General features: G+C 40.5%; 49 protein-coding genes and 1 tRNA gene (1 of these 50 cut by a window edge). 30 read left to right on the top strand and 20 right to left on the bottom strand.

Annotation, left to right across the window (positions count from 1 at the left end; translation table 11 throughout):
• Positions 1-260: 260 nt before the first annotated feature.
• Positions 261-608 (top strand): hypothetical protein, encoded by a 348-nt coding sequence (locus tag HYW21_05475; protein MBI2548773.1) that lies wholly within the window; start codon positions 261-263, stop codon positions 606-608.
• Positions 609-1,004: 396 nt separating this feature from the next.
• Here HYW21_05475 and asnS read toward each other — a convergent pair whose 3' ends face one another.
• The gene (gene asnS / locus HYW21_05470) at positions 1,005-2,300 is read right to left on the bottom strand and encodes an asparagine--tRNA ligase (protein ID MBI2548772.1); all 1,296 of its coding nucleotides are present in this window, start codon (positions 2,298-2,300) and stop codon (positions 1,005-1,007) included.
• Positions 2,301-2,432: 132 nt separating this feature from the next.
• Here asnS and HYW21_05465 point away from each other — a divergent pair, with 132 nt between their 5' ends.
• Positions 2,433-2,663, top strand: a complete 231-nt coding sequence (locus HYW21_05465) for a hypothetical protein (GenBank protein ID MBI2548771.1) — start codon at positions 2,433-2,435, stop codon at positions 2,661-2,663.
• A gap of 19 nt (positions 2,664-2,682) precedes the next feature.
• Here the strand turns inward: HYW21_05465 and HYW21_05460 are convergent, their stop codons facing one another.
• Together HYW21_05460 and HYW21_05455 are read right to left on the bottom strand one after the other, a co-directional pair.
• Entirely contained in the window at positions 2,683-2,928 is a 246-nt protein-coding gene (locus HYW21_05460; GenBank protein ID MBI2548770.1) for a 30S ribosomal protein S17e, read from the bottom strand.
• Positions 2,915-3,154, bottom strand: coding sequence for a hypothetical protein (locus tag HYW21_05455; protein ID MBI2548769.1), 240 nt, complete (start codon positions 3,152-3,154; stop codon positions 2,915-2,917). Before HYW21_05455 ends, HYW21_05460 begins: the two co-directional genes overlap by 14 nt.
• Positions 3,155-3,344: 190 nt before the next feature.
• Here HYW21_05455 and HYW21_05450 point away from each other — a divergent pair, with 190 nt between their 5' ends.
• Positions 3,345-4,667 carry an ATP-binding protein gene (locus HYW21_05450; protein MBI2548768.1) on the top strand — a complete coding sequence of 441 codons (1,323 nt, stop codon included), beginning with the start codon at positions 3,345-3,347 and terminating at the stop codon, positions 4,665-4,667.
• A gap of 40 nt (positions 4,668-4,707) precedes the next feature.
• Here HYW21_05450 and HYW21_05445 read toward each other — a convergent pair whose 3' ends face one another.
• Genes HYW21_05445 through HYW21_05420 form a run of 6 tightly spaced genes read right to left on the bottom strand, consistent with a single transcriptional unit; the run spans position 4,708 to position 8,462 of the window.
• The gene (locus tag HYW21_05445; protein MBI2548767.1) at positions 4,708-4,995 is read right to left on the bottom strand and encodes a hypothetical protein; all 288 of its coding nucleotides are present in this window, start codon (positions 4,993-4,995) and stop codon (positions 4,708-4,710) included.
• Positions 4,996-5,017: 22 nt separating this feature from the next.
• Entirely contained in the window at positions 5,018-5,464 is a 447-nt protein-coding gene (locus tag HYW21_05440) for a hypothetical protein (GenBank protein ID MBI2548766.1), read from the bottom strand.
• Positions 5,465-5,516: 52 nt separating this feature from the next.
• A complete protein-coding gene (locus HYW21_05435; protein MBI2548765.1) occupies positions 5,517-5,825 on the bottom strand; it encodes a hypothetical protein in 309 nt (102 codons plus the stop codon).
• A gap of 56 nt (positions 5,826-5,881) precedes the next feature.
• Entirely contained in the window at positions 5,882-7,009 is a 1,128-nt protein-coding gene (locus HYW21_05430; protein ID MBI2548764.1) for a tryptophan--tRNA ligase, read from the bottom strand.
• Positions 7,010-7,047: 38 nt separating this feature from the next.
• Positions 7,048-8,241: a hypothetical protein gene (locus HYW21_05425; protein MBI2548763.1), complete on the bottom strand. Its 1,194-nt coding sequence runs from the start codon at positions 8,239-8,241 to the stop codon at positions 7,048-7,050.
• On the bottom strand, positions 8,238-8,462 hold the full coding sequence (locus tag HYW21_05420; protein MBI2548762.1) for a hypothetical protein: 225 nt from the start codon (positions 8,460-8,462) through the stop codon (positions 8,238-8,240). Before HYW21_05420 ends, HYW21_05425 begins: the two co-directional genes overlap by 4 nt.
• A gap of 67 nt (positions 8,463-8,529) precedes the next feature.
• On the opposite strand from HYW21_05420, the gene HYW21_05415 reads away from it, so the two are divergent.
• Together HYW21_05415 and HYW21_05410 are read left to right on the top strand one after the other, a co-directional pair.
• Positions 8,530-10,296, top strand: a complete 1,767-nt coding sequence (locus tag HYW21_05415) for a ribosome biogenesis/translation initiation ATPase RLI (GenBank protein MBI2548761.1) — start codon at positions 8,530-8,532, stop codon at positions 10,294-10,296.
• 112 nt (positions 10,297-10,408) lie between these two features.
• Positions 10,409-10,678, top strand: a complete 270-nt coding sequence (locus HYW21_05410; protein MBI2548760.1) for a hypothetical protein — start codon at positions 10,409-10,411, stop codon at positions 10,676-10,678.
• A gap of 146 nt (positions 10,679-10,824) precedes the next feature.
• On the opposite strand, the gene argH is transcribed toward HYW21_05410, so the two are convergent.
• Positions 10,825-12,003 (bottom strand): argininosuccinate lyase, encoded by a 1,179-nt coding sequence (argH, locus tag HYW21_05405; protein MBI2548759.1) that lies wholly within the window; start codon positions 12,001-12,003, stop codon positions 10,825-10,827.
• Positions 12,000-13,259 (bottom strand): argininosuccinate synthase, encoded by a 1,260-nt coding sequence (locus HYW21_05400; protein ID MBI2548758.1) that lies wholly within the window; start codon positions 13,257-13,259, stop codon positions 12,000-12,002. Before HYW21_05400 ends, argH begins: the two co-directional genes overlap by 4 nt.
• Before the next feature lie 330 nt (positions 13,260-13,589).
• Between HYW21_05400 and thiL the strand changes: the two genes are divergently transcribed.
• A complete protein-coding gene (gene thiL, locus HYW21_05395) occupies positions 13,590-14,573 on the top strand; it encodes a thiamine-phosphate kinase (GenBank protein ID MBI2548757.1) in 984 nt (327 codons plus the stop codon).
• Between the two features lie 17 nt (positions 14,574-14,590).
• Here the strand turns inward: thiL and HYW21_05390 are convergent, their stop codons facing one another.
• Together HYW21_05390 and HYW21_05385 are read right to left on the bottom strand one after the other, a co-directional pair.
• A complete protein-coding gene (locus HYW21_05390; GenBank protein ID MBI2548756.1) occupies positions 14,591-15,229 on the bottom strand; it encodes a hypothetical protein in 639 nt (212 codons plus the stop codon).
• Between the two features lie 56 nt (positions 15,230-15,285).
• Complete coding sequence (locus HYW21_05385) at positions 15,286-16,008, bottom strand: hypothetical protein (protein MBI2548755.1); 723 nt, start codon at positions 16,006-16,008, stop codon at positions 15,286-15,288.
• A gap of 128 nt (positions 16,009-16,136) precedes the next feature.
• On the opposite strand from HYW21_05385, the gene HYW21_05380 reads away from it, so the two are divergent.
• From HYW21_05380 to HYW21_05360, 5 genes are all read left to right on the top strand, one after another.
• Positions 16,137-16,436 carry a methyltransferase domain-containing protein gene (locus tag HYW21_05380; protein ID MBI2548754.1) on the top strand — a complete coding sequence of 100 codons (300 nt, stop codon included), beginning with the start codon at positions 16,137-16,139 and terminating at the stop codon, positions 16,434-16,436.
• Entirely contained in the window at positions 16,387-16,824 is a 438-nt protein-coding gene (locus HYW21_05375) for a hypothetical protein (protein MBI2548753.1), read from the top strand. The genes HYW21_05380 and HYW21_05375 overlap by 50 nt, the downstream gene beginning before the upstream one ends.
• Positions 16,821-17,519 carry a hypothetical protein gene (locus HYW21_05370; protein MBI2548752.1) on the top strand — a complete coding sequence of 233 codons (699 nt, stop codon included), beginning with the start codon at positions 16,821-16,823 and terminating at the stop codon, positions 17,517-17,519. Before HYW21_05375 ends, HYW21_05370 begins: the two co-directional genes overlap by 4 nt.
• Before the next feature lie 4 nt (positions 17,520-17,523).
• Entirely contained in the window at positions 17,524-18,579 is a 1,056-nt protein-coding gene (locus tag HYW21_05365) for a hypothetical protein (GenBank protein ID MBI2548751.1), read from the top strand.
• Positions 18,580-18,752: 173 nt separating this feature from the next.
• Entirely contained in the window at positions 18,753-19,919 is a 1,167-nt protein-coding gene (locus HYW21_05360) for a DUF763 domain-containing protein (GenBank protein MBI2548750.1), read from the top strand.
• Here the strand turns inward: HYW21_05360 and HYW21_05355 are convergent.
• Positions 19,908-20,792, bottom strand: a complete 885-nt coding sequence (locus tag HYW21_05355) for an NAD(P)-dependent oxidoreductase (GenBank protein ID MBI2548749.1) — start codon at positions 20,790-20,792, stop codon at positions 19,908-19,910. The two genes, HYW21_05360 and HYW21_05355, sit on opposite strands and share 12 nt — an antisense overlap.
• Positions 20,793-20,877: 85 nt before the next feature.
• Between HYW21_05355 and HYW21_05350 the strand changes: the two genes are divergently transcribed.
• From HYW21_05350 to HYW21_05275, 16 genes are all read left to right on the top strand, one after another.
• Positions 20,878-22,269 (top strand): hypothetical protein, encoded by a 1,392-nt coding sequence (locus HYW21_05350; protein MBI2548748.1) that lies wholly within the window; start codon positions 20,878-20,880, stop codon positions 22,267-22,269.
• 54 nt (positions 22,270-22,323) lie between these two features.
• Positions 22,324-22,435: transfer RNA gene (locus HYW21_05345), tRNA-Ala, on the top strand.
• 165 nt (positions 22,436-22,600) lie between these two features.
• Entirely contained in the window at positions 22,601-23,707 is a 1,107-nt protein-coding gene (locus HYW21_05340; protein MBI2548747.1) for a hypothetical protein, read from the top strand.
• 99 nt (positions 23,708-23,806) lie between these two features.
• Entirely contained in the window at positions 23,807-24,964 is a 1,158-nt protein-coding gene (locus HYW21_05335; GenBank protein ID MBI2548746.1) for an alpha/beta hydrolase, read from the top strand.
• A gap of 1 nt (position 24,965) precedes the next feature.
• Positions 24,966-25,790 carry a hypothetical protein gene (locus tag HYW21_05330; GenBank protein MBI2548745.1) on the top strand — a complete coding sequence of 275 codons (825 nt, stop codon included), beginning with the start codon at positions 24,966-24,968 and terminating at the stop codon, positions 25,788-25,790.
• Between the two features lie 98 nt (positions 25,791-25,888).
• Positions 25,889-26,878 (top strand): hypothetical protein, encoded by a 990-nt coding sequence (locus HYW21_05325; GenBank protein ID MBI2548744.1) that lies wholly within the window; start codon positions 25,889-25,891, stop codon positions 26,876-26,878.
• Between the two features lie 151 nt (positions 26,879-27,029).
• Entirely contained in the window at positions 27,030-28,346 is a 1,317-nt protein-coding gene (locus tag HYW21_05320) for a hypothetical protein (GenBank protein MBI2548743.1), read from the top strand.
• Positions 28,343-29,734, top strand: a complete 1,392-nt coding sequence (locus HYW21_05315; GenBank protein MBI2548742.1) for a hypothetical protein — start codon at positions 28,343-28,345, stop codon at positions 29,732-29,734. Before HYW21_05320 ends, HYW21_05315 begins: the two co-directional genes overlap by 4 nt.
• Positions 29,735-30,259: 525 nt before the next feature.
• Positions 30,260-31,222, top strand: a complete 963-nt coding sequence (locus HYW21_05310; GenBank protein ID MBI2548741.1) for a hypothetical protein — start codon at positions 30,260-30,262, stop codon at positions 31,220-31,222.
• A 64-nt stretch (positions 31,223-31,286) separates the two neighbouring features.
• Positions 31,287-31,982, top strand: a complete 696-nt coding sequence (locus HYW21_05305) for a hypothetical protein (protein ID MBI2548740.1) — start codon at positions 31,287-31,289, stop codon at positions 31,980-31,982.
• Positions 31,979-32,635, top strand: a complete 657-nt coding sequence (locus tag HYW21_05300; protein ID MBI2548739.1) for a hypothetical protein — start codon at positions 31,979-31,981, stop codon at positions 32,633-32,635. Before HYW21_05305 ends, HYW21_05300 begins: the two co-directional genes overlap by 4 nt.
• Before the next feature lie 231 nt (positions 32,636-32,866).
• Entirely contained in the window at positions 32,867-34,180 is a 1,314-nt protein-coding gene (locus HYW21_05295) for a hypothetical protein (GenBank protein MBI2548738.1), read from the top strand.
• A gap of 72 nt (positions 34,181-34,252) precedes the next feature.
• The gene (locus tag HYW21_05290) at positions 34,253-34,867 is read left to right on the top strand and encodes a hypothetical protein (protein MBI2548737.1); all 615 of its coding nucleotides are present in this window, start codon (positions 34,253-34,255) and stop codon (positions 34,865-34,867) included.
• 143 nt (positions 34,868-35,010) lie between these two features.
• On the top strand, positions 35,011-36,321 hold the full coding sequence (locus HYW21_05285) for a hypothetical protein (GenBank protein ID MBI2548736.1): 1,311 nt from the start codon (positions 35,011-35,013) through the stop codon (positions 36,319-36,321).
• Positions 36,318-37,898: a hypothetical protein gene (locus tag HYW21_05280; GenBank protein ID MBI2548735.1), complete on the top strand. Its 1,581-nt coding sequence runs from the start codon at positions 36,318-36,320 to the stop codon at positions 37,896-37,898. Before HYW21_05285 ends, HYW21_05280 begins: the two co-directional genes overlap by 4 nt.
• A gap of 22 nt (positions 37,899-37,920) precedes the next feature.
• Positions 37,921-38,535: an HAD family phosphatase gene (locus HYW21_05275; protein ID MBI2548734.1), complete on the top strand. Its 615-nt coding sequence runs from the start codon at positions 37,921-37,923 to the stop codon at positions 38,533-38,535.
• Positions 38,536-38,593: 58 nt separating this feature from the next.
• Here HYW21_05275 and HYW21_05270 read toward each other — a convergent pair whose 3' ends face one another.
• The 5 genes from HYW21_05270 to HYW21_05250 form a co-directional block, all read right to left on the bottom strand.
• Positions 38,594-39,316, bottom strand: coding sequence for a hypothetical protein (locus HYW21_05270; GenBank protein MBI2548733.1), 723 nt, complete (start codon positions 39,314-39,316; stop codon positions 38,594-38,596).
• Position 39,317: 1 nt separating this feature from the next.
• A complete protein-coding gene (locus HYW21_05265) occupies positions 39,318-39,668 on the bottom strand; it encodes a hypothetical protein (GenBank protein MBI2548732.1) in 351 nt (116 codons plus the stop codon).
• The gene (locus HYW21_05260; protein MBI2548731.1) at positions 39,668-40,057 is read right to left on the bottom strand and encodes a hypothetical protein; all 390 of its coding nucleotides are present in this window, start codon (positions 40,055-40,057) and stop codon (positions 39,668-39,670) included. The genes HYW21_05265 and HYW21_05260 overlap by 1 nt, the downstream gene beginning before the upstream one ends.
• Before the next feature lie 119 nt (positions 40,058-40,176).
• Positions 40,177-40,821 (bottom strand): hypothetical protein, encoded by a 645-nt coding sequence (locus HYW21_05255; GenBank protein MBI2548730.1) that lies wholly within the window; start codon positions 40,819-40,821, stop codon positions 40,177-40,179.
• A 25-nt stretch (positions 40,822-40,846) separates the two neighbouring features.
• A complete protein-coding gene (locus tag HYW21_05250; GenBank protein ID MBI2548729.1) occupies positions 40,847-41,092 on the bottom strand; it encodes a PD-(D/E)XK nuclease family protein in 246 nt (81 codons plus the stop codon).
• A 245-nt stretch (positions 41,093-41,337) separates the two neighbouring features.
• On the opposite strand from HYW21_05250, the gene HYW21_05245 reads away from it, so the two are divergent.
• The 3 genes from HYW21_05245 to HYW21_05235 all read left to right on the top strand — a co-directional run bounded on the left by HYW21_05245 (position 41,338) and on the right by HYW21_05235 (position 45,932).
• Entirely contained in the window at positions 41,338-42,267 is a 930-nt protein-coding gene (locus HYW21_05245) for a nucleoside phosphorylase (GenBank protein MBI2548728.1), read from the top strand.
• A gap of 54 nt (positions 42,268-42,321) precedes the next feature.
• Positions 42,322-43,146, top strand: a complete 825-nt coding sequence (locus HYW21_05240) for a hypothetical protein (GenBank protein MBI2548727.1) — start codon at positions 42,322-42,324, stop codon at positions 43,144-43,146.
• A 65-nt stretch (positions 43,147-43,211) separates the two neighbouring features.
• The gene (locus HYW21_05235) at positions 43,212-45,932 is read left to right on the top strand and encodes a cation-translocating P-type ATPase (GenBank protein ID MBI2548726.1); all 2,721 of its coding nucleotides are present in this window, start codon (positions 43,212-43,214) and stop codon (positions 45,930-45,932) included.
• Between the two features lie 20 nt (positions 45,933-45,952).
• Here the strand turns inward: HYW21_05235 and HYW21_05230 are convergent, their stop codons facing one another.
• Positions 45,953-46,467: the 3' portion of a hypothetical protein gene (locus tag HYW21_05230; protein ID MBI2548725.1), read on the bottom strand. 355 nt of this gene lie beyond the right edge of the window; 515 of the gene's 870 nt are visible here — the last part of the coding sequence; its start codon lies beyond the right edge, outside the window — the gene reads right to left on this strand; its stop codon occupies positions 45,953-45,955.

The following is a 46,467-nucleotide window of genomic DNA, read 5'->3' as shown; positions in this document are numbered from 1 at the left end:
TAGAAGTAGCACTTCTACCGCTTCTGTATTGCTGTACTACCCACTTTCTTTTTTTTCATTCAATTTTTCCATTTAAATCACCAAAAGTGCAGAAATCTCGGCTTATTATTAAAGTGTAAACTAATAATCAAATTAAACATGGAGCTGATTTGAGAGAAACATTTATATATCTAAACTGATCTATTCAAGGAAAACCTTCTTAAGGGGTTCTTTAAAATAAGAAGAAATAACAAACAGATTCAATATGGGGTGACATACACATGAAAGCAGGCGAAGTAGCATTTATTGTGGGGATTGCCGTTGCTATTTTAGCAGGTATTTTCCTCAACCCGGCACAGTCCGGCACAACCGTTCTCGGATGGATGGCATTGGCATTAGTCGTTTTGGGACTCATTGTAGGGTTCTTGAACGTAACCGAGAACGAAACCCAGGGCTTTTTGATCGCTGGTATTGCTTTGATGGCAACCGGCATTAGTGGTGGAGTCTTACAACTGATTCCCTACATCGGCTCAGCCCTGAATGCAATTGTTCTTAACCTTGCCGTCTTTGTCGCACCTGCGGTAATCGTCGTCAGTGTTAAGGCAATTTACGGATTAGCTAAAGATTAAGTGATTAAGTCTGCAAGGACTTTTTTCTTCTTTCTTTTTATTTTTTGTTGTTCTTCTCAAAAACATCCGTCTCTTTCTATGAAGTAAAGCTTCTACCGCTGCAGTGCGACTTATGGCGGTGCGACGGTCAAAACCTCAGGTACTCGGTTTTGCCCTACTCGCCACCCCGAAGGGGTCCTGGCTCGTCGCACGCCACCAAACTTTGCTAAAGTTTGATCAACTGAGCGTAACCAGTTGTGGCGCTGACGAAGCGGGGGACATGCCCCCTTCGGGGTGCTTCGTAGGATTGCTCGCAAGCAATCCGTCAGCCGCCACTGACGTGGCGTGCACTATTTGATGTATTTCAACGAGGTAGTTACTTTACAGAAAGATAGCTAACTGAGTTGGTTCCTATTACTAAGGCTGCTTTCGCAATAAGGTTCGCGGGAAGGGAATGGCATCTTTGATGTTGTCCAGTTTGCAGATCCAGGCAAGCACACGCTCAACACCTAAGCCATAGCCTGCATGAGGAACACTTCCGTATTTACGTAAATCAAGGTACCATGCATAGTTTTCAGGATTTTCACCTTGTGCTTTGAGGGCTTCAGTAAGCGCAGCAACAGAGGTATCACGCTGACTTCCACCAATAATTTCTCCATAACCTTCAGGAGCGAGCATATCAAAACACAGTGCTACATCTGGATCTAAGGGATCTGCTTGCTTGTAGAATGCCATAGTTGCTTTAGGGTAATGGGTTACCACAAGAGGTTTATCAAAATGTTGCATCAAGCGTTCTTCCTCAAGGGTTCTCAGATCCTTACCAAAGGGAACATCCATACCTTCCTTTTCTTTTAAAATGCGGAGAGCCTCAGTATAGGTAATGCTCGGAAAAGGTAGAGTCATTTTTTCGAGCTTTTGTGGATCCTGACCTAGCAGTTCCAGATCTTTGCGATGCTTTTTCAGTACTTCTTGAACAAGGAAAGCAATCTCTTCTTTTGCAATGACGGTTATTTCATCAAGCCTCATCCACGCAGCTTCCATTTCAGCCATCCAGAACTCTGATAAGTGACGAGAAGTTTTTGATTTTTCTGCTCGAAAGGTCGGTGATACATTATAGATCTTCTCTAAAGAGAAGATAGCGGCTTCTGCATACAATTGCCATGATTGCGTAAGATAGGTCTTATCCTGATAATACTTTACCTCAAAAAGGGTTGAACCACCTTCACATTGATTTGGCTGTAATATGGGTGCATGAAACTCATAAAATCCCTTGGCACGAAAAAAAGTATGAATTGCTCCTACGAGCGTAGACCTGATACGCATAATAGCATTGAGTTTTCTGCTGCGTAACCAGAGATGACGGTTGTCCAAGAGATATTCAGGACTCTGATCCTTAGTAATAGGAAAATTCTCTGATGGTCCAACAATGCGGAAATCAGTAACATGTACTTCATACCCTGTTGGAGCTCGCTTATCCTCATGGATTGTTCCAAAGATTTCCACTGAAGACTCCATACGGAGAAGGGATGATTCAGCAAACTTTGGCTCGCCAACCTCAGCCTTGTTTATGACGCATTGGATAATCTGGTTATGATCACGAATAACAACAAATTTGAACTGTGCACTTCCTCGTTCACGATGAACCCATCCTCTCAGAGCGATGGATCCAGACCCTTGCTGCATTGCAGCTTCAATCGAGATAAAATCATCCATGGTCAATCACCACCGAGAGAAAGTATGCTTCTTTAAAAAGATATCTCCTGTTTAAATCTATGATCATTTTGGATATTACTTGGCCCTGAGGAGAAATAGGTAGATTTTGATGCTGAAAGACTGGTAAAAGGAATGGCAAGATATTATGCTTCCCTGGTTGATGTTTTTGTTTATTTTCCGGTGGGTAATATTCCGCTGAGAGGGGATAACATGAAGTCTGCTGACAAAGAGTATCAAACACTTGTTGATGAACAGATTCTCGTTGCATTTAAAGCTTTGAAAGTTTCAGAGTCAAGAATACATAGATTACAATCAGTAAGTGTAGATGGGAGGGTTAAAGAAGTATTGGGACTATTTACGTAGTGCTAATGTCTCCATCACTTTACTGCCATTCATCAGACTTCTCTGACCCCATAGGGGTACGTCGCATACGAGGTCCTTTTGCGCGCTGCTTGACTAATCGTGTGGCATACCCAGCAATAATATTCTTCAATTTTTTTGATGGGCTTTCAACAAAATGATGAACTTGTTGTTTATTTGCCTCAAACTTATCGGTAAATTTATCTCCATACTGTTCCATCAACTGATGGGTTATTCGTCGAATATGTACGGTCTTAATTCTTCCCAAAAGGCACCACCTGATACCGCTTCTCTCGTTTTACTGATTTTAAGGTATACGTCCCTTCCTGGAGATCATGCTGACGTGCCCACCCATGAGCAGCCTCTTCAGTAGAAAAGGTTTTTGGCCTGGTTTTTCTTCCAACATTGTGGAACAAAAAGTAATGGCCCAAATGGGTACACAATCCACGTCTCCGTTTTACGAGTGTATGAATCTTTCGCATATTTTCATCCATCCATGACAGTCATGAACGCTTCATGTTCTTAATGTTATGAACCACCATGGGATAAGGGTTCTCTTTATAAAGGTATCTTCTTATAAAGGAATGAACAGGGGGGAAAGAGCTGCTTAATTAAGCTTTTGGTGGGGCTAGTCAAACCATTCGTAACAAAATCTATATAAACTCAGCCTTCTCAGGTAGCATTATGTATGATATTATTGTAGGCAGGAATGAAGAAGATAAGAAACAACTTGGCGCCAAAGGAACTATCTTTCTCGGAAAACATTATGTCAAGATGGGGAGAACTACCTCGTTGTCAAACAGTATTTATTTGGATATGGCCCGTTCTCACGTCATCTTTATCTGTGGAAAGCGCGGTGGCGGAAAAAGCTATACCATGGGAGTCATTGCAGAAGGAATGGCGAGCCTCGACGAGAGCATCAAACAGAACCTCTCGATTATTCTCCTCGATACTATGGGGATTTACTGGACCATGAAATACCCCAATAAACAGGATGTTAACCTTCTTGAAGAGTGGGGTTTGGAAGGTAAGGGCTTAGACGTCAAGATCTTTACACCTGTTGGCTATTTTAGCGAATTTAAAGAAAAAGGGATTCCAACCGATTACCCCTTTGCCATTCGCCCCTCCGAGCTCTCATCAAGCGACTGGTGTACTACCTTTGGAATCTCCGTGAATGATCCTATGGGAGTCCTCATTGAAAAGATAATTATTCAGCTTCAAAAACAGCAGAAAGAGTATGCGCTTCAGGACATCATTACTGGGCTGCGTGAAGATCAACATAGTGATGACCATGTCAAAGAAGCCTGCATCAATCGCTTTGTCAATACCGAGTCATGGGGACTTTTTGATGAGAAAGGAACACTCTTAAAAGATCTCGCTGTTGGTGGTCAAGTAACTGTCTTAGACGTGAGTTGTTATGCCACACTGGCTAATGGATGGGACATTAAGAATCTTGTTATAGGCCTTGTTGCCATGAAACTCTTTATCCAACGGATGGTCGAAAGAAGAAATGAGGAATATGAAGAAATCCATCATGCTGTGCATTATTTTGGTGAGGAGGAAAGCAGTGGTAAGAAGGAAATGCCACTGGTTTGGTTAGTTATTGACGAGGCCCATGAATTTTTACCACGAACAGGAACAACAACTGCAACCTTTCCCTTAGTTACCCTATTACGGGAAGGCAGGCAACCCGGAATTTCGTTAGTACTTGCAACCCAGCAGCCAGGCAAGATCCATACTGATGTCATGACCCAGGCAGACACGGTTATAGCTCACCGTGTTACCGCCAAATTGGACGTTGAAGCATTAGGAATGCTGATGCAATCATACATGAGAGAAGGACTGACGACTGAGTTAGACAATCTTCCACGCGTCAAGGGCTCTGCTATTATTTTTGATGATAGCAATGAGAAGATGTACCCAGTAAGAATTAGACCGAGATTTACCTGGCATGGTGGAGAAAGTCCTGTTGCGGTAAAAGTCGAAAAGAAAGTCTTTGAGTTCTAAATGTAGGTAAATCTACCCAAGGTGTTTATTCAAATGTGTTCTATGATGATCCAGACCCCCCTGACTGACAAACCGCATTGCACAATGAACAGTCGTATTTGGTAAGCACACGACAGGTTTTTTCATTGCCTTCAGTATCAACATAGGTACAACACGCTACGGTTTCTTTTTCTTGGACATCAATTTTATCAACCTTGGTTAATCTATCAGTTGCTCTTCCATAGAGGTTTTCATTGTCTTGTCGAACAGTGCAACCACTTACTAAAGCAACAAGGAGTAGTATCATAACCATCATAAACACGGTTGACACGCGTATATTTTTTTTCATAGTACCCTCCGTTCATGTATGCTTAATAAATAATACCAACAACTATTCCTTTGATTTGATCAAAGCGTATTTTTCCTGGATCGGGTGCAAGAAGGTTATCACCTTTTGCACGGAAATACCATCCACGTTCATCCTCCCCGGTTTCAATCACCCGGTGAATGATAATCCCCTCAGCAAAGAGTGATGTATAGGAAACAATATCTCCAACAGCTATTTCTCCGGGTTTTTGAGGAACAATTTCAAGGGCATTTGCTCCTTGATCAATAACCGGGTCCATTGAGTTGGTATCGCTGAAGGTTGCCCATCTCACCTGTTTCAGGTCAATCACCACACGATCATCATAGACGAGAATCTGATGTTCTTTTATCCGATCAAGAGGACTGAGTTGTTCTGTTGCCGACTCTTGACAACCAAGAAGTATGAGAGGAAGGAAGAGAACCATTACCAGCATCATTACCCGCACGTTCATCACATCAAAAAACACTATGTTGTATAAATAATTTGTTACAAAGCCAGAAAGCTCAACCGCGGAGAGCTCTCTTTTTTGCAAGAACGCGCTTTGCTTTCGGAGATAAGAACTTTTCAAGAACCTTTGCATCCTTTCGTTGAGCAAATCTCCATAATTTTTTATCCATCTCAAGCTCTACGTCCGTTGGTCCATACTCCATGGAGATGATTGACGCAATAAACATCAACAAAAAAACCAAGGAAAAGGAAAATCCAAACGAAGGGCTAATCGTACCATACGCAGTAAAAAACGCAGAGATAATAAACCCAAACATAGCTATAAGCATAAATGACCCTGATAGCGGGGCTGCCTTAAATCCCATACAATCACCTCTCTTTTTCAGTTCTAAAGATACAATCCTATTTAAACCTTACTGCTTTAATCTCTAAGTATATATTGAGAAAGTGTTTTGCGTGCTGCTTCGCGCTTTTTCTGATGCTCGGTTAAAAAAGTGGTAAGGGTGTCAACAAGGATCTTCTTCAGTTCTCCGCTCAGAAGTTTCCCTTGCTTGTATTCCTGATAAATCCGTTCAAGTTTACGATCGTCATGCTCAAAGAATGTCAACCACTGATAGGCAACATCAATATCAGGATTCCCTCCATGCTTTCGATGCTCCTCAAGTGTATCCTTTCCACCTGAAAAGGCGTACTTCATTATTTTTTGTTTTACCTGTTGTGGGGTATCAGTAGTATAGATAGTAATGCCTTCCGAGGCAGACATCTTTCCAGAGCCTTCCAAACTTGGCAAAAAGCGCTGATGAAGGATGGCTGGTTTAGGATACCCTAATTTAGGAATAATGTCACGGGCAATGCGGAAATGGGCATCCTGATCAATGGCCAAGGGAACAAGACAGGGAATATTTTTACCTTTCAAGACTGAAGGTAAAAAACAGGGAACTGCTTGCATCGAGGTATAAAAAATCTGTCCGACATTGTGATTGTCGGTAAAACCAAAGGTCGCCTTTACGGTTGAATAGGTGAGTTTTTTTGCCACGCGTAATGCTTGGGTGTACATGGTCTTTCCATACTCAGTATCGGTAAACAGAAAGGTTTTTTTCGGCTTGAACCCCAGGGCAATGATATCCAAGGCATTCTCATAAGCCATATCATGAGTTTCCTCAAGGCTTAGTTGCGGCTTAAAGAGAAATTTTTCATCATCAGTTAATTGGAACCAGAGTTCTACATCAAAGGCATCTTGGAGCCATTTGGTGAATTGCCAGACCGTAATATGGCCTAAATGCACATGCTCAGAGGGGCCCCGTCCGGTGTACAGGAAAAAGGGATTTCCTTTTTCATATTCGTCAAGCAACCAGTGCAAATCACGATGAGAGAAAAAGATCTTTCGCCTGAGAAAGGGATGCAATGTTTTGGTGTGTCGCTTTATTCTTTCAAGAAGTTCATCAGTAATGGGCTCGGTCCCAAACTCCTTCATCAGTCGTTGGTAATCAATAGTACCGCTGACGCTCCAGGGAGTAACGGTAAACTCATGAGCAGCTGCTTTTGTCATCGCTTATCAAAAATCGAGGAGATATAAAAAACTTGTTATCATTGCTCATTATTATCTTCTTGAGTCTTCTGCTCCTTTCCTTTTGTACCGTTATCTTTGGCTTGCGCACCCGATGAAGGAGATTGCCAAAGGAAGTATGCCATGAAAGTTACACCACCGGCAAAGGAAGCAACATTGCCAACCAAAAGAATGATGCTAAAAAGTGTAAAGGCGACAAGAAAGGGAAGTGCATCCAGCAAACGCTGAAACAGAGGCAAGCTTTCAAAGAGAACATCTGCCTGCTGGGCAAATACATTATTGTTGTTTAGCTCCTGAAACCGTTGATACTGTACCTCAACCTGGGCATCGAGATTCTGCTTGAGTTTCTGCCGTTGCTTTTCTTGTGAGAGAGGGTCATTCAGCTGGAGATAATAAGCCTCTGCCTGCTTATCAAGCGTTTCCTCCACTTGTTTATGGTAATCATTGCTGGCTAAAAGCTCAGTAACTTGTATACGAATCGCTTGTTGCGTTTCTGGTGGATAAGTAGCAAAATCAGGATAGGTAAGGGCAATATAATCCTCGACACTTGGTTCAATATATGAGGACTCTAACATGGTTCTCACTTCTTCCCTGGTCATGGAAAGATCGCTGCTATCAATCTGGGCTTCAAGTAATTCACGGATCTGTTCTCTACTCAATTGCATATTGCTTTGTTCTTGGGCAAAGGATTTGATAACCTCTTTAAAGGAATCTTGATACTCATCAGGCTGTGCAGAAATCATAAATAAGGATCCAAAAAGTGCACCAAGGGCAAGAAAAAAGAACACTTTGCTCATCGCACGCCATCCCTGCGAAAAGGCACTCCAGTATCCTGAAGGAGGTGTTCCCGGAAGAACGGTCATAAAGAGCACTCCCAGAATAGAAAAAACAGCTACGGTTAATGTTAAGCGATTGGATCCAAAGACAAGAATAATAATCAGTGCAAGAACAAGCATACAGACGCCTGCAGTTACTAATGACTTTTCAAGGGGAAGTTGTTTGACGGTTAGCACAAGGGAGCTAATGCTGACACCCATAAAAAAGAGCAAGAGAAGAAGAGGAAGGAGATTCGTGGTGAGAAGTTCTTCATAGAAGGAGAGCTTGAAAACATCAATCAGGTGAAGATTAAGCATAAACAATAAGATCAGTGATGCAATGCTAAAAAAAAAGAAAACAATAATACCTACGGTAATTTTGAGGTTTTTTTCGTTCATGGTTTAGGGGAGGCTTTTCTTTTCGAAGGATGTTTACGCTGCTTTTTCTTGTGTTTTGGTTGCTTTTTTCTTCCTGCAACCATGCGTGCTAGTTCCTGAGCCTCTTCCTCAAATTCCTCTTCCTCTACCGCAAGCTCATCATCGCTCTCAATAGGTTCTTTTTCAAGCTCTTTAGCCTTTGCAAGCGCCTTCTTTTTTTGTTGTTCGAAAAAAAGTTCCATGAAACCAATAATTTTAAATAGGAATATATAAGTTTTTCTCTCTACACAACTATTCTTAAAAAATACCATGCGAAGAATTGCGGTTATTGACAAAGAAAGATGTAATCCTGTTGGATGTGGTGGGTATCTCTGTATTAAGAAATGTCCCCTTAACCGGATGGGCAAGGAAGCAATAGTTGTCGGACCAGACGGAAAGGCACAGATTAACGAAGAGGTTGCTACGGATGCATGCCAGGTCTGTGTGAATATCTGTCCCTATAATGCGATTCACATGGTTAAACTCCCGGATAAATTAACAAAACGGCCAACCCATCGTTATGGCAAAGACAGTTTTATTCTCTATAATATCCCGGTACCCCAATTTGGGAAGGTCGTTGGCATTGTTGGAGTCAATGGTATTGGCAAGAGCACTGCCATTAAGATCCTTGCTGGTGCTCTCAAACCAAACCTTGGTAACTTTGATCAACAGGCTCCGACCATAGAAACCGTCATCCAACTCTTCAAAGGAACAGAAGCCCAGAATTATTTTCAGAAAGTAAAAGAGGGAAAGATACAAATTAGCTATAAACCACAAGAGATTGAGCTTATTCCAAAAGCAGCAAAGGGTAGAGTAAGAAATCTTCTTGAAAAGATTGATCAAAAACAGAAATTAGCGGAGGTTGCCTCATTCCTTGATCTTCTACCTATTTTAGATAACGATATTGCCACGATTTCGGGAGGAGAACTTCAAAGGGTAGCGATTGCAGCAACCGTGCTGAAGGAAGCGAATGTATATATCTTTGATGAACCCTCTTCTTACTTAGATGTGAAGCAACGTATCAAGGTAGCACGATTTATCAGATCCTTAGCGAATGAAAAAACAGCGGTTATGGTTATCGAGCATGATTTGATTGTGATGGATTACATTGCCGACCTTGTCCATATCATGTATGGCGAAGAAAAGGTGTATGGTATTGTTGCCACGGTTAAAGCAGCAAAAGCAGGGATCAATACCTATCTTGACGGGTATCTTCCTGAAGATAATGTACGGTTTCGAGATCATAAGATTACCTTTGCAGCACGAGCAGGAGATGCGCGAATAAAGCCGGTTGTTAGTCATCATTGGCCTACCCTGGAGAAAGCATTAGGGCAGTTTCATCTCTTTGTTAAGTCAGGAAGCATCTACCGAAGGGAGATTGTCGGAATTGTTGGTCCTAACGGGATAGGAAAGACAACCTTTATGAAACTCTTAGCAGGTGTTGAGACTCCTGATCATGGCGAGATTGAACAAACTGCAACAATTGCGTACAAACCACAGACCTTACAAGTGAGCTCTGCTGAACTCGTCATGCAGGTCCTGCAAAAAGCAACGCAGAAGCATACCAATGATCTCATCATACCACTCAAACTTCAAGATCTCTTGATGAGGCCTTTGAATACCTTAAGTGGAGGAGAACTTCAACGAGTGGCTATCGCGCGAGCACTTGCAGAAGATGCTCAGCTCATCCTCCTTGATGAACCTTCCGCATACCTTGATACTGAACAACGCTTAGTGCTTGCAAAAATAATCCGCCAGCTTGGTGATACCAAGGAAGTTTCTCTCTTAGTTGTGGATCATGATCTGCTCTTTCTTGATTACCTCTCTGACCGCCTTTTGGTCTTTGAAGGTGAACCTGCGCGAGAGGGTAGGGCTAGCGGCCCTCATTCCATGGAAGAAGGAATGAATACCTTTTTGCGAGGGCTTAACATTACTTTCCGGCGTGATGAACACAATAAACGACCACGGGCAAATAAAGAGGATTCCCAACTGGATCGTACCCAACGGACAACAGGAAAGTGGTATTATACTTCCTGAGAGTAGGCGCAAAAGGTATTCATGTATGACTATTGCTTGTGTTTGCTATAACCCAAAGGGAGTAATAGAAAACAACAAACTTTAAATAGAACCTGTCCCTTGAGAAACAAGCATGGAAGCTGAGTTATTTCATGAATCTGGTCTGGATCGAGTGAAAACAAAGGATATGTACGATTTCTTAATGTTTGAAATCCAGAAACAGATGGTTGCTATTGATGACCTGAAACAGAATAATACGTCAACTGCAAAAGACGCTGCTGATCTTGCCATTCTTAGCCAATTATTGGCCTTTAGCGAAGGTGTAGATGATAAGCTCATGAAAGAGCGCATGGAACAGATGAAGCAGACAATGCATACGTTTTTTCAACCGCAAAAAAAGTAGTCAAAACAAATATAGCAAAAGACACAAATTTTTAGACAAAATAAGATTGGCTTTTGCTTATTACGAAAAGACGATATTGTCTATTATTTATGTCTTTGAGTATAGTCTTCTAGAAAGCCTTTTTTGGATGAAGCTTGTTCGTGATCTTATTTGAATTCCTTCCCTACTTCCTTATATGCTTCACGAAAGCTCATACCTTTTTTCACGAGCGCATAGGCCTTCTCAGTTGCATAGAGCTCAGCACTCATCGCTTCTTTAAGATGTTTTTCCTGAACACCTAACCCTTGCACAACCTTTGCTGCAATGCTTAAGGAACTCAAAACAAGAGTAAAACCACGAATAACAGGTTCTTTTGTTAACTGCAAATCACGTTGATAGCCGCTCATTACGTTGCCGATGATACCTTTTACTTGGATTTCATAACCAACAACAACGTGGTAGTTTGCCCGCATTAATTCCAGAACGTCAGGATTTTTCTTCTGTGGCATAATTGAGCTTCCGGTACAGTAATTGGCAGGAAGCACAAAAAATCCAAACTCTTTGGTAGAGAAAAGGATAAGATCGGTTGCCAGTTTATTGAGATCAGCCATTACTTGAGACAGGGTGTTGAGTACATTTGCTTCAAACTTTCCACGTGACATGCCACAGTAGATAGGATTCTCCTGGATTTTGGCAAAGCCGAGTTCCTTTGTTGTTAATCCACGATCAATGGTAACAGGAACGCCGTAACCAGCAGCGCTTCCTAGAGGATTCTGATCAATAAGCGTCATCGTTTGTTTAATCTGGCTGAGATCATCGGTCAGCGCATCAACATATGCAGAGGTCCAAAGAGAAACTGATGAGGGCATTGCGCGTTGCATATGAGTGTATCCTGGCATGGGTACACCTTTGTTCTTCTTAGCAAAGTGTATTAAAGCAGTGCATAGTTGCTGGACGAGCGTTGCTGTTTCTCCTAATTGCTCTTTCATATAGAGACGTACCATCACCAGACTCTGATCATTACGAGAGCGTGCGGTATGGATTTTCTTTCCTACCTCACCATACTTCTCCGTGAGATACTTCTCGATAGCAGTGTGACCATCCTCATCTGCTGTTGTGATAACAAACTTTCCTTGCTTGTGTAAGGCAAGAATTTCTTGTAACCCTTGCACGAGTTTTTTGGACTCTTCCTTGGTAAGAAAGCCAGACGAAACTAGCATCCTCGCATGTGCAATGCTTGCCTGGATATCGTACGGTAGAAGAACAAGATCCATAGCAGGATCATTGCCAACGGTATAGGCTTCAATCTCCTTGTCTACGGCAATACCTTTATCCCAGAGCTTCATCGTATTGCTTCCTCCACGCCAAGATGACGCTTGTCAAGGATAACATTATGGGCCTTGAGCCGAATGGCATTCAGGCGAATAAATCCTTTTGAATCTGTCTGATCAAAACCACCCTCAACATGCATGCTTCCTAGCTGTTCATTGTAGAGCGATGTTGGTGAAGTACGTGCAACACAAAGGACATTTCCTTTATATAAACTTACTGTTACCATACCATCAATGAGTTTCTGACTCTGATTAATAGCTGCCATGAGAAAGTCCATTTCAGGCGAAAACCAAAAGCCATAATAAATCAGTTCAGAAAATTTGGGCATCAACGTATCTTTCAGATGCATGACTTCTCTGTCCATGGCAATACCTTCAACATCTCGATGAGCAGCCCAGAGTATTGTTCCTCCTGGTGTTTCATAAATTCCCCTTGATTTGATGCCAACAAATCGGTTTTCAACCATGTCCATTCTGCCGATACCATTTTCACTTCCTACGTTGTTGAGGTACAGGAAGAGTTCAAGAGGATCTTCCTTTACTGTTCCATCTTGTTTGTTAACAACCTTTACCGGTAAACCGTCCTTAAAATAAATGTCGAGGAGTGTCTCTTTATCTGGCGCATACTTGGGATGATTGGTACGTGAATAGACATGCTCATCAGGAGACTTCCCTGGATCTTCAAGAATACCAGCCTCATGGCTAATGTGCATCAAATTCTCATCTTCACTGTACGGAGCTGCCATGGTCGCTTTAATAGGAATGCCACTCTGCTTTGCATACGCAATGAGATCATTTCGACCTTTGAACTGTTGCAAGAATGACGCTTCTTTCCAGGGCGCAATAACTTTAATTTCAGGGCACAACCCATAGTAGGTTAGCTCAAACCTTACTTGATCATTGCCCTTTCCTGTAGCTCCGTGACTGACATATTCTGCTTTTTCTTTCTTGGCGATTTCAATTTGATACTTTGCAATAAGTGGTCGTGCTAATGACGTTCCTAAGAGGTACCTTCCTTCATATAAGGCATTTCCTTTTAATGCTTGGAAGATGTAATTGGTAACGAACTCTTTTTTCAGGTCCATGATATAAACTTTAGTTGCACCAATCTTCTTTGCTTTTGCCTCAGCTTCCTTGAAATCCTCTTTCTGTCCAATATCAGCAAGGTAGGCAATAACCTCATATCCTTGGTCAATGAGCCATTTGAGGATAACACTCGTGTCAAGTCCTCCACTGTATGCTAAAACAACCTTTGATTTTTTTGTTTTCATCTATCCCTCACCCCAATTACTCTTACAAGACTACATTTACTCTACATAACCTCTAGGAAAAGACATTAATTTTCGTAATAATTTGTATGTCTTTTCCTAATAAGCAAAGGACATAAAGTTACGGTTATTAGTGTCCTTTGCTATAATAATAACACAACGGTTGGGCTATAAAATACATGCTCCTTAAAAAGGTTTTGATTGATAAAGGACATTGTAAACAGATTTGTTTGAAATAGGACATCCGCTCTTTTGGCCTCTATTGCCAATATTAATCGTAATGATGGTTATGGTAAAGTAAACCTTTTAAATCTATGGTATTTATTTGTTTCCATGAAACCTACTCATCTTGGAGAATTCGAGCTTATCAAACACGTAACAAAAGCAGTTAGGCATCCTGATGTTCTTATTGGTATTGGTGATGATTGCGCTGTCCTCAAGCAAAAAAATGATCCGAACAATTATCTCTTGCTGACCACTGATACGTTAATCGAGGACGTACATTTCTCGTTTCACTGGTATACACCAGAGCAGGTCGGCAAAAAAGCAATAGAAGTGAATGTCAGTGATATTGCAGCAATGGGGGGCAGGCCACTGTATGCACTTGTTGCTGCCTCATTTCCACAAGAGACGAACGTAAAAACAATTAAGAGGTTAATGGATGGTGTCTACTTTAGTGCTGAGAAACATGGCATTGCAATTGTCGGAGGGAATACTACCCAAAGCCATGCCCTTATGATAACACTAACTCTTGTAGGAGAGGTTCACCAAAAAAATCTTTGTTTACGTTCAGCAGCACAAGAAGGAGATCTTCTCTGTATTACCGGTACGCTAGGAGAATCAGCAGCTGGCTTGGCAATCCTCCAACAATATGGCCTCAAAACGGTAAAGGATAAGCGATGGGATGTGCAGCAGCATCTCGAACCAACAGCACGATTACGTGAAGGACAGGAACTTGCAAGAAAAGGCATGCATGCGATGATCGACATTAGCGATGGGCTTGGTTCTGAGATCCGTCATATCTGTACCCAAAGTAAGGTGGGAGCTATTATTGATAAAGAAAAAATTCCTCTTTCAGAAACCACCAAACAGTTTGCTGCAATACTCAACAAAGATGCTTATACTTTTGCCTTAACTGGAGGAGAAGATTATGAGCTGCTGTTCACAGTAGAAGAACATATCCTTGGTGAGTTGCAGAAAACAATCAAAACACCAGTAACCGTTATTGGAAAGATTCTTCCCAAGAGTAAAGGCGTCCATCTGCTCGATGGTAAGAAAAAAATACCATTACCGAAAGGATGGGATCATTTTAGCTAGAATGCAGCGAAAAAGCTTTACTCTCTTAAGCTAGTAATATAAGCTGTTGCCATCTGTGTATATACTTCTCTGGATCCACGTTCCATAATCGAGTGAAGGTTGGTCTGCGCAGTGGGTGAAGTTACGGTATGTCCGTCCATTAAAGAACGAACACGCTCTCTCATTCGAGGGCCGAGTCCTAAAAATAAGTTAATAGTTGTGCTTGTATGAGGTAAATTATAATCTGCTAAAACCTCATCAGCTTCAAAGTAATCTGCAACACTACGAGGAACATCCTCAAGACGAGGAGCATCCTCATCAGGACGAGTACTGCTAGGGCCCTGTCTAAAATGATCAGACAAGCGGTGGACTGCCCGTTCCAAGGTAACATCATATATTCGGAGAAGTTCAGTAGCAAGTGCAGCCTGTACTCCTGGCGATCGTCCTTCTGCTAAAAGGTCACAGATACCATTGAAAGATGCTCGTTGTATTACGGCGTTCAAATAACCATCTCTTCTTTGGGGATCTGAAATGGGTGTTACTGCTGATGCTTCTCTCGCTGAATCGTATCTCCGTAATCCCTCTGTTGCTACTGCTGCTCGTGGAGCAAGGGATGTTAAACCTGAAATCCACGCAAAGACTTTTTCATAGAAGGGATAAGGGTCAGGAGGGCTCATCATCACTGGGGAAGAAAGAAGAGTATATATAATTTTCTAATAGACAAAAGACAAAATCAGGAAGTAGCCGTATGCCATATCAACGTGAAAAATTTATCATAGGATTCTGCTGCTTCTTTGTTATGAAGGAGGACACCTAATGGTTTTTCAGTCCAGATAATGATGCCGATTTTATCATTTCGTACAATTGTTTCGGTTAACGGCTCAAAACCTATTTTTGTAAATTTATAAGTTGCTTTCGGATACTTATGTATGTTGCACCATTGTTTTAACGATTCATTAAAAATTAATCTTGCTTTAATCTGCTTTGCAGCTCTTTTTCTATGATAGTTAACCCACCACGCATCCCCCATCATTAATGATTTTATTGAAGAACCAAAGGTATGATGCTCTTTTCCTCCTGCCTCGAGAAGTTCATACAACAACTCTCTCATTCCTTTAATGCCTCGAAAGGTAATGACTTCTGGTTTTTTCTTCGATTGCTGCTGTTTCAATAATAGTGCTGGTAAGATCTGTTCAAAGCGTTCTTTTTTTTCATTGATATAGGCAACAATATGCTTCGGATTTGTAGCCTGATAATGGTTTCTTTTACCCTCTTTGACAAACGTTACAAAACCTCTGTCGATAAGTTTGTTTAAAGTCATGTGAACAACAGAGTTCTGCAATCCAGACTTTTCAAGAATGGGGCCTGCTCTTGAAGTTCCTAGCTCCAGGAGCGCAAGATATACTTTAATTTCTGCATTCGAAAGTCCAATCTCTTCAAGAATTTGTGTGTCCATAATTAGAGTAACTATTGCTATTATTTAAAGCTTTAGTTTTATCCTCCAAATATGGAGAATAAAGATTTATATGCTCTATACTTGTTATTACTTTCCCTTGATAAATAAAAATAACGAGAGAATAAAAAATGCCAAAATCAATTACCGAACAAACACATTGGGAAACAGTTGCTCAGGAACTTGAGGCTGAGCGTCTAAAATTAGTGTCCTATGATATGACATTACTCCACTTACTTCGGGATGTAAGAAGTAAGAGATTACTTGATTATGGTTGTGGTCCTGGTGTTTTAGCCTTAGCTTTACACAGAGGCGGAGCTGACATACGAGCATATGATATCTCCGAGGAGATGAGAAAATATTGCGGAGATAAAATAGGACATGATCGAGTGTATACAATCACTGACGCTATACCAAGAGACTATTATTGATGGAGCAATTTGCAATTTGGTACTTTGTATTGTTGATGATGTTGAGGTTGGAAATATTGCTCGCAATCTCAGAGATGTTTTAGGAGAAGAAGGAAGAGCTTATATCGGCTTTTGCAACCCGCGAATGTTCAATATTCCAGAATCTCGACTTGATTTACGAGACCAAACAGAACATCACTATGAAGAAAACCACGCTTATTGGAAAACCAAAAAAGAAGGGGGATATCGCATTGTTGAGCAACATCGACCTGTCGAGTGGTATGAACACACTTTCACCGAAACAGGACTAGTTGTTCTTGGGAAACATTTCGCGCCAGAATATGAACTCAATGGAAGAAGAATACAAGATTTTGTAATCTTTGAACTAGGAAGAGGTAAAAGAAAATGATACACATTTTTGTCCCAAACGGAATAAAACCCGTACATAGTTTTGACCTATGGGGTACTTTGGCAATCCAAGAGGTTTTAGGGCCTCGTGTTTTAGAGGCATATAAACAATTAATGACTGGACAGGATACTCCTGAGAGAGTTGCTCAAAATATGATTAACTATGATGGAGTTTTAAGGGGCGATAAAAAAGCACTTGAAAACAAGAAAGCATATGTTGATACTGTTGAAGATCCTCTATGGAACACTTATCTGCGAGGAGAAGTTGATGTTAATTTTGATGGTGCATTGTATCAAGATGCATTAACTGCGATGGATCAAATAGCAGAAGCTGGAGAAGGTTTGTGTATCTTAACAACTGGAACTTCGCCATGGGTTAAGAAAGCCGTGGCTTCTGTAAACCCAAGAGTCGGCGAAGTTTTAGGAAAAGTTTACTCTGGAAATAAGGCAAGTCCAGGAGTATACGAAGCAGCAGCTGAGGATCTAAAAAGAATGCAATCTCAAATGGTTTCTCATACAGAGGATCAACTGAAAGGTCTTGCTGGTATCCTTCAAAGTGAACTAAGAAACCAAGTTGGATTAGTTTATGTAGAACGTGTAGGTTTAGCAACTGCTGACGAAGTATTATCGCAAGGAATTGACCATTATGTAACTGATTTAGCTGAAGTTCCCTACACGACATTTGTAAGGAGGTAATTACATGAGAACTAACGACAGAGAGCAAAAGACCGAATGGATAAACAGATGGGCTGGTTCATACACCTTTATCTCCTGTAGCTACTGGGCCTCCCACTATGCAACGACGCTCAAACGAATATTAGGAATGGGTCTTGAAAATGTGTTGTTTATTCATAAGAAAGGAACAGTTTCATTCTTTGTGAAGAGCGATGAATTTATTGCATTGGGAGGATACTTAGCAAATAAAACAACTACGAACGAAGCAGGAGCTCTTGCGCTATTAAGTCTATTAAAAGAAGACACTGATATCATCATAGCTACTATGGATGAATTAGAGGGTACTATTTTGTCCCCTGAGCAGTACGCAACATTCTATCCTATTTTTGAGAGACATTTAGCATACCACAATTTCATGAAGAAGACGGTTGATTTCCTAAGCCCAGAGGTTTTCGAGAGACTTTTTCCTCAATTCGAAGATGCACGAAAATATTCAGAAGCAGTGTACAGTAAGACAGAGCAGTTTTTCAGATCGTTAGCAAAGGCGATAGCAAATAAAGAAAATTATAGTCCAGAAGCTATAACCTGCTTAACACAGGATGAATTAGAGAACTACATTAAAAAAGGAACGCTGCCTAACGAAAATGGGCTACGTGAACGCTTCGAAGCCAGCATTATCTTACATGAGAACAGAAAAATCAGATTATTCACGGGTTCTGATGTTGAAACATGGGAAGGGAAGCTTTTTTCAGAGAATGGAGATGAAGTAAGAGGAACAGTTGTTTTTAGAGGCAAGGTTAAAGGGAAATGCAGAATAGTGAATAACCCTCTGAAAGAGCATGCCTTCAACAAAGGAGATATCTTAATAACTGGTATGACCCGCCCAGAGTTTATGCCATTTATGGAAAAAGCAAGCGCAATTGTTACCGATGCTGGGGGATTGTTATGTCATGCTGCAATTACCGCTCGAGAGATGAAAATTCCTTGTATTGTTGGTACAGAAAAGGCTACGAGAATGTTTAATGATGGTGATCTTATAGAAGTTGATGCAGAAAATGGGATCATTAGAAGAGAAATTTAAGAAGTTTGCTCAACAAATGAACATTCCGCTCGAAGAGCTCGACATACTTTTCTGGAGCATGCAGACAGGCATTATTTTCAAATAGTTTCAGTTTTGGTCTTGAGCAAAAAACCACTCCTCACAGGACAACCACGGTCGTAGCATTTTTAAAAGAGATTTGCCATGCCAAAGACATGTATCGATCAGGCATTGCAAATCTGCCCTTGCATGGAGGAAAGTGTCCTCCCTGGCTTTTCAAACGGATGGTAAAGCTCGGAGGCGAAATAAGTGAAGCAATAGTACTTATCCATAGTCAGGATGAACTTCTTGAACGTCTCGCCGACCCTTTCTTCTTCCAGAGTCTTGGATGTGTCCTTGGTTTTGATTTTCACAGTTCTGGGCTTACAACGACGACCTGTGGAGCACTTACTGAAGCACTCAAGAAAAAAGAGATAGGTGTACGTATTGCTGGTGGTAAAGGAAAAACATCACGAAAGACTCTGTCCCAAATTCAAGAACATCCCTTCTCGCTTTCAACAGATAAGATTGAGAGATTGACCTACAGTTCTCGTATGGCAGCAAAATGTGATACCAGTTTACTGCAAGACGGCTATGATCTTTATCATCATTCTTTTGTTTACACGGAAAAAGGAACATGGTCAGTTATTCAACAAGGCCTTAATACCTCAAAGAAATATGCACGCCGTTACCATTGGCTGAGTTCCCATATTAACAGCTTTGTCGAAACACCCCATAATGCTATCTGCTGCGATTCTCAAGGCAACAAGGTTCTCGATATGACTGCAAAGGAGAGTAAGGCCGCGCAAGCTGTTTCTCTTGACCTTGTGAAAGAAAATCCCCAACATCTCGTCAAATGGTTTCACAGTAATCAACGCACCCTCACTGAATTCAGTGAGAAAAAAGAACCATGGGAAAAAAAAGAATCACAGGAATCAGTACTACACATGCATCCAGATCATTGGGATTTAAGGCTCAGCAAGCAATCCTATGATGCGTTGCAAAAAGCCTATGAGATTCAACCACAGAATTATGAGGAGTTAGTTTCATTAAAAGGCATAGGACCAAAATCCATCCGTGCTTTGACACTTGTTTCGGAATTAGTGTATGGTACAAAAGCTTCATGGAAAGATCCTGCTCGATACTCCTTTGCTCATGGTGGTAAAGACGGCATCCCCGAGCCAGTAGACAGACAACGATACGATAGGTCTATCCTCATGTTACATGAAGCCCTTGAAAATGCAAAGCTCGGTAATATTGAAAGATTGCATGCCATAAAACATCTCCAGGCAATTATGCAGAAACCTTTCTCACAGGGAAATGTCCAAGACTCAGAAGGATAGATGAGAAGGAAGTTGACTTCTGACAATAGTGATTCCCTCTGCAACAGATCGCAAATGCATCCCATACTCCAGTAGTTTCCCTGTTTGTAATGTCCCGTACGTAGGTCTCGGTGCAAAATCATCTTCACTGGTGCCAGGAGTAAGCAAAGAAGGCTCAGTATGTTCGCGAACAATATCCTCGAGAAAACCACCTAACTCATATTTTGTCCTTTTCTCCGGACCTGCAACATGAACAATACCAGTAACTTCTCGCTCCAGCAGGCCTGAGATGACAACAGCTAAATCATCAATAAGAAGAGGTTGCCGCAGTTGATCGTGGTTAACCCTGAGTGGTTTTCTCTTCATGATCTCTCCAAAAAAACCATTGTCATAGCCAGGTCCATTATAGCCATACGAAATAGCAAATCGAAGAATGAGATATCTCTCCCGAACACCAAGGGTGCTCAGAATAGCTTCTTCTGCTGCTAACTTTGTTTTACCCAAGACATTCAGAGGACAGGGAACATCCTCTTCTGAATAATCTCCCTGCCTACCATCAAAGACATACGCAGATGAAGTAAATACTAATCGTGAATGTGCTTCATAAGCACCTGCAGCAACATTAGCTGTACCTTCTGTATTTATTTTCCCTGCAGTCTCTGGATCCCTCTCACACTTATCAGCGTTTGAGAAAGCAGCAGTATGGATAATCACCTCGGGACGCCAATCTCGAATAGCTGTTATTGTTTGTTCTCTGTTAGTTATGTCAAGATATGCCAATCCTTCTTGCGGCCGTGAGGAATAAGTACCTATCACCTCATGAGCTGTAGCAAAAAGAGTTCTCATCTTTGCGCCTAAGAAACCATTTGCACCGGTTACTAAGACTCGGGTCATTGAAGCAATGTGATATATGACCTATATAACCTTTACTATTAAAAAATAGTAATGCATATAAAGAGGTGTTGTTTATATACGCATCATGGGGGATGGAAACTCAAAAAACGCTTACGATCTAATTCGATCGTACACAAGAACGGAAGAGCAACTACAGAACTTGACCGGATTCCTTGAACGCGTTGGTCTCTTAACTCAAAGTCAAATTGACGCATTACACCGACCAGGGCAGAGCAGCAAATTCAGAGTATCTATCCTTCTTAGCTCTTTGAGGTCATCGTTACTCTCCAAGGAGATAAAACTTAGCACAGAAAATATAGACGATCCAGAGATACGATCCTTGGTCAAGGTCGTCGAGCATGAATTAAGACTTCTCTCACGTTTGGATAACGAGGACACCTACAGAACGCTTCTTTCCAGGAATGACTTGTCTAATGGAGCAATACATGGATTAAGATCTGTTCCAGCAACTCTTGGTTTTTCTTATGTTGTAGAAACGGATAAAGGAGTTTATTTTTTCAAATACAGTCCAGCATTTGGCAACAGATACATCATTCGAGCTGATCCAAAAGAGGTGGTTTTTCAGAACGTGCTTGGAGAAAACATCTTCAGAGAGCTTATGGGATCTGTTTTTACAATGCGTACTCTTTCACCATCCCTTGAAGATGCCCTCTTACGGCGTGATAAAGAAGATGAGAAAGAGGATATAGGAAGAATTAATGAACGTCTTATTATCCAGCCGTGTTATACTCCGGAGTTTGTAATTCTTTATGAAGCAGTAAGGCCAGAATATGCAGGAAAAATTTTTGGAGACCTTGTGGGAAGAATACATTCGAGAACTTCTGGCATACGAAATTCAGCACCAGCTATCGTTCAACAGCATGTACGAGAAGTAAGAGACACAACCTTAGAGGAGTATGTTGGCTGGCTGACTCATGGTTGTTGGGTAAATAAAACTGTTAATGCATTGCGACGCGTGAGGAATGATGAGGCTGTAGCATATCTTGATTTTGCTGAGAATTGGGGATGGGACAATTTAGTGGCTCACAGTCGTGACTATTGGGAGAGAGGAGCTGTACTAACGACGCTTGACATACGACCAAAAAATACGTTTTTTCATCCAACAAGAGGCACAAGAGTTTTTGATTTTGATTATTTTGCGTTCTATGATCCTTCGTACCATGCGGCTCAGACAATGTTTTTTGCTGCAAGGGATGCAGTCGAAATAATGGGAGTGAATGACCACACACTGACAACAGTCTTAACCCGTTTTTTGGAAGGATATTTCGAGGCTCTAGGAAAGGAAAAAATCCAGGGATTTATGGGAACACCAGACTTTATGCAAAACACCCTTCGCTATTATGCACTCGCCTCAGTTGGAAGATATCTTTCAGATTACCTCAGTGGTCAAACAGATATTGGAAAATTACAAACCATTCACAGAACCGCAGTTGCGATGGTAAATCAGGGAAGGTAACTCCCCTAAGGAGAAGCACATCTTTATAAACAGAACTCTTATCCTTCTTTTTCTGGGCTGGTAGTTCAATCCGGACACGAGACGTAAATGTATACTCGTAATCGTGGGAGATTAGAACGTCCGCCTCGCTAGCGGAAGGCTCCGGGTTCAAATCCCGGCCAGTCCATCCATTCTATAATAGAGGACAATAGTATTTAATATGTTTTTTCCTCTATTATATACTAGAAAACCTAACAAATAATACTAAAAATTTAGGTTTTCTATTATATTTCATCCAAACATTTAACGATCGAAAGTATTTTAAAGAAACAAGTGCTGCATAGCTTTCTTTATGAAAGGATACATTACAAGGGCGGTTAAAGAAGTACAGCAAGGGGACAAGCTGAGTGTTACCATTCCACTGAAGAAGAGGAAGGACTACAAGAAAAATAGTCTGTCTGTCCTTTACAACAAAGTTCTTTTTACTATCCAGAAGAAGATGGTGCCTTCACCTGTTAAGAACGCACTGTTACGAACAACAGGGATGAAGATCGGCTATGATGCATGCATCCCCCATGACATTACCTTCGATCCGTATTTTCCTGAACTCATCGAACTTCAGGAGGGTTGTATTCTCGGTGGCGGTTCAACGGTTATTACCCATACCGTTGCCAACAATGCATTAACTTTAGGAAAAGTCATACTGACACCACGAACATTAGTCGGTGGCATGACCACGCTCAAGCACGGTGCAGTTATCAAAAAGAATGCTATCTTGATGTTTCATTCTGAATTACAGGCCGTTGTACCTGAAGGAGAAGTCTGGGGAGGCAAACCAGCGTCAAAAGTTAAAGCACTCTCTGCAGAAGAAATGGAGAAATACTTCAAGCCCTCTGATGGCAATGCCAAAGCGTATTATAAAACAGCAAAACAAAAATTAGCAGAGTTCCAAAAAAATCCATCACAGGGATATTTCAAACTCCAGTATAATGGTAACCGTTTAAATGCAGGTAATGATTGGTGGCGAGGCAGAAATGTTGTACGGATTTACGTCAATGGCATCATTGTTGAGTTCTGCCGATTATTGCCAGCGTGTTGGTTGAAGAATGCACTCTATCGGTTAATGGGCGCAAAAATTGGCAAAAATGTCCATATCGCAAAAGGTGTTGTCCTCGATCATATCTATGGAGATCTCACCACGATTGAAGATGATGTACAGATTGATGAAGATGTTTACATTGATGGCCATGAATATACCATCAGTCAAACGATTTTTGGAAGAAACCATATTAAAAAAGGAGCACATCTCGGTCACCATTCTTTTGTCCGCTGTGGGACAACCATCGGAGAAAACACGATCATTGAACCCTATAGCATTGCACAGCGTGAGATTCCTGCCAATGAAGTCTGGGGTGGAAACCCTGCGGTATTCATCCGAAAGGTAAACTCCTCGTTCTGAGCTGTAAAGTAAACCGTTGAGTATGTCTATCGTTTTGAGGGAAAAGTATAAATAGTTTATTCTGTTGAATCCCCCTCAGAACGAGTAATGTATGATACCATGATACAAAGAACCCTTTTTTGGCCATTTTCCCTGTTATTAGCTGCAACAGCAGCAAAAGGTAAAAAAACCTCTCCGAATGTGCAACGGAATCTTGAAGTTAGACCGATTGCACCGCAGTTATCACATGGAGATGCTCCAGTTACTAATCCTCACTATCGTACCTTTGCAGGACAATTAACTGGTACGAGAGACAATCCTGATGACAAAGCAAGAGATGAAGGAAAAGTAGTTACTTTTGCCGGAAAGGACGCTGATACGACCATGGCCCAGTATGAAAAACTGGTACGTGATCGTGATCCCTATCGTAAGCAGCTTGATGTTGGCAGAATTTCACTTGCTGACCGAGTAAAAACAACCGTTAGTAATCTCAGAAATCAGGTGACAAATGCCTATGATAACACGGTTGGGTATGTTCTTGCACAAAAGCAAAACTGGGATACATCACGTGCATTGAGAAAAGATCCAGACAATACCAATCTGGTCTATGTCATGAACGGACTTGCACAAAATATTGGTCCTGGCCATCGGAGAGGCAAGGCATTGATGCAGCACGGATTACGGCCGTACCATGTTAAAAGCCACCACAGTTTACCTGATGAACAGGCATATCAAAAGTTCTTGGGACAGGTTGACAGGCTCCACGAAAGGGCAAAAGTCCAAAACCCACAGTCTCGACATGATGGATTGGTTGGCCACAGTTCTGGTGGAGTCTTTGCCATGTACGCAGCAGAGGATAAACGAACACCACAGCGAGGAATTAAATATGCACAGGCTATTGCTTCAGATTACGATGGTATGCCGCTGACCACCCCAAGTCAAAAATTAATGAACACCTTCATCCCTCTTGACGCACACAACCCGTATAAAACTAGAGCTGCACGAGAGAAGATTCTTTCACGACAATATCGTGGTCCTCCACGGATTTCAGTGGAATCTGTTGGCGGTCAGTTTGATGATCTTGTGCCACCACCCGTTACCTACTACAAACACGCAGATCGTCATCATGTTGTTTTAGGAGAAGACTCAACGCATTTTGGTACCTCTGGATCGAATGACGAGATGAATAAGATTTTAGCAGACTTACTTGTACAACAACGTGACAGGACAAAACCAAAGTCAATGTACCAGAAGGTAGAATACAAAAGAGCTGCCTAGGATGGCTCACGACACAAAAATTCCCCATGGTATTGATCTTCTCATTGTTGATATTGATGACACCTTTATCTATCATCGAACTGTTGCCATTGCCAATAAAATTTTTCTTCAAGAAGTTGCTCGACTGTTTGGTACAACCGTCCCAAAAAATCAGCTCTGTACAACGAAAACGACCGTCCTCAGCTTGATACAACTCGGTAAGCATATCGGACACTGGAAACTAACAATAAAACAAGGGTCAAGGGTTCTTTATTTAAGTGCAGCTGCATTGCTGTTGTATACGTTACATTTCTTCAGAAGAATCCATAATGAAATACAACCGACGCTTTCTAATGAATATATTGTAAGGATTTGGGCAGAGACCGTTATTAAGTTAGGTATGCCTGTTGAGGAATATTCCCTTTCGCCTGATGTCATCAACCGTCATCTCAAGAGGAAAGTGATGAGAATTTATGGAGAATTGCGAAAACAGCATCCACAGATGAAGGTGGTTGCCATAAGTCAAGATTTTGCTGTTGCAAACCAGAGAAAAGATGCTATCAAAGCAGCGTTGCAACTCACCAAAACCTACTCAAATAAATTCATCCCAAATCAAGAGGGGACCATTAAAAACTACCATCTCCTGGTAAAAAATGGACAGGATAAAAAGAAGATCGCTGAAAAAGAAATACAGCAATCGAAAGCAAAGCGTATAGGTATCTTTATCGATGATTATGATGATCTTAAACTTCTCGAACTCAAAGGGATAGTGTTTATTCTTTACCATCAACGTCTCGAGCAGTACATTCCGGTAAGGAAAGGAATGGTAACCCAGAGCTTTCAATAATTGCCGGGATGGAACCTAAAAAGTCGTACGACAAAGCACCGTAACTTATTTATACCATACAGCATTTTTCGGTATGAAAACAAGACAAAGGTGATACTGTGAAGGATCTCATTAAAAAAATGGAGAGCATTGCACGAAAACATCCGGTGCAATTAGTTATTGCTGAGGGTTGGGACGAACGGTGTTTGCAGGCAAGTGCTGAGGTTCTTGCTGAAGGGTTAGCAAATATAACGCTTCTTGGAGAAGCAAAAAAAATCCAAAAAAAAGCAAAGGAATTAGGTGTTGATATTCACCAAGCAACCATTGTTGATTATAAACATTATCCACAGATGGATGAGCTCGTTGCTCAATTACTTGAAGTACGAAAGCATAAAGGTCTTATTGAAGCACAAGCACGAAAATTGCTCGAAGATGAAAATTATTTTGCCTGTACCTATACCTTATGTGGCCATGCTGATGGTATCTGTGGATCTGCTATTTGTCCGACCGCTTCCTTAATGCGACCAGTACTTCAAATACTCAGAAAGCAAGAGACCATTGTTTCTGAGATAGGAGTATTCCATGACACCAAGAACAAGCGCATCATATTTGCCAGTGATATTAGCCTAAACATTGATCCATCACCGCAAGAACTAGCACAGATTGCTCTGAACGCAGCCCACGCTGTCCGAGGCATAGGAGTCACGCCAAAGGTCGCTCTTCTTAGTTTCTCAACAAAAGGGAGTGGTGGTGATGGACCAGCTCTTCAGGTTATTCGAGAGGCATTACGAATAGCTAAAGAAAAAGATTCGAACCTTCTTATTGACGGAGAAATTCAGGTAGATGCAGCAGTCAGTAAATTTGGATGCCAACGAAAATGCCCCGACTCACCATTGAAAGGAGAGGCAAATGTGTTAATCTTTCCTAATCTTACTGCAGGAAACATTTGGGCCCACTCCATGGGTCAATTTTCTGATATGAGTATAGAGTTCAGCCTTGTTGAAGGTCTTCAGAAGCCCGTAAGTATACTGGGAAGAAGTACGCCACTCAGAAGTGTTCGTAATCTCATGGTAAGTTGTGCCATGCATGTCAACGCAGATCGGAAATAATCAGTACTAAAAAACACTCGTTCAAGACTTTTAGGTTCAACACCTTGCCTACCATGAGTAATTTCGCTAAGTTTGGGAGTATGGGACAGTAGACCTAAGTTTGTACATAAACATTAAAAAGAGGAGATATTTTACTTCCTAGCGTGAGATAATGGGTAATCAACAAGTGATTGATGAAATCAAACAACAATCGTGGGAGTTCTGGTTATATCGTCCTTTTCCTCGGTTCTTGGCATATCTGTTGATGTGTGGGACAACACAAGCAGCATATAAGCGCATTCGCCTTCCTGGAGAAATGGTAGGGGTTGTTTTTGATAATGCTATTTTTTACAAGAACAAGGAACTTTTTGCGCAAAGTGCAGCGTGGATTCCTGAATACTTCAAGCACCACACCCTCTTTGATATTACCCATGCATGCGAACAATACTATGCAGAAAGTAAGCCAAAACTGATCTCCCTTGTCCAGCAGAAAAAGGATCCTTTTATCTTGCTCGAGGAGTATGTTTCTTTGATCATGCCTATTTGTACATACATCTGGGTAACAAATACCCTTGAAGTCTATTACGATACTTTAGCGCCAAAGAAAGTCAAAGAGATCCTGCCAGACCAAGATGTGGAAGCTTATTTACGCGAGATGAGTTTTCCTCCTAAAAAAAACGCACACAACCTGTTTTATGAGGCATTAGCAAATGAAACTGATCTTAAAAACGTGTGTCAGGAGTTTGCCTGGATCAAGGGAAGAGGAAGATTCCCCGTGATTGGATATACGCTTGAAGAAGTGAGAAAACTCCAGCATGAGTTACAACTCGAGCAGAAAGAAGAACTGAAAAGCAAGCAAAAACAAAGACAGCAATTGCAGCAGAAGGTTCAGATACCAGCTCTATTACAACCACTTGCTGCAGAACTTCAAGAGATGGTCTATTTTCGTCTTTTCCGCAGCGATGTCTTTTTTGAATTCCTGTATCTTGCCAATCCGCTCTTTGCCCGTGTAGCGAGCGCATTGGCACTTCCCTCTATTGAAGATGTACTTCATACTGACCTTCTTTGTAAAAAACCTCACGTACAAACGAAAGTATTTGCCGTTGTCAAATACAAAAATGAACTTTTTTTATGCGATTCCTTTATGAAAAACAATAAGAAAAATGTAAAAGAACTCAGCGGAATGATCGCTCATGAAGGGCATGCTATCGGAAAAGTAAAGATTGTCTTAAATGTCTATGATATCGGTAAGGTTCAACAGGGTGACATCCTTGTCTCTAACATGACCTTACCCTCGTATTTACCGGCCATGCAACGAGCTGCTGCATTTGTGACCGATGAAGGCGGAATAACCTGCCATGCTTCTATTGTAGCTCGTGAGATGGGCAAACCATGTATCATTGGTACAAAACAGGCAACACGTATCTTCAAAGAAGGAGATCTCATCGAGGTTGATGCCATACAAGGAAAAGTAAGGAAGAAAGCATGAGAACTAAGGAGGATACCATGCAGTGGCATAGATTCATAGCACGAGAGGGCGTTGATGTAACAACGATTTCTGGATTCGATAGGGTATTTATAACGCTGACAAGAAATACAAGTGGAGATACAACAGAAAGGTTCTTTACCTTTATGAAGGACAAAAAATTTACTCATTATCTTAATTATGACGAGGATCGTATTGGTTATCATGTGTACAAAAAGAGTTTTTCTTCACCACAACAGATACAACACTATTACGATCAAGGTCTTATAATTTTGAAAGAAATAAAAGTAAAAAGTCAGCTCTGGAAAAAGCAAAAGAACGTTGACAGATTATCACTGCTCAAAGGATTTAACGTTTTTCGAGAGCAATTTACCATCATCAATGATACTTACAGTATCACTTCATGGTTTGCTATTGAAGCATGGCAGGCACGATTTGAAAAGATGCTTACGTCTATGATTAAACGAAATAAGTTTGAGGATCAACAAGAGCTGATTATTGATTATGTGTACAAGCCCTGGAAAAAGACAGCGGTTCATGAAATTCAGGAAAAACTTCAGAGAGGAGTAACAGCGGAAAAACTGGTTGAAGATTACCAATATCTCAGAAGTTGGGCAGTGGTGTGGTACAGGCCCATTGATAAATCGTGGATCGAAAACCTCGGTGGAGGAACTCCGGCTCAGCATGCCTTGCTTTCCGAAAAAGATATTACGAAGCTGTTGAAACCAACAAAGGAAGAAAAAGAATACCTTACCATTGCTCCTTATTTAATCTTCCTTAAAGATTGGCGAGATGATGTCAGGAGATCACATTGTTATGCATGGTCATTTTTGTTTGATCGTATTGCAGAGCAGTTGCTAGTAGAGCGAGATGATATCGGTTATCTTTCATTAGACGAGCTCGAAGAGTCTTTACAAACAGGAAAGATTGATATGAGAAAGATACAGGAAAGAAAAGAGCGTGGTTGTCTTGTAACCGGAGAAGGAGAACCATTGAAGATAAAGGCCATTACAGGACTCCCTTCACGATATCAAAAAATTATCCAGAGCATAGAGACAGAAACAAAAGAACAGGAGATTCGAGGATTAATTGCGCAAAGTGGAAAAACTCGAGGAAAAGTCACTATTATCAAAACCTATCATGACCTGAAGAAAGTGCAGATCGGAGATATCCTCGTTGCCAATACGACTCATCCCAACTACCTTCCAGCAATGCAAAAGGCCGTTGGCTTTGTTACGAATGAAGGCGGTGTTATCAGCCATGCTGCTATTGTTGCACGGGAAATGAAAAAGCCATGCATTGTCGGAACAAAGATCGCTACTAAAGTATTACAGAATGGAGATATTGTCGAGCTTGATGCAGATACAGGAACGGTACGGAAGATACGATAAACCATGAACCTCAAGCAAGCTTTAACCTTAGCAAAAAAGCACACCTGGAATGTCTGCTCAGGGCCGATAACTTATATGCTTGGCTACCCCTTTATGATAGGGTTTATGCGCATGGAAAAATATTATCCTGAGCATTATGATCATGTCATTCTTTCTTTCATGAATGAATTAGGAACACAATGGACTGATGAACCACAGAACATCAAAAATATCAAGCAATTGTACGAAAATCCGAAAAGAACAAGAAGACTTATCAAGACGTGGCTTGTTGCAGTGGAAACGTTTTATCAATCCTTTGGTGCATATGAAAAAAAAGTACAACATGTTCCCATCAATGAAGTTTTTGATCATTATCTTGCTTTCTTAGAGAAGTATACAGACCTCTGGGCACCTCCCCTTGCCTTAGATTCAATAGGCCTTTACACTGAAGGAGAACTTCTCAGGGAGTTTCTTTCTCACTTCCCCGCTCATGTGGAAGCACAGAAGGATTTTATTACGCTCTGCCATCCATCTAAACCAAGCTTTATGATAGAGGAACACCTTTCAATCTTACAACTTGCGCGTGCATATAAGCAAAGACAAAAAAAGAGGCAATTATTACTCAAAAAACATCAACAATCTTTTTTTTGGATAGAAAATAATTATTTACAGATTAAAGTACTTTCGCTTGAGCACTTTCGAAAGAAGGTAGAAGAAAAGAGTCAACGGACACTTGAAGAGATTAATCACGAGATTGCTTATCTTACGGATACTCAAGGAAAAGAGTATGAGAAAGAGCGCATTCTCAGAAGACTCAATCTTCCAAAATCACTTCAAGAAAAGATTCTTTTCACTGCAGAACTTGGAACCTGGCAGGATCAGCGGAAAAAGATGTGCTTGAGAGCAAACCATATGCTCACGCTTTTCTTAGAAACAATAAGCAGGAAAACGACATACTCGCTCAAAGAACTCTACCATATTTCACCAGAGGAATTACAACAAATCATCCTTAAAGGAAAAAAGATTTCGCGTACACGCTTGAAAGAACGTCACGAAGCACTGGTAATGATTGTTAGCAGACCTGCAAACGAGGATCTTTTTAGTGGCAGTGCAGCAAAGGAAATTATCCAGGCTCTTCATAAGACTACCTTTGGTAAAATAAGTACCGAAGATACGATTATTAGTGGTGTCATTGTCTCGTATGGCAAAGAACGCTTGATTGAAGGCAAGGTTCGCATTGTCCTTGATCCAGCAAGTGATCAGTTCCTGGAAGGAGAAATCCTTGTAGCCTCAATGACTCGGCCTGAATATGTTCCGCTTATGAAAAAAGCAAAGGCAATCATCACTGATGAAGGTGGCATTACCTCACATGCAGGTATTGTTTCCCGCGAATTGAGTATTCCCTGCATTGTTGGGACTAAAATCGCTACCAAAATCCTCAAAAATGGCATGCGTGTCGAGATAGACATTAATAAAGGTATGATTATTCCAAAATTAGAGAAAGTGTAGTAATAATGATAACTACATCATTTTATATAGCATGAAGTTTCGCTACTAGGCGGGGAGGATAAACATGACAAACAACATGGCTCTTATTTATGAGCACTTTGCTGGACGAAATGGATCAGGCAATGGATCAACCAGAACATCAAGCGCTCCCCATGTAGGGCAAGTTGCTCTTTTTAATCTCGATGGAACACTGCTCAGAATAGAACCTGCAACGAGTACAACTAGTAAATATGCCTCTCTCGATGCATATATGGAAGGAAGAGAAGCAGGGATAGGTAAGCTGAGAAGTCAGGGAAATTTTGAAGCTCATTGGCTTTATCAACAATTACTTACTGAAGGATTACGAGATGGTATGTTAGTAGCACGAACAACACCTGGAGCTCGAGAGATCATGGGAGGGTTGCGAGGACAGGGCTTAGAGATTGCAGTCTTCTCAACCATGATGCCAGACGGCATGACTGCTGCACTTGATCAGACCGGTCTTCACGTTCAGGGAGCGCATTCTACCTGGACACTTCCTTGCTCACCGCAGTATACAAAAACCCAAGATTCCTTTAGGATTGTTAACGCCATGCTTGGTGGAACGACTCATCTCTACACTGATGACAGCAGCTATGTACTAAGTCATGCTGCACATGGTGGTTTGAACATGCGACCAGGACAGGCCGTAAAGCTATACCATCTCGTGCTTAATGGAGATCCACGAGCAACGAGTAACGGCATTATCCCTATTAGAACCCTCAGTGAGGTAAAACCATGACAGAACCAAGACCTTACACTTCATGCGATGGACAGCATACACCATTCCAACCAAATCATCCTGTTGTCCTGTTTGACCTTAATAATACCTTGGTGTCCATGCCGCACCTTGCCTATGTGAGACATGTAGATCCACGACTTGCAGAACGATGGGAACAGGGGAATCCTCATGCAGCATTGCATTACGAAGAACGCCTTGCACAGGGGTTACAGGACGGCGCTATTACGGTTACGGTCTTACCGGGAGTTGAGAATAAACTCACTGAGCTTGGTGAGGCTGGCTTGGAGATTGCTGTTTTCTCGACCTGTACAGGCGATGGTATCCTTGCTGCTCTCAGACAGACAGATCTTCTTATTGATAGAGTTTATTCTACCTGGGATGTTCAGGAAGGAAGGGGAGCAAGAAAGACTCCTCATGGCTTTGCACGGGTTGATAGGTGGACTGGCAACAGAGTAATCTTCTATGCAGATGATCAGAGAGAGCCACTAGATGCTGCCAAAGACTATTTCGGTAGAACTGAACGTGGAGTAACCTTATACCTTGTTGGGAACACCAACAGGAGCAACAGCAATGGTCGGGAGGGTATTCTGAGCATCCCATCAATCAGTAACATCACCGGACTACAAAGAGTACTACAACGTCAAGAAGAGTAAACCAGGAGGAAAGGAGTTATGAAAAATATGCCCTATCTTAGTGGACATTTACAGAAGAATCTGCAACAATGGAAGGGAAAGAAATGGTACCATCAGCGCTTTGATGGCAGCCCCTATTTAATTCACTTTATTGCTGAGGCAGAGATCAGAAAAGAGCAGCGTAAAGGAAATGGCCAAAATGATGTCCATTACTGTTTCTTTGAAGAGGGAAAAGCTGATTGGTACATCCTGATGGATGAGATTGAACGCATCTCCAACGATGTTATTGCACGAGGAAAGAAAAATCCACAGATTAGTAAAGATCTGATTAATGACTGGAAAGCAGATGAGGCATTATTTTATCAGAAATGCAAAGAAATAGAAATTGCTCCATTAGGCAAATTAACCGATAAGGCATTACAAAACGTGCATGATGAATTCCTTGAAATAGCGTTACGAAGAAACAGCTCCAGTTCTATCATTGATGGTTTTGCCCTAGGAACCGATGAGATGATTGCTGAGCAAATTAAAAAAGTGTATGAACTATCCACACTCACAAAAGAAATGCGTTTTAGTGAGGTCTTTTCAACCTTAACAGCCCCTGTTCACCTCTCCTTTGTTAATGACGCAGAGGTTGCCCTGTTAAAAATTGCTGTTTATGTAAAGAAAAATCCCGGACAGAAAAGGGCTTTATTAGAAGAGCATCAGAAGAAGTTCTTTTGGATTCGAAACAACTATGTTGATGCCTACGTATTAAGCGTCAAGCATTTCAACGAAGAAGTTGAAAAACTCTTGAACCTTTCAGTAGATATCAACCACCAGATCAAAAAGATAGAAGAAACTCCTTATGTTAATAAGCAAAAGAAAAAAGAGCTCATGGCAAGGCTTGACTTACCTCAAGAACTGAAGCTTTTGATTACAATTTCAGAGGATTTTACCTATTGGCAGGATGAACGTAAGAAAGCAACCTTTTGGACAGCACACTATGCAACCATTCTCCTCGACGAGATCGGAAAAAGAGTAGGCATTTCAAGTAGTTTATTGAAATATGCTAGCCCTCGTGAAATAAGCAACATCGTTAAACAGCCACTAACAAAAGACTTACTCGAACAACGAAAACAAAACAGTGTCTTTTATTGGGATCAACAAGGACATGATTGCGTTGTCGGGACTGAAGCAAATATGATAAAGGAAGCAATTTTAGGGACAACTGATCTTTCTGACGTCGATGACTTTCGAGGTTTAAGTGCCTGCACAGGCAAGGCTGTTGGTAAGGTAAAGATCGTCAAAAGCGCAAAGGAGATTGATAAAGTCAACCAAGGAGATATTCTTGTTGCAGTCATGACACGGCCTGACTATGTACCTGCAATGAAAAAGGCAGCTGCCATTGTCACTGATGAAGGTGGTGTTACCTGCCATGCAGCAATTGTCTCAAGAGAATTAGGAATTCCGTGTATTATTGGCACAAAGATTGCCACTAAAGTACTCAAAGACAATCAACAGGTAGAGGTTAATGCCAATCACGGATGGGTAAGGATCTTAAAAGAGAGTAAGAAGGGGAAGTAACAGAAAAATAGAATGGGGGGATCTTTGATGTTAGGACAAACGTTTCATAACTATACTACACAATTGTACCAAATGGAAAAAAGAGAAGAACTTCCTGGGACAGGTTTAGCATCTGAATTAGGTGGTCATAGCGGACTAGTCGGCTTATTGGGTAGAGCTACGTCTCGTACACTTGAACGCTTTCCGTTGAGAGAACAAGGGCCTACCTATGTTGTTTTTGATAGAGGAGCAGGATACACTATCCCCTATGAACTCCTTCTTATGGAGATAGAAATAGGAAGATCACTTCCCGTAAGACAGGGAGATAGCTCTGCGCGATTACAACTATCACAATTTCGACATTTGAGTACGATTTCTGTTGTCTCGCCGTATGATGGTGAACAGATGGTTTGTGACCATTTTGACCAGTTTGCTGGCACTGCCGGGGTTGGCGGGAGTATTGGTGGTAGTATCCAAGAATCTCGCATGGGACCCGTGATACGGTATGCCAAAGGATTAACTTCTGAGGAGATGAGATTGATGGCAGACTATTATCGGAACATGGATGCAACATTCCGTCCAGAAAAAGAAAGGCATGATCGTGCCGCTGATATCGCAGGAATAATTCTAGAAAAAAGTTGTTACCCCGAACACAGAATGACAGACGTAATCAAAAAAGACAGTAACCTGCTACAGCGAGAATGGTAAATACAAAAATAGAATGGCATGAATACACCAGAGGGATTATTCCCTTTCAGACAGCCTATCATCTGGTGTATGGTGTTCGCTACCAAAGTAAAAAAATGTTGGAAATTCACTTTACCACAATATTTGCAGCCAATGAAGGCAGCATGTTCTGGTGGGGGAATGGGGTAAAGAATACAAAAGAGCTTTCAGAATTCCTTCTGAAAAAACTGCATGACGAAACATTCTGGAAAAAGCATTTTCATCAGTACGAGAAAAATAGTAAGGAACTTATTGCCGCTGCAGAAAAAATTATTTTCTCTAAAGCCTTGCAAGGTACCTATGATATTGCTCACGAAATTGAAATATACAAGAAATTATGCATGACTTTCCATAGTTTCATTGCACTTTCATGGGACATTGAGGCAGTTGATATTTATTTTGAAAATGAGCTCAAAGCATTGCTGCAAAAAGATTGTCCATTGCTCGGCAATAAAGAGCTAGAGAAGAATATGCAGCTCGTCATAACACCCATACAACCATCATTTGTAACACAAGCAGAGATGGATATCTATCGTGCTACTTTGGGGAAGCTGTCAACAAGCTACTTAGAAAAAAAGTATTATTGGCTTGATCTTAGCTGGGAGGGTGGTTCATTACGAAACAAACAATGGTTTCAAGAGGCAGTAGATCAAAAAAAGAAAACAAAAGATCCGCAAAAAGAGTTTCATCAGATTGAAGAAGAGTTTGCTGAAAAGAAACATGAAAAAGAAGAGTTCTTGAAAAAACAACAGCTTTCAGCAGGTACAAAGAAACTGATAGAGCTCATTGGACATTATTGTTTGCTTCATGATGTTCGAAAGGAGTGTCAAATGAAAGTTGCTTACGCTCTTTATGTAATACTGGAACACCTTGAAAAAAAGAACCACTTCCCGTTAACATCATTACAATGGCTTTCGCCTGAGGAAACACAACAGGTTATCAAAGAAAAAACAATGGACGATAGAATAAAAGAGATTATTGCAGAACGAAAAAAGGCGTACCTTATCCTTTCACTTCAGAATTTCGCTGTTGTTGAAGGTCAAGAAGCGATTGAACAACGCAAGACATTACTCAAGCCCCATACACAGTTACAGAACATAAGCGGCATGGCTGCTTCTCCAGGCAAAACACAAGGTACGGTAAAGGTAGCACAGGGAAGTAAAGAAGCATTGGCAAAAACAAAAGAAGGAGATGTCCTTGTCATGGGCATGACCCTGCCTGAATGTGTCCCTGCAATGAAGAAGGCAGTTGCAATTGTAACGGATGAGGGTGGCGTTACTTGTCATGCAGCGGTTATTTCTCGGGAATTTGGCATTCCTTGTATTGTCGGTACCAGAATTGCAACAAAGATATTGAAGGACGGCATGAAGGTCGAGGTAAATGCAAATCATGGTGTTGTTACTATTTTGTCCAAAGAATCAGAGGAAAAAACATGACCGATGGTATGAGTAATCAAAAAATCATTGAAAATCCAATCAAGAAATACAAACATCTTACAATCAAGCGATGGTATATTCAAAGTTTTAATGGAACACCTGCCTTATTACATCTTGCAGGTAAGTCAATCGTTTCCATGAAAAAGGGTCTTGGTTTTTCGTACACCGCATGTATGAGTGCATTTGAAGATGATCTTGCTGAAGTATACTATAATAGAGATGACCTTCATTTCTTGGCACATAAACTCGAAGAAGAAATGGTGAAGAACCCAAACTACCTCCAGCAATTAATCAACAAAAGTGAGGAACGAAAAGATGAAATGCTTTTGTTCATTAAAGAAATGATACCCAAGCTTCCGAGCTTTTCTGAGCAAGAACTTATTGAAAACTACCAAAAATTAGCACAACTCCATGCAGATCTCATCAGTGAGTCACATATTATCGAAGGCTATTCCTTAACACGGGATATGAAGTTCAAAGCTCAACTCCTTGCTGTTCTTGATAAAAAAGGACGCTCAACAAAATTTAATGAATACTTTATAACACTCACAAAGCCTATTCGGAAATCCTTTATTAATGATTATAATAATATTCTTGCTTCTCTTATTGATGAAATCAAGAAAAATGAAAAGCTTACACAAATATTCCTTCAAGAACCTATTGCAGAAGTCAAAAAAGGAATGAAAAACAACAAAACCCTCAACCACCTTCTGCAAAAATTAACAACTGAATGCTATTGGATCAGAGCAAATTATAAGGAAGGAAAACATCTCTGTGAAGATGATTTTATAGCTGAGATAAAAATTTATCTCAATGAGAGAGAAAGAATTGAACAGGTATCTGATAAAACATTTACTCACTATAAAGAAGAGAAAGAGAAGCTTATCAAGGAGCTTGCGCTTCCCAACGAACTTGCGCAAATTATCAGAATAACAGACATCCTTACCTATTGGCAGGATGATCGTAAAAAATATATCCTTCAAGGATGTTGTGCCTTTGAAGATTTTCTGAGTGAGATAAGTAAACGTTTTTCTTTGGATGTTCACCTCCTTCGCTATCTTCTTCCTGAAGAAATGAATGCGCAAGAATTAGCATCACTTAATGAATCTCTGCTCTTAGAACGATGGAAGGGATGTATAGTGATTTACGATAAAGGTGTAGTGGAGGTTTTCACCGGTCAGTATTACCACGAGTTTAGATCAGCCATGAAGAAGCACAAGGATGGTGAGGAAATAAAAGAAGTTACGGGTATGTGTGCTTCAATAGGAAAAGTCAGTGGGGTTGTCCATATCTGTAGGAGTCTTGCTGATATTAAAGAAATTAAAAAAGGTGAAATTCTTGTTACCGGGATGACGCGGCCGGAGTTTGTTCCTGCCATGCAAAAAGCTGCTGCAATTGTGACCGATGAGGGTGGCATTACCTCACATGCAGCGGTTATTTCCCGAGAATTAAAGAAGCCCTGCGTCATTGGAACCAAAATAGCGACAAAGGTCCTCAAGAATGGGATGTTTGTTGAAGTCAACGCAAACCATGGCTTAATTAAAATTGTTGGCGAAGATAGCAGTGAAGATCAATAGTAGTGAAATCTGGAGGAGTAATATGATTCAACTGATTATCTTTGATTTTTCCGGTGTTTGCTTTAGTGAAGAAGAAGAGCCATACATTCGGAAATTTGCTCTGGAACATAATCTCAATCCAGAGGAATGCTACGAACGCTTTTCGGTGCTGGTAAAAAAAGCAGAGGTTGATGAGATCTCTGGAAAAAAGGTCTTTCAAGAACTTCTGAATCACTATCACATAAAAGGAGATCCTACAACAATGATCAAGGCCATGGTTGCCATGAAAGTCATGTATCCCGAGACCTTTACGATTATCAAACAACTCAGACAAAGGTATAAAACAGCCTATTTCACCAACTATAATCGAGATTTTTGGGAAGTCATTGCGCAAAAGTTTGATGTTTCTCCGTACTTTGATTATGGCATTGTCAGCTACCAGATTCAGTCACGAAAACCTGCAAAAGAAGGCTTTGAACACATCTTGAAGCATTTTGGTTTACAGCCGCAAGAAGCAGTCTTTATTGATGATTCTGCCAAGAACTTAGTGAATGCACGAGAGATGGGTATTATTACTGTACACCTGCCTGATAGAACCAAAGTTAAGGAAAAATTGATGGAGGTAGAGGTTGATTGTAGTTATAGCAAAGGACACTAATAACCGTAACTCTATGTCCTTTGCTTATTAGGAAAAGACATACAAATTATTACGAAAATTAAAAGTCCTCAAATACCTCTTTGCTTTTGCATTTTGGGCATTCTGAACCAGTCAGGATTTCTTTTTCTCCTCCGCCAATACATCCATAATCTCCTATTCCAAAGTTTTCTTTCATTATTCTTTTAATTTCCTTTTCAATAAGCATATTTTCTGAGGGAACATTTAATTCGAAGTATCTTGTTTTGATTCCTTCCTTGTTGTTGCACTTCATACAAGCAACAGGGCCAAAACCCTCAAATTCTTCAGGAAGCTTTACTTCATCTGGTTTCAGTTCTTTAATTTCAATCTTTGGCATAAAGCTTTTATCTTCAAGCTCAATATTGTTAATGCAAAGCCAATTCATGGCTTCGTTTGCCAATTCTTTGTCTCTATGGGTAAACCATTTTTCCTTTAGCTCTGGATATTGATTGATAAGCACTTTAAAATGTTTGAATGGCTTTCTTTGTTCTAAGGCTTCATGAAATTTTTCTGCTAATTTAAAATCCTCTTCCTGTATTTCATAAACAAAAGACTCCATAATCTTGAAATCATCATCAGGCATTCTTGGCTCAATGCCGATAAAATCATCATTTTCAACTTCGTCAAGCTTTTTCTCATGCTCATCTTCAACTTCGCTAATAAAAACAATCTTCTGGTTTTTCTTATCTATAAAATAATGATGCTCATAAGATGCCTGTTCAATAGCGTCCTTTATTTCATTAAACGGTATTTTTAGCTTCATCTTAATTCTCCTCTAAGCCCTTTATGGGCTTGTCAAAAATTTCTGATGCTGCCTGTTCTCTAATAGTTTCAATCTTTTTATCGAACTGAAGCAGTCTTTTCTTAACTTCTGCAATGAGCTTCTGGATAGATTCGCTATCTAAGTCCCCTTCATCTATTTGTATTCTATTATAATAGGGATCAGAGAATATAGTAACACCACCAATCTCAAACTCTATAAATTTGGTATAGTCATCACTAACATAACCTCTCCCAGTTACGGCCATGGCTAATTCTAATAATTGATGCAATATATGCTCTTCTATCCCTTTGTCATCATTCTCGATTATTGCAATTCTTTCTTTAATGTCCATCAGTAACTCACCTTTACGGCTTTTCCAAATTGTTTTATATCTTTATCAAGACAGCAATTTATTCCATCAATTTTCAATTCTGGATCTGCTTCCGTCCAGATTATTTCTCGATAAGGCATTAATGTTCCTAATTCAAAAGAATCCACTGCCCCTTTTTTACTTTTTACTTTTTCTTTTACATAGAAATAGTTTTCTTTAAAGAATTTTAAGTTTAATGAACTGTTCTCTTCTGATTTTAAGAAATGGACTTCTTTGTTTTCATTGTATAAAACCATATTAACGCCATTGCAGTCGCAGTCAGGATTGTAGCATACGTTAAAGGCTAATTGAAATCGTTCTGGCAGGTTATCTACTTCTAGTTCTACGGTTGCGGGGAATTTTATGGACATTCTTTATCGCCTGCAAATGCTTTTATTGAGGGTTATCTTCGATGAATTTATTGCATTTTTCAGTTAGAAATTGGACAGAGATTAAAGCCATGTTGCAACCTCCGTTTTATTTCTGCATTTCATTCTTTATAATCCTCTAAAAATTCTTTAATGTTATTATACCCTAAAACCGGCGAAAATTTCTCTGCCAATCTCATAAACTTCTCTTCATCTTTGTCCTTCTTTTTGGTAATGTCTAATAAAAAAGTAAGAATATCATGCATCGCATAATTATCCTTTTTGACTTTATCAGCTTCCACCAGTAATAATTCTTTAAGTTGAACAAAATCTTTATCGCTTAATTCTTCTATAATCGTCTTTTCAGCTGCCTCAAAATAATAGTCTTCTTTCACATTTAGATATTCCAAATACTCTCGAAATAGTTCTTCAATTGCACAAATCTTAACCAAACAGGTAAAATAATTGGAAATGAACCTCTCAAAGTTTAATTTACCAACGATGTCTTCATAATCAAAATAATTCTCTTTGCTTTGAAGAAGCAAAAACATGAGCTTTTTGTAACACGCGCGTGCTATCTGAATATTTTCTTTTTTAAGCTCTTCCTCAATCATACGAAAATACGCTTTAATTTGTTTGAGTCCTTCCTGACCGTATCGGTGATCCATCTGATACGCGCCTTTTTGGGTATCTCGGATAAAAGTATCAATATCTTTCTCCAACGTTTTTTCACTTAATTTATACTCATATTTTTTGGTTATTTTCATGGTTTAATCTCGTATCATTGTGATATCAAGTCAATTGTGCAAGAACCTCTTTCGTGTTTACTTTTTCAAACTGTAAATCTTTATACCATCTTTCAAGCGTTTCGTGAACACGTTTCCCTAAGAAAATCTTAATAGTCTCTATATCAGATTTTATTTTATCAACATACTGAAATTTGTACTTCTGCTTACATTGAAGAAAAGTCCCTAGTTTTGTTGTTGCTACAAGTGTTGGTTCTTTATCATAAAGTGTTGAGATGATTATCTTAGCCATGTTAAGACTAGAAAATAGGCTTTATTATATGTTTTTCGTTAATTCGGTACACTGTACACTAAAATATATACATTGTATTGATTTACTAACCACTCGATTCCCCCCTTAACAACACTAGAAGGGGAGGCATCATTCTACAAATACTTTCTGATGAAAATACATTGAAAATAAGGAATATAAACCAAGATTTATAACTCAAGAAACTATTCTCAACTGACGAAGGTACGGGAAGGGGGGTAGAAACAATGGAACCAGTGAAAGATTCAGAGTTAATTGTTGTCAATGGCAAGATTTACCATCTAGGATTACGACCAGATCAACTGGCACGAAATATCTTTGTGGTAGGTGATCCTGCCAGAGCTGACAAAGTCGCTCACTATTTTGATGCCGTTAAACATCAAGCAAACAATCGTGAGTATGTTACCAGAACAGGAACGTATCATGATATGCCGGTAACCGTTATTGCTACAGGTATTGGCACTGACAACAACGAAATTGCACTTGTTGAGGCTTTCGGGTTAAATGAATTTGATCTTGAAACCCGTGTCAGAAAAGAGGGTGCTCAACCATTAACAATCATCCGATTGGGAACATCAGGAGGACCGCAGCCAGATATTACGGTAGGTACACTAGCGATTGGCAGGTATGCCCTCGGTCTTGATAACACCGGACTGTTTTATGAGCAAGGAATCCCTGATGAAATCAGTCGTAGGATTGAGGAAGAAGCCTACCGCATAATTACCGATGCTACCCCTGATGGAAGAAGGTTCAGGGGAAAAATTCATCCCTATGCTGCAAAAGCCACGCCAGACGTGGTAGAGGCCTTAATAAGAAACGCTGAGGGAGACTATGTTGTTGGGATAACCGCCTCTGCCTCTGGATTTTTTGCTCCACAAGGAAGAGAGATTCCTGGTCTTACCATCACCATACCACGACTTCAAGAGCATGTAGCAACCCTTCATGTTGATGGACAACGAGTGGTTAATTTTGAAATGGAATCTAGTTTACTCTTTCATTTGGCAGCACAAATGGGGTATAGAGTCGGAACAATCTGTCCGGTCATTGCCAATAGACCTCGAGGAACATTCTTAGAGGATTATGGTCCTGCAGTAGATCGAGCAATTAGCACAGGACTTAAGGCAATGCGAGAACTCTATCAACAACAGCAGACTTAATGAATACAACCAACAGACTATGATCTTTGATAGGAAAACAAAGGTTTCAAAAAAATGACCCAGAATCTTTATAATTTGACGGCACAGGCTCGTGCTGAGGAGAGGTTAAGGAGAGTCAGAACCTATGCAGCAACTCCTATTCATGAATTGCTGGCAGAAAGACAGAGGAGAGGTCAGTTAGAGCCACCTATTCCCATAATCGATGAGAGCGTAGACCGTGTTGTCGTCAATTACGATCATGATACATGGACGGATGTCATTGACTTTTATCGCCTTGTTGATCAAAGGAGAAGAACTATGGGATTGCAAACTCGTCCGGTGAGAACCTCAGATGGCGTGAGGGGCGTTACCTCTAGTCACATTGATGATGTGGCAGAAGCATTATTACGCTTCAGAAAATATTTTGCAACTGATTTTGGAGGTAATAGATCACCTTCCTTGCTGGACCTTGGCTGCTTTGACGGACGGGTGGTTGTGCTTGCTCATCTTTTGGGTTACCGAGCAGAAGGTATTGAAATCGATGGTGAAGGATATCGAGAGTGTTTGGGTATTGTGCGAATAGTAGAGAACATTATCCCGGGGTTAGAACGGGCAGTTCATATAACGAATGGAGATTATACCACAACCGATGGTATCCGAGGTCTGAGAACAAGAGTAGGGCTTGTTGACTGTTTTTTTAATTATGATGACACCAATGTTGATAAGGTTGCCACGCTCATGTATGGTAAGGGAAAACCAGGAGCAAGATTATTGCTGAATACCTATGCAGAACATAGGGATGAAATTCCTCTGACCCTTACTCATATGGTGAGAACGAGTCATAGCCATGAAATGGACGGCATTGTCTATCCAACCTTTGATGTTTTTGTGAAAAGATAATGAATAATTTCTGTTAGGGCGCGGTAACGTAAGCTTTATTAACTTGCCTTTTCTGGAGTAGTGTCATGTTTCCGATGAAAAGTTATTATGCCATACCTACACAGGAAGTAATTGCGTCACTAAAAAGCTCTGAGAATGGTTTAACGAAAAAAGAGACTGAAGAACGATTGCAAGAGGTTGGCTATAATGAACTGCCGAGAGAAAAGAAGTTTATTGCTCTCAAGATGTTCATAAATCAGTTTAAAGATCCCCTTATTTTACTCTTATTGTTTGCCGGTCTTTTGTCGTTATTCCTCCAGGAGATCGTTGAATCAATAGCAATATTCACCATAGTTATGATTAATGTTATTCTTGGATTTATCCAAGAATATAGGACAGAAAAAGCCCTTGAAGCATTAAAGAAGATTTCTGCACCAACAGCTCGAGTCTTACGCAATGGAAAAGAACAAAAGATTCCCACACGAGAGCTTGTTCCCGGAGATATTCTTCTCCTTGAGGCAGGAGATATTGTTGCAGCGGATTCTCGGCTCATTGAAATATCAAGCCTCCAGATCGATGAAGCATCACTTACCGGAGAGTCAGTTCCTTCAAAAAAGATAACCGAGCCATTCAAAGAAGGCACTTCAGTTGCTGACCAAGAGAATATGGCCTTCATGGGAACTATTGTTACCTATGGAAAAGGAAAGAGTATTGTTACGAACACAGGTATGCAAACAGAATTTGGTAAAATTGCTGCTAGTTTAGAAACAACAAAAGAGATTGAAACTCCCTTACAGATTAAATTTACCCGCTTAACCAAACAAATAGGAATCATCTGTGTTGCTCTGGTAATAATAGTTATGATAAGCGGGATATTCAGAGAAATACCCATTGCTGAACTGGTCTTACTCTCTCTCGCATTAACGGTTTCTACCATTCCTAATTCCCTACCACTCGTGGTAACGGTTGGGCTAACCATGGGAACAAAAGAACTTGCTAAAAAAAATATGCTTATCAAAAAACTTCCTGCTGCCGAAGGACTCGGATCTGCAACAATTATTTGTTCAGATAAAACAGGAACAATTACCAAAAATCAAATGACCGTAACAAATCTCTGGTACGATCATAAAAGGATCACAGTAACGGGTTCAGGTTATGATCCAACCGGAGATTTTCTCGTTGATGGAAAAAAAATAAATCCTGCAACACTTGAACTTCTATGTAGAATCGGTTCTATTTGTAATAATGCAAAACTGATTGAACATGAGGAACATAAGGGAAGATTCGAGATTCATGGAGATCCTACCGAAGGCTCGTTAATCGTTCTTGCCAGGAAAGCCAATGTTAAGGATAATCAATTGAAAAAGAACTTTGCTGTTATTGAAGAATTGCCCTTTGATTCAGAAAGGAAAAGGATGTCAGTGATTGTCACCAACAAACAATCAAAAAAAAGAGAAGCATATGTCAAAGGCGCTCCAGATCTTCTGCTCAGGGTTTGTGATAAGGTAATTGAAAATAACAAGATAAAAAAGTTTACTGAAAAAGAAAAGGAGCAGATCCTTCAAATAAATAATTCTTTTGCAAAAAATGCCCTGAGAGTGCTTGGACTTGCTTACAAAGAGATGCCGGAACCTAAAAAAAATTCTGAAAAGTATGAACTACAGGCCGTTGAAAAAGATCTGATCTTTGTGGGGCTTGTAGGTATGATTGATCCTCCACGTGATGAAGTTAAGCCTGCTATTGAAAGATGCAAGGAAGCTGGAATAAAGGTAATGATTATAACCGGAGATCATGCCTTGACAACAAAAGCAATTGCTCAGCAAATTGGGTTATTTAGCGAAGGAGATATCATATTGACGGGTGAAGATCTTGAAACAATAAGTGAGAGTGAACTTGCAAAAAAAATAGATAACGTAACGATTATTGCGAGAGCATTGCCTCTACAAAAAATGAGGATTGTGGATGCGCTTCAAAAAAACGGTCATATCGTTGCCATGACCGGTGACGGAGTAAATGATGCGCCTGCATTAAAAAAAGCGGATATAGGAATCTCTATGGGGATAACTGGAACCGATGTTGCCAAAGAAGTTTCGAAAGCCACCCTTGTCGATGATAACTTTGCTACTATCGTTAATGCCATTGAGGAAGGAAGAAATATTTATGATAAACTCATTAAATCAACAAAGTTTTTTTTATCCTGCAACCTTGGTGAAATAACCTCGGTTTTCATAGCCATTCTTCTCGGATTTCCCCTTCCCATACTCCCTCTCCAGTTGTTGTTGATGAACATGCTTACTGATAATTTTCCTGCATTAGGTTTGGGGTTTGAATCGAGCGAAAAGGGAATTATGAAAAGGCCTCCCAGAGATCCAAAAGAGAGTCCACTCACTAAAAATATAATGCTCATGATAATCATTTTTGGTTTCATCATGGGCATAGGTACCCTCTTGCTCTTTGTCACTTATAAGGATGCCAATCTGAGTAAGGCGCAAACCGTTGCCTTTACAACCCTGGTGATGTTTCAAATGTTCGCAGTGATGAGCAGTAGAACACTGTACCCTTCGCTGAAGCATCTTAATCCTTTTTCAAATAGGTGGTTACTGAGCGCGGTTTGCTTAGCAGTGCTATTGCAAGTTAGCGTCATCTATTGGGAACCATTGCAAGCAATATTTGATACCGTTGCCCTATCCCCTCTTGATTGGCTCAAAATCCTCAGTGTGTCTTTTTCTGGTTTTGTCTTGATGGAAATAAGTAAGGTACTTATGAAGATTTCGCTGGCAAAACAATACAACAGGAACAATACATAGTCAGAAGAGTCTTACCTGAATTATTGAACAGCAATCAGTTTTCCCGTGAGTCCCAAACTGTCTTCATCGATACGGTATACGACAGGCCTACCAATCAACGGTGAAGAAGGATCTGGTGATCGTATGTTTGAAAGAACAATACAAGTTCCTTCTGGCCCTGTGACATACAATCCTCGGGGATGATAACCCTCAGGATCAGCATTTGTGTATCTCTCTATGCTTCCTCTCTGGGCAAAATCAACAGCAAGTTCAGGATCAAGCTTAAGCATGAGTTCCTCGACAGTTGCGAGAAGACCTTTCCAAGGGTGTGTGCCTTTCTTAGGGACATAGAATTCTCTTGAGTACGATAGAACGTGTTGTACAGCTTGTGTACGCTCAAGTAATGCACGAGCTTCCTCCGGAGCAACAACGTTTCTTCGAAGCACAAACAGATTTGCTTTAGTGTCAAGAGTATCTGAAGAAATATGAGGACAAGTATTCGGAGGAGGTAATCTCATGAGATCTTCTATGTAGAGAGGATACGTAATGGCAGAAT

The organism is Candidatus Woesearchaeota archaeon (genome assembly GCA_016187565.1).
Taxonomy (GTDB): Archaea; Nanobdellota; Nanobdellia; order Woesearchaeales; family JACPJR01; genus JACPJR01.
Note: the sequence above shows the minus strand (reverse complement) of the source record. Positions and strands in the feature narration are given on the sequence as shown.

Excerpts from the sequence above, each read along its gene's own strand:
- HYW21_05270 (MBI2548733.1), bottom strand. The coding sequence starts at position 39,316 with ATGAAGCTAAAAATACCGTTTAATGAAATAAAGGACGCTATTGAACAG.
- HYW21_05310 (MBI2548741.1), top strand. The coding sequence starts at position 30,260 with ATGATAGAGGAACACCTTTCAATCTTACAACTTGCGCGTGCATATAAG.
- asnS (MBI2548772.1), bottom strand. The coding sequence starts at position 2,300 with ATGGATGATTTTATCTCGATTGAAGCTGCAATGCAGCAAGGGTCTGGA.
- HYW21_05315 (MBI2548742.1), top strand. The coding sequence starts at position 28,343 with ATGAGAACTAAGGAGGATACCATGCAGTGGCATAGATTCATAGCACGA.
- HYW21_05365 (MBI2548751.1), top strand. The coding sequence starts at position 17,524 with ATGAGAACTAACGACAGAGAGCAAAAGACCGAATGGATAAACAGATGG.
- HYW21_05250 (MBI2548729.1), bottom strand. The coding sequence starts at position 41,092 with ATGGCTAAGATAATCATCTCAACACTTTATGATAAAGAACCAACACTT.
- argH (MBI2548759.1), bottom strand. The coding sequence starts at position 12,003 with ATGAAGCTCTGGGATAAAGGTATTGCCGTAGACAAGGAGATTGAAGCC.
- HYW21_05440 (MBI2548766.1), bottom strand. The coding sequence starts at position 5,464 with ATGAACGTGCGGGTAATGATGCTGGTAATGGTTCTCTTCCTTCCTCTC.
- HYW21_05430 (MBI2548764.1), bottom strand. The coding sequence starts at position 7,009 with ATGACAAAAGCAGCTGCTCATGAGTTTACCGTTACTCCCTGGAGCGTC.
- HYW21_05390 (MBI2548756.1), bottom strand. The coding sequence starts at position 15,229 with ATGAGCCCTCCTGACCCTTATCCCTTCTATGAAAAAGTCTTTGCGTGG.
- HYW21_05265 (MBI2548732.1), bottom strand. The coding sequence starts at position 39,668 with ATGGACATTAAAGAAAGAATTGCAATAATCGAGAATGATGACAAAGGG.
- HYW21_05285 (MBI2548736.1), top strand. The coding sequence starts at position 35,011 with ATGTTCTGGTGGGGGAATGGGGTAAAGAATACAAAAGAGCTTTCAGAA.
- HYW21_05350 (MBI2548748.1), top strand. The coding sequence starts at position 20,878 with ATGGGGGATGGAAACTCAAAAAACGCTTACGATCTAATTCGATCGTAC.
- HYW21_05455 (MBI2548769.1), bottom strand. The coding sequence starts at position 3,154 with ATGGATGAAAATATGCGAAAGATTCATACACTCGTAAAACGGAGACGT.
- HYW21_05320 (MBI2548743.1), top strand. The coding sequence starts at position 27,030 with ATGGGTAATCAACAAGTGATTGATGAAATCAAACAACAATCGTGGGAG.
- HYW21_05435 (MBI2548765.1), bottom strand. The coding sequence starts at position 5,825 with ATGGGATTTAAGGCAGCCCCGCTATCAGGGTCATTTATGCTTATAGCT.
- HYW21_05385 (MBI2548755.1), bottom strand. The coding sequence starts at position 16,008 with ATGGACACACAAATTCTTGAAGAGATTGGACTTTCGAATGCAGAAATT.
- HYW21_05380 (MBI2548754.1), top strand. The coding sequence starts at position 16,137 with ATGCCAAAATCAATTACCGAACAAACACATTGGGAAACAGTTGCTCAG.
- HYW21_05275 (MBI2548734.1), top strand. The coding sequence starts at position 37,921 with ATGATTCAACTGATTATCTTTGATTTTTCCGGTGTTTGCTTTAGTGAA.
- HYW21_05360 (MBI2548750.1), top strand. The coding sequence starts at position 18,753 with ATGTATCGATCAGGCATTGCAAATCTGCCCTTGCATGGAGGAAAGTGT.
- HYW21_05295 (MBI2548738.1), top strand. The coding sequence starts at position 32,867 with ATGGATGAGATTGAACGCATCTCCAACGATGTTATTGCACGAGGAAAG.
- HYW21_05280 (MBI2548735.1), top strand. The coding sequence starts at position 36,318 with ATGACCGATGGTATGAGTAATCAAAAAATCATTGAAAATCCAATCAAG.
- HYW21_05330 (MBI2548745.1), top strand. The coding sequence starts at position 24,966 with ATGGCTCACGACACAAAAATTCCCCATGGTATTGATCTTCTCATTGTT.
- HYW21_05255 (MBI2548730.1), bottom strand. The coding sequence starts at position 40,821 with ATGAAAATAACCAAAAAATATGAGTATAAATTAAGTGAAAAAACGTTG.
- HYW21_05300 (MBI2548739.1), top strand. The coding sequence starts at position 31,979 with ATGACAGAACCAAGACCTTACACTTCATGCGATGGACAGCATACACCA.
- HYW21_05375 (MBI2548753.1), top strand. The coding sequence starts at position 16,387 with ATGATCGAGTGTATACAATCACTGACGCTATACCAAGAGACTATTATT.
- HYW21_05245 (MBI2548728.1), top strand. The coding sequence starts at position 41,338 with ATGGAACCAGTGAAAGATTCAGAGTTAATTGTTGTCAATGGCAAGATT.
- HYW21_05335 (MBI2548746.1), top strand. The coding sequence starts at position 23,807 with ATGATACAAAGAACCCTTTTTTGGCCATTTTCCCTGTTATTAGCTGCA.
- HYW21_05370 (MBI2548752.1), top strand. The coding sequence starts at position 16,821 with ATGATACACATTTTTGTCCCAAACGGAATAAAACCCGTACATAGTTTT.
- HYW21_05415 (MBI2548761.1), top strand. The coding sequence starts at position 8,530 with ATGCGAAGAATTGCGGTTATTGACAAAGAAAGATGTAATCCTGTTGGA.
- thiL (MBI2548757.1), top strand. The coding sequence starts at position 13,590 with ATGAAACCTACTCATCTTGGAGAATTCGAGCTTATCAAACACGTAACA.
- HYW21_05340 (MBI2548747.1), top strand. The coding sequence starts at position 22,601 with ATGAAAGGATACATTACAAGGGCGGTTAAAGAAGTACAGCAAGGGGAC.
- HYW21_05240 (MBI2548727.1), top strand. The coding sequence starts at position 42,322 with ATGACCCAGAATCTTTATAATTTGACGGCACAGGCTCGTGCTGAGGAG.
- HYW21_05410 (MBI2548760.1), top strand. The coding sequence starts at position 10,409 with ATGGAAGCTGAGTTATTTCATGAATCTGGTCTGGATCGAGTGAAAACA.
- HYW21_05450 (MBI2548768.1), top strand. The coding sequence starts at position 3,345 with ATGTATGATATTATTGTAGGCAGGAATGAAGAAGATAAGAAACAACTT.
- HYW21_05475 (MBI2548773.1), top strand. The coding sequence starts at position 261 with ATGAAAGCAGGCGAAGTAGCATTTATTGTGGGGATTGCCGTTGCTATT.
- HYW21_05420 (MBI2548762.1), bottom strand. The coding sequence starts at position 8,462 with ATGGAACTTTTTTTCGAACAACAAAAAAAGAAGGCGCTTGCAAAGGCT.
- HYW21_05260 (MBI2548731.1), bottom strand. The coding sequence starts at position 40,057 with ATGTCCATAAAATTCCCCGCAACCGTAGAACTAGAAGTAGATAACCTG.
- HYW21_05290 (MBI2548737.1), top strand. The coding sequence starts at position 34,253 with ATGGAAAAAAGAGAAGAACTTCCTGGGACAGGTTTAGCATCTGAATTA.
- HYW21_05355 (MBI2548749.1), bottom strand. The coding sequence starts at position 20,792 with ATGACCCGAGTCTTAGTAACCGGTGCAAATGGTTTCTTAGGCGCAAAG.
- HYW21_05235 (MBI2548726.1), top strand. The coding sequence starts at position 43,212 with ATGTTTCCGATGAAAAGTTATTATGCCATACCTACACAGGAAGTAATT.
- HYW21_05465 (MBI2548771.1), top strand. The coding sequence starts at position 2,433 with ATGGCAAGATATTATGCTTCCCTGGTTGATGTTTTTGTTTATTTTCCG.
- HYW21_05305 (MBI2548740.1), top strand. The coding sequence starts at position 31,287 with ATGACAAACAACATGGCTCTTATTTATGAGCACTTTGCTGGACGAAAT.
- HYW21_05445 (MBI2548767.1), bottom strand. The coding sequence starts at position 4,995 with ATGAAAAAAAATATACGCGTGTCAACCGTGTTTATGATGGTTATGATA.
- HYW21_05400 (MBI2548758.1), bottom strand. The coding sequence starts at position 13,259 with ATGAAAACAAAAAAATCAAAGGTTGTTTTAGCATACAGTGGAGGACTT.
- HYW21_05425 (MBI2548763.1), bottom strand. The coding sequence starts at position 8,241 with ATGAACGAAAAAAACCTCAAAATTACCGTAGGTATTATTGTTTTCTTT.